Source organism: Neotamlana sedimentorum, assembly GCF_000943565.1.
GTDB lineage: Bacteria > Bacteroidota > Bacteroidia > Flavobacteriales > Flavobacteriaceae > Neotamlana > Neotamlana sedimentorum.
Genome location: NZ_JTDW01000004.1, coordinates 346,029 through 403,699 on the forward strand (window position 1 = coordinate 346,029; position 57,671 = coordinate 403,699).

The following is a 57,671-nucleotide window of genomic DNA, read 5'->3' on the forward strand; positions in this document are numbered from 1 at the left end:
ATGAAAAAATTCATGCGAAACCACATCGGTCATACTTTCTGCTAAGGCATCTTCGTCCATAGATTCTGGTAAAACTACCACAGTAGATGTATGATGCTCTAAGGCACCAAAACCTTTTGCCGAATCCTCTTTCCCTTCAGATAAATACAAGTAAATATCATATCGCGGTGTAGAATTTATGTCTCCCAAATAAGCTTTTTGGGCTTTCATCATTTTAAAAACCGTTTCTTTTAACGATTTAGCCGAATGTACTTTGTTTGGCGAGTACACACTTAAAACAATTTTTATATCGCCTACTTCAAATTCTTCAACTTCTAAATTACCATACATCATTGGGTTATCGGTAATATCGAAATAACGTGGTGCAAAATAACTTGTGGTAAGTGATTTACCGTCTTCGCTAGCTTCAGAACTTATAGTTTGTAAAGCCGAAGTACGATTAAAATCGGCAGCAGCCGTAACATCTAATTTATATTGACTGTTTTTTAACGAATCAAAATACCCAATAAATCCGTGCAAATTTAACACGTAGTTTTTAGGTTCAATGTTCGTTCCAGAAGGCGAAAAAGGCACTTCTTTACCAATACCGCCTACCTTTTCTTGGTCGAAAGTATCGTTAACTAAATAGGTTATTTTGTCTAATTGTGTAGCATTGCTAATCGTCCATGTATTGGTATCAACTTTTGTTACGGGTAATTCGTTTCCGTTGTAATCAATTGCTTTAAAATCTTCTACATATTTACCAAAATCACTCACCGAGTAAGTTCCTTGTACAACACGGGGTAACCTATAAGTTACAGTTTCGGTAACAAAACGTCCTGGATTAATAGTTACAGGCGCTTTATCGTCGCTTACATTGGTTAAATTAATTGAGGTTTCAATTGGCAACGTAGTAGCTAAATCGGCAGGTGTTTTTGCTCCGCCACAACTTGCTAATACCATACCTGCTGCAATTAAAGCAGGAAAAAATTTAAAATTCATTTATTTAGAGTTTATTTTTTATGTGACGTGCAAAGTACCAATATGTTACTGTTATTCCTCTTAACAATATGTTAAAATGAGAATTCTGTATATTCGCCACATGCAAACAAACTTGGTAAGTATATTAACCCCTTTTAAAAACACCGATGCCTTTATTGGCGAGTGTATTCAATCCATTATTAGTCAAACTTATACCAACTGGGAATTAATAATTATAGACGATCATTCTACCGATAACAGCTATAATATTGTTAACGCTTTCGCGGAAAATGAACCAAGAATTAAATTACTTAAAAACTCAGGAAATGGCATTATCGATGCCTTGCAACTCGCTTTTAAAACCAGTACTGGTGAATTTATTACTAGAATGGATAGCGATGATATTATGACAGAAAATAAACTCGAAGTTTTAGTAAATCAGTTGAAAGAGCACGGAAAAAAACACGTAGCCACAGGATTGGTAAAATATTTCTCTGATGCTGGCATAAGCGACGGCTACCAACAATATGAAACTTGGATTAACAACCTCACAAAAACCGGAAGCAATTACAACGAAATTTATAAGGAATGTGTTATTGCCTCACCTTGCTGGATGCTTTATCGAGACGATTTAATTGCTTGTGATGCTTTTAACCCCAATTTATATCCAGAAGATTACGACCTAACATTTAGGTTTTATAAAAATAAATACAAATGCATACCAAGTAACCAATTACTGCATTACTGGCGCGATTATAGCTACCGAACTTCGCGAACCCATGAACATTATGCCTTAAACCATTTTATCGATTTAAAATTAATGCACTTTTTAGACATCGATTATAATCCAAATAAAAATTTAGTGATTTGGGGTGCAGGAAATAAAGGTAAACTTATTGCAAAAACCTTGGTCGATAAGGATATTCCGTTTACTTGGATTTGCGATAACCCAAACAAAATTGGAAAAGCAATTTATGGTGTTACATTACAACCTTTTATGAATTTAGCTTCGGTTGAAAATTCGCAAAGTATAGTAACTGTAGCTAATAAAATTGCACAAAAAGAAATCCACAAATACATGGCAACCATAAAAAAGCAACCTGTTATTGATTATATTTTCTTTTGTTAATAAAATTTGTCGTGTGCATTTTCTATATTTGACAAACAATAAATAGGAATGCAGTTTAAACACCCCGAAATTCTTTACGCTCTTTTTCTTCTGCTCATCCCTATTATTGTTCATCTTTTTCAGCTTCGAAAGTTTCAAAAAGTAGCGTTTACCAATGTGGCCTTTTTAAAAGAAGCTACACAACAAACTCGAAAAAACAAACAATTAAAAAAATGGCTATTGCTTTTAACTAGGTTATTGCTTTTAGCCGCATTAGTACTGGCTTTTGCACAACCATTTATTGCTAAAACCAATAGTTTTAAAGCCGAAAAAGAAACCGTAATTTATATCGACAATTCCTTTAGCATGCAGGCCAAAGGCCCTAAAGGAGAATTGTTTAAGCGTGCTATTCAAGACTTAATTACAAATATTCCAGAAGACGAAAACATTTCTATTTTTACAAACAATACGAGCTATAAAAACACGACAATTAAGGCCATAAAAAACGATTTGTTACAGCTAAATTATTCAGCAAACCCTACAAATCTTAATGCCATTTTATTAAAAGGAAAATCGAATTTTTCTAATAAAAAAAATACACTTAAAAACTTTCTGATGATTAGCGATTTTCAGAAAAGCAACTTAAATCTTGAAGCCGAAAACGATACACTTACACAATTACATTTAGTAAAACTAGAACCTGTAAACAGCAATAACATTGCCATTGATAGTGCTTATATTAGTAAAACCACAGCAAATATAATCGAGCTAAAAGTACTTTTAAAAAATAGTGGTATTTCGGTTGAAAACTTACCGATTTCTTTGTTTAATGGAGATAAACTCATTGCCAAAACATCGGTGTCAATTAACAAAGAAGCCGAAACTACCTTTTCGCTTCCTGCAAACCAAATTATTAATGGTAAAATAGAAATTGATGATTCGAATTTAGATTTTGATAATACCTTGTTTTTTAACATCAACAATACTAAAAAAATTAATGTATTAACAATTAATGGAGCAACAGACAGTTTCTTAAAACGCATTTTTACAAAAGATGAATTTAATTATTCATCTACACCCGAAAACCAACTAAATTACAACAGTATTACTGAACAGAATTTAATTGTTTTAAATGAGTTGAATAGTATACCTGTTTCTTTAACCACGACTTTAAAGCAATTTACCAATCAAGGCGGTGCTTTAATAGTAATTCCATCAACCAACACAAATATTGATGCATACAATCCTTTTTTAAATGCCTTTCAATTTAATTTTTCAAATTTCATTACTTCCGAAAAACGCATAACAACTATAAATTACGGGCATCCACTTTTTAATAATGGTGTTTTCGAAAAACAAGTAAACAACTTTCAATACCCAAAAGTAAATACCTTTTACAAAATAGCTTCAGCTGGAATAGCTCCTGTTTTACAGTTTGAAGATAAGAGTTTGTTTCTTGGTCAGCGCCAAAACACTTTTGTATTTGCTTCGGCCTTCAATAGTAAAAATTCAAACTTTAAGAATTCGCCACTTATTGTACCAACGCTTTATAACATTGCGAAACAAAGTTTTAAAATACCTAAACTTTACTACCAAATTGGTACAGAAAACACCATTGATGTTGACACAAAATTACAACAGGACGAAGTGCTTACTTTAGTTAATAAAGACATTAACATAATACCAAAACAACAGTATTTTAACAATAAAGTTGTGGTAACAACTAACGAAAAGCCTGAAATTTCTGGGATATATAGTATTAACCGAAAAACGGAAACCATAGACCATTTAAGTTTTAATTACAACCGTATTGAAAGTGATTTGGTTTACAGTAATTTACCAACCCTAAAACATATAAATTACAGCAATTCAATTAACAGCATTTTTGATACCATAAAAAGTAACACAAATGTTAATGCGCTATGGAAATGGTTTATTATTTTTGCCCTAGTATTATTACTAATTGAAATGCTCATATTAAAATACTTTAAATGAACATACTTGTAAAATCTGCTACAATATTAGATTCTAAGAGTGATTTCCATAACACCACTCAAGATATTTTAATTGAAAATGGTATGATTACCCAAATTAATTCATCTATTGAAAACCCGAAGAATTATAAAGAAATTTCTTTAAAAAACCTTCATGTATCGCGCGGTTGGTTCGATAGCAGCGTTAGTTTTGGAGAACCTGGTTACGAAGAACGCGAAACTATTGCAAACGGATTAAAAACTGCGGCATCATCTGGGTTTACAAGTATTGCTTTAAATGCAAATTCAAATCCGGTAATCGATTCTAATGCCGATATCACTTTTATAAATGCTAAGTCTGCCAACAACATTGTAAATTTATTGCCAATTGGAGCACTTACCGTAAAAAGTGACGGCGAGGATTTAGCCGAACTTTACGATATGCATTCGGCAGGAGCCATAGCCTTTTACGATTATAAAAAACCAATTAAAAACCCGAATCTAGTTAAAATTGCACTACAATATGCTAGTAATTTTGGCGGACTGGTTTGTTCTTTTCCGTTTGAGCGTAAAATTGCTGGTTTAGGGGTTATGAACGAGCATATAACAAGTACAAAATTAGGCTTAAAAGGTATTCCCGCTTTAGCAGAAGAATTACAAGTGGCTCGCGATTTATTTTTATTAGAATATACAGGAGGGAAATTACACATTCCAACAATTTCTACGGCAAAATCAGTAGCCTTAATTCGTGAAGCAAAACAGAAAAAATTAGATGTTACATGTAGTGTAGCCATACATAATTTATATTTTACAGATGATGTTTTAACAGATTTTGACACTAATTATAAAGTGATGCCACCGTTACGTATTCAAAGCGATATTGATGCTTTAATTGAAGGCGTAAAAGATGGCACAGTCGATTTTGTTACAAGCGACCACACCCCTATAGATATTGAACAAAAGAAAATAGAATTTGACCACGCCGCATACGGGACCATTGGTTTAGAAAGTACTTTTGGCACCTTACAATGTATTTTTACACTTAAAAAAACGATAGAACTGCTTACTAAAAACACCATGCGTTTTGGCTTAAAAAGTATGCCTATTGCCATTGGTGAACAGGCAAATTTAACCCTATTTAATCCTGACGAAAAGTACCGTTTTACCAAAAGTAATATTGTTTCCACCTCGAAAAATGCCATTTTTGAAAACGAAACTTTAAAAGGAAAAGTATACGGTATTATCGCTAATAATCAATCACACTTAAATTAAAATTAATTGACAAATCAAGATATTCAAGAAGGCAAAACACTAGGTATTGTTGCTTATTTAACCTTTATTGGGCTTATTTATTCTATTTTTAAAAATATAGATAAAAAGAATCCGTTTATAGCGTTTCATTGCCGACAAATGCTAGGCTTAATTTTAATGCTAATTTTCTCCAACATTACCGAAAAATATGTGAATAGCTGGTTAGGAACGGTCTGCTGGTATATAACTTTTGCCTGCTGGATTTACAGCTTAATTATTGCTAGTAAAGGCGAAACAAAATTAATACCTTATTTAGGCAAACTATTTCAAGATTGGTTTGCTAACATTGGAAAATAAAACATGAATACATCTCTCCCACTTTATCACATTACAAGACCATCAAGTTTAAAAGAAAACGCGCCTTTATTAATCATGTTTCATGGTTACGGAAGCGATGAAAACGATTTGTTCTCTTTTGCAACAGAATTGCCAGAAGAATTGTTTATTATTTCGGTACGAGCACCTTACCCAATGCAACCTTATGGTAATGCTTGGTATGCTATAAATTTTGATGCTGAAAAAGGAAAATGGAGCGATAACCAACAAGCCATACAATCGCGTGACTTAATTGCCAATTTTATTGATAAAGCGGTTGAAACATATCCTGTTAATAAAAACAACGTCACACTTTTAGGTTTTAGCCAAGGCTGTATTTTAAGTTTCGCTGTAGCTTTAACTTATCCTGAAAAAGTAAAAAACGTTATTGGTTTAAGTGGTTATATAAACAAAGATATTTTACCTGAAGATATAGAAACTAAAGATTATAGTAATTTAGATGTTTACACCTCTCATGGTAGCGTAGATCAAGTTATTCCTGTTACTTGGGCACAACAAACACCACCGTTTTTAACGTATTTAAAAATAAAACATAAATACAACGAATTTCCTGTTGGACATGGCGTTGCGCCACAAAACTTTTTTGAGTTTAAAGAATGGTTAAAATCTAGGATTTAATTACTTATAAAACCAAACACTTCGTTAAAGTGTCTTCGTAAATAGCTTCGTATTGCGGTACAATAGCATGTAAATCGAACTTTATAGCTTCAGCTCTAGCGTTTGCTTTAAAAGTTTCTAGGCGTTTTTCATCTTTTAAAATGTAAAGCGCATTTTTTGTCATATCATCAACATCGCCAACATCACTTAAAAAACCAGTTACTCCTTGTTTGTTTACTTCAGAAATTCCGCCAGCATTACTAGAAATTACAGGCACACTAGAACTCATAGCTTCTAAAGCCGCTAGACCAAAACTTTCTGCTTCCGATGGCAACAGGAATAAATCACTATAACATAAAATCTTATCGATTTCATTACTTTTTCCTAGAAATGCTACTTTATCATAAATTCCCAATTCGTTACAACGCTGTTCAACCTTTTCGCGTTCTGGCCCTTCGCCAACTAACATTAATTTTGCAGGTATTTCCTTTTGAATGTTATAAAAAACCGAAATAACATCTTGTACACGTTTTACCGGACGTAAATTACTGATGTGTGTAATAATGCGTTCTTCTGGTTTTGCCATCATACTACGCTGGCAATCTGTAAAATGATCACCATATTTTTCTAAATCGATAAAATTAGGCACTACGCTAATGTGTCGTTTTATGTCGAATAACCTTAGCGTGTCGTTTTTTAAACTTTCTGAAACAGCCGTAACGGCATCAGATTTGTTAATGCTAAAAGTAACTGCTGGTTTATAAAATGGATGATTTCCTACCAACGTAATATCAGTACCATGAAGCGTAGTTACAATAGGAACAAAAATACCTTCTTCGCGAAGCATTTTTTTCGCCATATAAGCAGCATAAGCATGCGGAATTGCATAATGAACATGAAGTATATCAATTTTATAAAGTTTTACCATATCTACCAATTTACTCGATAAAGCCAACTCGTATGGTTGATAATGAAATAATGGATATTCTGGAACATTTACCTCATGATAATGCACATTATTACTAATTAATTCTAACCTTACAGGTTGATTATATGTTATAAAATGTACTTCATGGCCACGTTTAGAAAGTTCTAATCCTAACTCTGTTGCCACAACACCACTACCGCCAAATGTTGGGTAGCACACTATTCCTATTTTCATCTTCTAAATTTTATATACTAAAAACAGCTTAGTTTTTAATCTTCTATAGCTTCGTAAATTAAACGTTGAATTTCGGTTCTAATATTTTCTCGTAATAATAAATTTTTTCCAGCCGAAGTTGGATACGTTCTATTTGCTAAAAACACGTACACTAATTCTTCTTCCGGATCTGCCCAAGTATATGTTCCTGTAAATCCAGAATGCCCAAAACTAGACATACTAACACAACCACATGTTGGCCCTGATTCTCCCAATTGTGGTTTATCGAACCCAATACCGCGTCGGTTATAATTATCACAAAAATAGCAGGTATTAAATTTATCGACCGTTGAAGGTTTTAAATATTGCTTACCTCCATAAAAGCCTTTTTGTAAATACATTTGCATAATTTTCGCTACATCGTTAGCGTTACTAAACACGCCTGCATGACCTCCAACACCATTTTGCATTGCCGCTCCCATATCGTGAACATATCCGCGAACCTCTTGGTAACGATAATAATCGTCTATTTCGGTAGGGATAATTTTCTTTCCACTTATTCGCTTATAAGGGTTATACATGGTATAATTTGCTCCTAAAGGCTTGTAAAAATGTGTTTGAATCAAATCTTCTAACGATTGGTCGTAATGTTGCTCAATAAATTTCTTTAAAATATAATATGGGAAATCGCTATACCTATATCTCAACCTACTTAACAACTCAGAATCTTTAATAATTTCGGGTAAAGAATCCTGATAATCAGTTCGTAAATACAAATTCTTAGCAACTTCAACATTAAAAGCCTCACTACGCTTATTTCTATAATATTTTTCACTTGGTCGCCTTGTAACCGAATCTAAAGTTTTATAATAAAACGGTTCCCAAGGACGTAATCGTGCATAATGCGACAACATTGTTTTTATTGTAACATTGGTTTTGTTCGACGATTTGTATTCTGGTAAAATGGTAGACAATTTCGTATCTAAATTAATGACTCCTTGTTCTTCGAGTTCCATTAAAAGTGGTAATGTGGACAAAATTTTTGTTAACGACGCTAAATCGTAAATATCATCGTAATCAACTTTTTCATCACCTTTATAAGTATGCTTACCAAAATTTTTGTTGTAAATAACTTTTCCTTCGCGAGCAACAAGCAATTGAATACCTGGTGTCATCATAGAATCTACCGCTACTTTGGCAACAGAATCTATACGATTTAATTTTTCAGAATTCATCCCAACGCGTTCAGGGAAACTATAGCCTAATCGTTTTACTGCAACCGTTGGTAGTCCTTCGCCAACTACAAACTGATCTCCAGCAGAAACTGGCAGATTTCCTTTTGCTCCAAGGGCTCCAAAAATAATTTCGGCCGATGTTTCTTGCGCTATGTCACTATTTTGGTAACTCACCAAAATGCTTTCTATGTCATCGATGTTTTTTAAATCCATGAGCGCATATGGTTTCACAAATAAATCTAAAATTACTTTATGTGTTTTAGCTATAGATTCTATCCAAGTTATTTGATCGTTAGTAAATTTATAGGGTTTCCAAGGCGAATCGTTAGATCGATGCAAACCAATAATTACCGTATTATAAGCTTGTAATTTAGAAGTTAAATCTTCAAAATTATTAGGCGTATCTGCTTCAATTTTATGAATTTTAGTGTAGCGTTTTAAAGCATTAAAAAAGACTTCGCCACTTGCGTCACCTAAACCAACATAAGCTAATTTTTGTTGCTCTAAATTTTGAATAGGAACCACATTTAATCGATTTTGAACCAGAGTTATGGCATTTTCCATAAGCTCCTCATACAACATGTCGTCGCTTAATCTATTTAAATCCTTTGTTAAATTATACAACCCAACTGGTTCGTAATTATGCAACCCAACTTTGTATTTCGCTTGTAAAATCTTTTTAACAGAATAGGCTAAACGTTCTTCGGTTATATCACCTTTATTATAAGCTTCAACAATTTTAGACACGCCTTTTTCTACATCTTCCGACATTAACATCACATCATTTCCAGCTTTAAAAGCAGCCAAATCTATAGCGCCAACTTCGTCAAAATTTGCAGCACCTTTCATGGTTAAAGCATCGGTAAAAATTAACCCTTGAAAACCTAATTTTTCTTTTAAAATACCAGTTACAATAGGTTTAGATAGAGATGAAGGCACTCCAGAAGCATCTAAACTCGGTACGTTTAAATGTGCCACCATAACGCTTGCAAGTCCGTTGTTTATTAATTTTTTGTAAGGATAAAGCTCTATGGAATCGATGCGTTTTTCGGTAAAACTGATTGATGGCAAGGTTTTATGAGAATCTTGATTGGTATCGCCATGTCCTGGAAAATGTTTTGCATTTCCTAAAACCCCTGCATCTTGCATGCCTTTCATAAATGCTGAAGCTTTTTCGGTAACATTATCGCGATCTTCGCCAAACGATCGGTTTCCAATAATAGGATTATCGGGATTGGTGTTAATATCGACATCTGGAGCGAAATTAAAATGCACACCTAATCGTTTACAATGTTCGCCTATATGTTTTCCTGTTTGTTCTATTAAGGCTTTATTTTTAATAGCTCCAAGCGTCATATTCCAAGGAAAAGCATAAGTAGAATCTAAGCGCATGCTTAAACCCCATTCGGCATCCATTCCTATTAATAATGGAATTTTAGACAATGCTTGTAATTCGTTATTCAATTTGGCTTGTCTTACTGGTCCACCAAGCGAATAAATAATACCTCCAATATGGTGTTTATTTATAATATCGATTATTTCTCGTTGCTTGGTTGCATTTTGGCTAGACATTACTTGAACCATATACAATTGCCCAACTTTTTCTTGTAAAGTCATGCCATTGTACACACTATCGACCCATTTTTTTTGAGCTTCGACATCTTTGGCCAATAACGGATTTATTGACTGGCTAAAAGCACAAAAAGAAATTAGAAAAAATAGTATACTGGAAACTAAATAACGCATAAAAAGTATTAATTAATAATTATGATGTAATAGCATTATCACATAAATAATCGTGCCAAAATAATACTTTTAAAAAGAAGTTTAAAAGACTTTAAGATAGATTTATAAAGAAATAATTAACCTTTTATAATTACAAATCGATATGCCTATCGTGATATCCTAATAAATATAACACACCATCGAGTCCAATACTAGAAATTGAGCTTTGCGCATTATCTTTCACCTTTGGTTTAGCATGAAAAGCAATACCTAACCCTGCAAGATTAAGCATTTGCAAGTCGTTAGCACCATCTCCAACTGCAATGGTTTGGTTAATATGAATACCTTCTTTATCGGCGATTTCTTTTAAATATTCGGCTTTTTTAGCGCCATTAACAATATCGCCCAAATAGTTACCGGTTAAAGCACCATCTTTAATTTCTAATTGGTTGGCATATACATAATCGATGCCTAATTCCTTTTGTAAATAATGTCCAAAATAGGTAAAACCACCAGATAAAATAGCTGTTTTAAAACCATAGCTTTTTAACGTATCGATTAATCTACGAGCTCCTTTTGTTATAGGAAGTCTTTGGGCAACACCTTGTAAAACTTCTTCGCTTAAACCTTCTAGAAGTTTCATGCGGCGTTTAAAACTCTCGTTAAAATCTATTTCGCCTTGCATGGCAGCTTCAGTAATTGCTTTTACTTTTTCGCCTACGCCTGCAAGTTCTGCTAACTCATCAATAACTTCGGTTTGAATAAGTGTAGAATCCATATCGAAACACACCAAGCGGCGGTTACGACGGTAAATATTATCTTCTTGAAATGCAATATCCACATCTAAATCTCGTGAAATTTGCATGAATTTTTCGGTTAAATCTGATTTCTTTTCCAAACGTCCACGAATCGATAACTCAATTGACGCTCTTGGATATTCGTCTTGTTTCACCAACGATAATCGGCCTGTTAAACGCTTAATCGCATCAATGTTTAAGTTTTTTTCTGAAATGACTTTAGTGACTTCGGCAATTTGGTTTGCAGCCAACTTTTCTCCTAAAATTGTTACAATGTAACGATCTTTACCTTGTAAACTAACCCAATCTTCATAATCGGCTAGCGAAATTGGAGTAAATTTAGCTGTAATTCCTAACTCGTAAGCTTTAAATAATAAATCTTTTTGTACAGCTGAAGATTTTTCGCCAGATTCAATTTCGAACATTAAACCTAAAGATAAGGTATCATGTATATTTGCCTGACCAATATCAAGTATTTTACCATCATAAGTTGCTAAAACACTTGTTAATTCTGCTGTTAAACCTGGTTTATCTTGTCCTGAAATATTTAGTAAAAAAATATCGTTAGCCATAATCTATTAAAACTATAATAAGCTGTAAAAATGCCTATTCTAATTGAATTATAAAAGTTTTTTAAGGTAAATTACTTTTAAATTATTTAATAAAACGACTATGCCAACTTTCGCTTGCTGGCACTTCCCAGTTTTCGCTTAACTCGGCCACATTGGTTACCAGATTATTAAAGACAATTGTCTTTTTTGAAATAGCTTTGTCTTTCGCCATTTTTTTAAAATCGGTTAGCGACTTATAAGCTACAAACTCACCTTGTTTGTAAGACACGTTCATTTTATCCATTAAATCGACCTTATAGGTTTGTTCTAAATCTTGAATAAAACGTACCGACGCATCAATGGAGCAACCTGTAGCTTTGTTAAGGTCTTGGTTTAACCCTATAATTATAAAACGCTTATATTTTATTGTGTAAGCAGCTTGTAAATCGCTTCCATGAGCCGTCCAGCTTTCAATAAAAACATTTAATTTCTCCTGTATTTCTTGAAGCTCATCCTCCGAAAAAGAACGATTCGCTTGGTATATCCAAACTCTTGAAGTTTCTGGTAATGTATTAAAATCTACTAGCATTTTTTTTATTAATGTGAGATGTTTAGACGATGCTTTACATCACATGTTATAAATCTTGTGAATTTGCTATAATTTCAGCAATATCTAAAACAGCAATTTCACTTTCTTTTTCTTTAAATTTAATTCCATCGGTCATCATCGTATTACAATACGGACAACCTGTAGCAATAATTTCAGGATTCGTTTTAAGCGCATCTTCGGTACGAAGTACATTTACATCTTTATCTCCTTTTTCTGGTTCTTTAAACATTTGCGCCCCACCTGCTCCACAACATAAGGATGTGCGCTTGTGGCGTTTCATTTCTACAAGCTCTATTCCTGCTAACTTTAGTAAATCGCGAGGTACTTCGTAAACACCATTTGCACGTCCTAAATAACAAGGATCGTGAAATGTTACGCGTGTGCCTTTATAAGTTGTTGTTGCAGGTTTTATACGACCTTCATCGAACAATTGCTTAATAAATTGCGTGTGGTGTAAAACCTCGTAATTACCACCTAATTCTGGATATTCATTTTTAAAAGTATTGTAAGAATGTGGATCGGCAGTTACTATTTTTTTTACTTTGTAGGCATTTAAAACCTCAATATTAGTTACGGCTTGCATTTGAAACAAAAACTCGTTTCCGGCACGCTTAGCAGCATCGCCGGTACTGCTTTCTTCCGTTCCTAAAACGGCAAAATCTACATTGGCTTTATTTAAAATTTTAACAAAAGCACGTGTTATTTTTTTAGCTCTATCGTCGTAACTACCAGCAGAACCAACCCAAAAAAGTATTTCGGGCGTTTTTCCTGCAGCCATTAAATCGGCAATTGTTGGTACTTTTAATGTTTCGCTCATGGTATTTATTCTGATTTCTTTGTACTCTCAAGCATTAAATTTTGCTTGTATTCTTTTGCTTTTTCTAACAATTCCGAAGGTAAAATTTGATACACCAACGGCGAATCGGCATCGTAATTTAAAACCGTCCATTCATTATTACTTTCTTTATCTTTTAATGCTATTGTCATACTATTATTAGCAAAAACATCAAGCGTATTGTTAGAAATAAAATTTACTTCCATGCCTTTAGACTTCATGATATTTTTCATCATGTCTTGCGAAGCTTCATCAAACTCTTGGTCTTTAAAACTCATTTTCATTTTCATATCATATGAAATAAAGGCGTATTTTAAGGTGTCTTGTATATTAAACACCTCAGATACTTTAAAGTCTGGTTTTTCCTCTGGCATATCTATGGACACAGCTCCATTACCTTCAAAAGTACTTTTAAAAATTTCTTTTAAAGATTCTTTAGGCACAATGCTAAAAACCTTTGGATGCATTTTATCGATAAGCGCATCGTAATTTTTTGTTGCTACATCGTTTAACATAGCATTCGCTATAGTTTTTATTTCTGTAACGTCGGAAGTATTGCTCTGTGCAAAACCTTGACAACTAAAACAAAATACTAACGTTAAAAACAATAGTTTAAAATACTTCATTTTAATATTTATTTGATGCGTTTTCATTGGATTCATCTTGGTTTTCATTTTTCTCTTCTTCTTCTTTTAAATTGGCAAAGTCTTCTTTAGAAACTCTTATATAAACGGCGTGTCGATACAAGCCATTTAACATTCGAACTCCCTTAGCATTACGAATTAGAAAAGTTTGTCGTTTAGCTTCTTCTGATATTTTTTCTTTTTGATATTCTGAACAATAATCGCAAAACACATGTTTTACTTTAATGGATGTCGCATTGCCGTCCACATAATCTATGGTTGCATATGCTTTAATTTGAAGCGAATCGCGTTGATAACCTACCTGCGCTTGTATTGAACTAAAAGCCAATAACAAAATTAACGCTATGGTAAGTTGGGTTTTCATACATTATTCGTCTTTCCAGTTTAATCTGTCCATTTGGTTATAAGGCCATGGCGCACCGTTATTTTCAATATTAGTCATCATATTGTTTAACTCGGTTGGTGCTGCACTTTGTTCCATAACTAAATAACGACGCATATCTAAAATTATTGACAACGGATTAATACTTACCGGACAAGCCTCGACACAAGCATTACAAGTAGTACAAGCCCAAAGCTCTTCGCGTGTAATATAATTGTCTAAAAGTTGTTTACCATCATCTTTAAATTCGCCTTTATTCGCATCGATATTTTTACCAACTTCTTCTAAGCGATCGCGCGTATCCATCATTATTTTACGAGGCGAAAGTTTTTTACCTGTTAAATTTGCAGGACATTCGCTGGTACATCTTCCACATTCTGTACATGTATAAGCATTAAGAAGTTGTACCCAATTTAAATCGGCAACATCTGAAGCACCAAATTTTGCAGGTACATCATCGGCTTCATCTTCGGCTGGAGCTGCAAATGGATCGACGTTAGGATCCATCATCATTTTTACTTCTTTTGTAACCGCTTCAAGATTATTAAATTGTCCTTTAGGTGTTAATTTTGCATAAAATGTATTTGGAAACGCCAACAGAATATGTAAGTGTTTTGAGTAATACAAATAGTTTAAAAACACTAAAATACCTAGAATATGTAACCACCAAGCACTGCGCTCGATTATATGAAGTACTCCTTCTGATAAACCTGAAAATATAGGCGTAATAAATTGACTGATTACGTTACCAGCATTCATGGCTTGAAAATGTACATCGGTTGCATTCATAACCAAAAACAAGGTCATTAAAACAAGTTCGAAATATAAAATATAATTTCCATCGTTTTTTGGCCAACCTTTCATTTCGCTTTTCCAGAAACGCTTTAATTTTATAATGTTTCGGCGTACCCAAAAAGCTAAAATTGATATGATAACCAATACAGCCAAAACTTCGAAGCTACCAATTAAAAAGCCGTAAACACTTCCTAGTGACGAAAAAACACGATGGGTGCCAAATACACCATCAATTATAATTTCTAACACTTCTAAATTTATAATTATAAAACCTAGATAAACAATTATATGTAGAATACCGGCAACTGGCCTACGTACCATTTTGCTTTGTCCAAGCGCAATCATAGCCATATTTTTCCAACGTTGCGACTTATTACCGCTAACATCGGCATCTTGACCTAATTTTATATTACGGATAAGTTTTTTTACATTTTTTGCAAAAAAACCTATACCCGCAATTAGTGCAATTACAAAGAGAATATTGGGAATAAATTTCATCAAGTTTAGTTAGTTTGTGGTTCTTCGTAAGGTATTTCTTTTTTAGATAAAATCCTAAAATAGCGTTTAGGGTGAAGTTTTATATCTTGTAGAAGCGCTTCTAACTCCTTAGTTGCTCCTTCTAAATTATTATACAAAGCTTCATCTTCTACTAATTTACCTAGTGTTCCGTCGCCTTTATTTACTTTATCTAATACACCATTTAAATTTGTTAAAGTGCTGTTTAAAGTAGCTATTATATTGCCTAAATTCGCTTCTTTTAATTCGGAAACAACTACAGATAAATCGGCACTCATAGTTTTGAAATTCACCAATAATTCTTCAATTGATGCATCATTTTTTCCTATTAAACTATTTACAGAATTTGAAGTCCCTTTAAACGATTTTAATGTTTGATTAAGCTCATAAATTGTTGCTTTTAAACCTTGATTGCTATCATCCTTAACCAACCTGTTTAAGCTAGACATAAGCGTATCGGCAGATTTTAGTGTTAGATCTAAATCGCTACTTAAACCTGAAAAGTTTTTTGATAAACTGGAAACCAATCCTACTTCAACTTCAGACTCAAGTACGTCTCCAGGTTTTGCCAATTCGCCATCTTTACTAATAATAATTGCTAAACCATTACCGCCCATTAGTCCTGTTTCGTACATACGAATTTTACTGTTTTTAGAAAATTTTAATTGCTCGTTTACCAAAAAAGCTACTCTGGTTTTACCCGTTGCATAATCATATTTTATTTCAGTAACCTTACCTACGGGATTTCCTTTTACAGTAACTACCGACGATGGTGTTAAAGCATTATAATTAAACTCTGTGTAATAAGTATTATTAGACTCTAGTAGATTTTGTCCTTTTAAATATTTAAACCCAAAAATAAAAAGGAGTATTCCTAATACAACTAAAATGCCTGTTTTGATTTCTTTTGATATCTTCAAAATAATAGTTTTTAAACAAATTTAAGACAAATTTAAAAACAAACATTACTAATTGGCCTTCGATTTTATAGCCTCCATAATTTCTATTTTCTTACCATCTTTAAAAGCAACAACGAAGCAAGACCCATAACCTTTTTTCTTGGCTTCTTCTTCTAAGATTTTAGTTTGCTCATAATTAGTTGTATAACCGTAAAAATATTTATATAGATTTCCATCTTTTAATCGCGAAATATTATCTAACCCATTAAAATTATACGGTTTTGTTTCGAGTGCTTTTGAACTTGCTGCTATTTGAATTTTAAAAACCACGTCGTTATTACTTGATATACCCTCGGATGTATTAGAATTGTTTTCATATATAGTCCCAACATTACCGTCTAACTTCTTTTTATAATCTAAAATAGCATCCGTTATAGCTGAAGAAATTTGTAATTGCCCTCTTGAAGAATTTAAATAAGCACCTTCTTGTCTGTATGTTAAAAATCCTAACTCTACTAAAACACTAGGCATCACCGTTTGATGCAATACAATAAATCCAGCTTGCTTTACACCTCTGTTTTTACGCTTCAAATCATTAGTAAACTTTTTTTGAATAGCGCTTGCCAACATAATACTTTGATCTAAATACTCTTCCTGACTTAAAAGAATACTCATTACCGATTCTGGAGAATTAGGATCGAAACCGTCATAGTTTTTTTCGTAATCGTCCTCCATGAATATAACAGAGTTCTCATTTTTAGCGACATTAAAATTGGTTTCATTTCTATGTGTTCCTAAAACAAAAGTTTCGGTACCATGAGCAGTCGACCCTGGCTTGTGTGCATTACAATGCACCGACACAAACAAATCTGCATTCGCCTTATTTGCAATTTTACCACGTACAAAAAGGTCTACAAACTTATCGGTTTTTCTTGTGTATATTACTTTAATGTTTGGGTTTTTCTCTAATACCTTACCTACTTGTAAAACCACTTTTAAAGCAATATCCTTTTCTTTATAACCGCTTCCGGTATTCCCAGAATCCTTACCGCCATGACCTGCATCAAGAACCACAACAAATTCTTTTTTTTGATTGGTTTTACTTTGTGCTGTAAATGAAGAAAATGTTAATACTATTATAAAGCATACGAAAAGGTATACTCGTGGCGTTTTTAAAAGATGAATTTTGTTTTTTTTTATTTAATTCCATGAATATTTATTTATAACACGGTTTATTTCAATTTTAAAATTTATATTTTTTTTGAAAGAATACGAATTAAAGCTAATATTTGCACTCAATAAAAACAGGGTATTTTATTAATTAAAATTTTTAATTAAATAATAAATCAATCCCAGAAAAATATATGTAATTTTGGCAATTCAAAAACCGAGCCATACTTTTACAAAAATACATTTAAAAGCGTTGCGTACAAACAACATTAAAATACTTTTTGCACTAAGTTTTACAATGTTTATTAACATGTTAAGCTATGCTCAAGACATCCCGAAAAAGAAAGCCAGTATTAAGCGAACAGAAAAAGATGTTGTATTGAAAGAAACCGATTCGCTTACTACTTTAGAGCTTACGGATTTAGAAATTGAACAAGATTCTACGATAACTGACTCGGTTAAACCCAAAAAAGAATTACTAGAACATAAGGTGGTTTACCATGCCGATGATTATACTAGATTTAGCCAAAAAGACCACAAACTCTATTTATACAATAATGCTTCGATTGATTATGGCGATATGAATATTAAAGCCGGTATGATAATTATCGATCATGTAAACAGTACGGTTTACGCCAAAGGTATTGTAGATTCCACAGGAGCATACACACAAAAACCTGTTTTTAAACAATCGAATAATGAAGTAGAACCAGATTCCATTTTATTTAATACAAAATCTAAAAAAGCATTAATTTACAATTCTAAAACCGCTCAAGGCGAAGGAACTGTTATTGCCAACATTACCAAAAAAGAAAACGATTCGGTTTACTTTTTAAAAAATGCTAAATATACTACTTCGGAAAATCTAGATGATCCAGAATATTATATAAAACTTAGAAAAGCAAAAATTGTACCTGGAAAAAAAATAGTAACAGGCTTAGCCAATTTATTTATTTACGACGTTCCTACACCTTTAGGATTACCATTTGGATTTTTTCCACAAAGCGAAAAGCACACTTCTGGTGTTATTTTCCCAACATTTGGAGAAAATAATACACGTGGATTCTTTTTACAAAATGGAGGTTACTATTTTGCCATAAACGATTATGTAGATTTGGCTGTAATGGGAGATTATTACACCAACGGCAGTTACGGTTTACGTATTGAAAATGCATATAATAAACGCTATAAATACAGAGGAAACTTTGCCTTACGATACGAGAATTTAATTAATAGCGAACGTGGTTTTTCAGATTATTCTCGAAATTTAATTTATAACATTCGTTGGTCGCATAGTCAAGACTCAAAAGCAAGTCCGAGTTCCCGTTTTTCGGCATCTGTAAACTTAGGTAGTAGTCGTTATTATCAAAACTCAATTAACCAAGTAAATGCAGGATCTTATTTAAATAATACATTATCATCTTCTATCTCTTATTCTAAAACATTTTCTGGGGAGCCTGAAGTTAGCTATAGTTTAGCTGCAACACATTCTCAGAACTCCAATACTGAAGTTATTAATATGACTCTACCAACTCTACAAGCAAGTGTGGGTAGAATATACCCATTAGCACCAAAAGAAGGCTCTAAAAAAGGGTTAATTCAAAATTTAAACTTACAATATAATATTCGAGGAGAAAACCAAATTACAACTACAGATTCATTATTCTTTAAAAAAGAAATGTTTGAAGAAGCAAAATTAGGTTTCCAACATTCTATTCCTTTAAGCACAAACTTTAAATTGTTTAAATATTTTAGCATGAGTGCTAGTACAAGCTACAATGAGGTTTGGACTTTTAAAACTGTTAAAAAACAATTTGACGAGGTAAATCGAGAAGTAATTACCGACACGATTAACGGTTTTGATGCCTTTAGAACTTACAATTTTAGTACCAGTTTAGGAACTACTGTTTATGGTATGTTTAACTTTGAAAAGAAAGGTAAAAACCCAAAAATTCAAAAGATAAGGCATGTTATGAGACCTTCTATAAGTTATAATATCAATCCAGCTTTCGATCAATATTATGACTCTTACGAAGTGGTTAGTGCAGATGGTTTAACAACGAGTGATGTAGAATATACAAGATTTGAACAAAGCATTTTTGGAACACCAAATAAAAATTTTTCAAGCTCCATGGGTATTTCTTTAGCCAACAATTTTGAAGCTAAAGTTAGAGATAAAGATAGCACCGCAACCGAACCCAAAACCATAAAGTTACTTAATAATTTAAACTTTTCTACAGCTTACAATTTTGCTGGAGACTCCCTGCAATGGAGCCCTATTAGAATGAGTGGAGGTACACAATTTTTTAACAACAAAATGAGTTTAAATTTTGGGGCAACTTTAGACCCGTATGCACTTGATAATAACAACAGCAAAATCAATAAATTTAATATTGATAATGGTGGAAGTTTATTTAGACTTACAAGTGCTAATTTAACTGCAAGTTGGTCTATATCAAGTAAATCGGGAGACAAAAAAAATGATGACGATAAGCAGCGGGGTATAAATGAAAATTTACAAAGCGGCGGTCGTGATGACGATTTATTTGGAGTACCACAAGATTTTGCAAACGACCAAATTCAAGAAAAAAAGCAAAAAGAGGATGATGTTCCCAAAGAATTCTATAATTTTAAAATCCCTTGGAATTTAAGACTCGCTTATGCGGTAAATTACTCGAATTCTGCCAGACAGAACGAAATATCGTCGCATTCATTAATGTTTTCTGGCGATGTTGAACTTACCGAAAATTGGTCGATTGGAGCATCTTCTGGTTACGATTTAAAAAATGCAGGTTTTACCTATACACAACTACGTTTTGAACGTGAACTTATGAGTTGGCGAATGAATTTTAGCTGGATTCCATTTAGTTCGAATGCCTCTTGGAACTTTTTTATCGGAATTAAATCTAGTTTACTATCCGATTTAAAATACGAAAAACGTCGTCAACCCGACCGATCATTATAATCTATATCGAATTATGAAAAAAATAATTACTACAACCAATGCACCTGCTCCTATAGGGCCATATAACCAAGCTGTTTTAGCAAATAACACATTATATATTTCAGGTCAAATTGCATTTAACCCAACCACGGGCGATTTAGTTTTAAACGATATAAAAACGGAAACTAAACAAGTAATGGAAAATTTAAAAGCCATTTTAGAAGCTGCTAATTTAGCATTCAATCATGTAGTTAAATCTACTATTTTTATTAGTGATATGAATAATTTTAGTGATATAAATGAAGTTTATGGAAGTTATTTTGATGAAGAAACTGCACCAGCTCGTGAAACGGTAGAAGTTGCTAAATTACCTAAAAATGTAAATGTTGAAATAAGTATGATTGCAGCTATGTAATTTACACTACACCTTCTCCCGAATACTCACGAAGTAAACTTTTAAGCTTTTCTACATCAATTGGTTTTGCTAAAAACTCATTAATTCCAGCTTCTTTTGCTTTAATAATATCCTCATCAAACGCACTTGCCGAAACCGCAATTATTGGTGTATTATTATTAATATATTTTTTAGTTGCTTTAATTTGCTTAGTTGCTTCGTAACCATCCATATCCGGCATGTAAATATCCATAAAAATAATATCGAAATTTAAAACCTTGTATAAATCGATTGCTTCTAATCCGTTTTTAGCAAAAGTACATTGTGCCCCATGTTTTTCTAATAAAAATTGAATAACTTTTTGATTCATTCGGTTATCCTCAGCAACCAGAACTTTAATTTTATTCAAGCTAATTCCTATATTTTCAGTAGAGTCTACCTCTGTTTTTATATTTAGTGTCTTTTTAAGTTGTAAACTAAAATAGAAAGTAGACCCTTCATTCTCTTTGCTTTCTAGTTTTAATTCTCCCCCCATATTTTCAACCAAATGATAGGAAATTGAAAGACCTACACCCCAACCTCTATACTCATTTATAAATTCATTTTTAAATTGATTATTTTTTGCATTTCCTAAAAAATATTTTATTTCTTCTGGTTTCATACCAATACCTGTATCTTTTATGTAAAAGCTAACTATTTGGTCGTCGTTAATTTCTATGGTTTGATCCACTATAATAGATATCTTACCAGAGTCGGTAAATTTAATAGCATTGTTAATAAGATTAATTAAGATAAGTTGAATACGTTCCGAATCGGCTATAACCAAAAATCTATCATTTTTCTCTTCAGACAAAAACTCATATTCGAAATCTAAATCATGTTCCCAAGCTTGATATTCAAATACCTTAAAAAGATTACGTAAGTCTTTCTTTAAATCTACCGCTTTTTTATTAAGCTCAAACTCGTTCTTTTTAATTTCCTCATTACTAACTACTAAATTAAAAAATTGCAACAAATGCTTTGATGAGTATTCGGCAATTTCAACCTTTAATAATTGGTCTTCATCTAAATCAGATTCAGACAACATTTTCAACATCCCTAAAATGGTATTTAAAGGTGTTCTAACCTCATAACTCATGTTTATAAGATTTATTGATTTGTCTTCGAATATCTGTTCTGATTTAGCTAAATTCTTATTTAACTCTTGAATTCTTAATTTTTGACTTTTAGTAATAATATTACTTTTTAGCTGATTTTTTAAAAAAAACTGAAGTACAAAAACCTGAGTAACAGCAAGCACAAAAAGGATTACAGCAGTTGTTTCAACATTAAGTATGTTCTCCAAATAACAATAAGCTATTGAAAAAATTACAATTATAGAAAATAAGACAAAATACGATAAAGTCCTTCTGTTCCTATTAAATTTTGAAGAAAACCCCATTAATATTCACATTTAAACAAACTTATCTATAAAATTTATAATTATCAAAAGTATTGGTTTAAATTGATTATTTTTAGGCAGATTTTTCAAATTTCATAATCTTCAAAATAGATTTTCAATATTTTTTATGCGCATAGAATACGATATAAAACTCGGCTTTAAAGACGTTATGTTTCGTCCAAAAAGGTCTACTTTAAAAAGCCGATCGGAAGTTAGTTTAGAGCGAGAATTTAAGTTTTTACATAGTCCTGAAACGTGGACAGGAATACCTATTATGGCTGCAAACATGGATACGGTAGGTACTTTTGAAATGGCCCTTGCTTTGTCTGAAAAAAAACTATTTACAGCCATTCATAAACATTATAGTTTAAGTAAATGGAATAATTTTACGTCAAACTTAACCAAGGATAAAAACAATTTTATTGCTGTAAGTACAGGAATAGGACAAAATGATTCTGACAAACTTGCTAAAATTATTCAACAAAATCCAAATATTAAATTTATTTGTATAGATGTTGCGAATGGATATTCTGAGCATTTTGCAAATTTTGTTAAACAAACAAGAGAACTTTATCCAAAAAAAGTAATTATCGCTGGAAATGTTGTTACCGGCGAAATGGTAGAAGAGCTATTACTTTGCGGTGCAGATATTGTAAAAGTTGGTATTGGTCCAGGTTCGGTTTGTACCACACGCGTAAAAACAGGGGTTGGTTACCCCCAACTCTCTGCAATAATTGAATGTGCAGATGCCGCTCATGGTTTAGGAGGACAAATAATTAGCGATGGTGGCTGTACCACTCCGGGCGATATAGCTAAAGCTTTTGGAGCCGGTGCTGATTTTGTAATGCTTGGAGGTATGCTTGCCGGACATGACGAAAGTGGTGGGAAAATTATTGAAAGTAATGGTAAAACCTATAAACAGTTTTATGGTATGAGCTCATCTACAGCCATGGACAAACATGTAGGCGGCGTTGCTAATTACAGAGCAAGTGAAGGGAAAACAGTAGAAGTTCTATATAAAGGAGCTGTTGAAAATACGTTACAAGATATTTTAGGAGGAATTAGAAGCACCTGTACATATGTTGGAGCCTCTAGACTAAAAGAACTTACCAAACGAACCACGTTTATTAGAGTGAACGAGCAAGAAAATACAATTTATTCGAAATAAGTTTTAACTTAGTATAAAACGACTAACACATGAAAAAAATAATCACTTTTGGAGAGGTATTAATGCGTTTATCTCCTGAAGGAAACAAAAAATTTAAACAGGCTAATTTATTAGAATTTTATTTTGGTGGAACCGAGGTTAATGTAGGTATTTCAATTTCTAATTTTGGAGAACAAGTAAAACATATTAGTTGTGTTTCCAACGATTTTGTTGGAGATACAGCTTTAGCATATATTCAAAAATTTGGAGTAAGTACTTCGGCCATAGTGCGATCTCCAAGGCCATTAGGTGTTTATTTTCTTGAAGTAGGTGCAGTTATGCGTCCTAGCTCTATTTCTTATAACCGTTCTCATTCTTCTTTTTCAGAAATAAAACCAGAAATGGTCGATTGGACAAAAATTATGAAAAATGCTAAATGGTTGCATTGGACCGGAATTACACCAGCATTATCTCAAGGTGCTTATGATACTCTTAAAGCTGGTTTAGTAATTGCAAAAAAATTAGGTATTCCTGTTTCAACAGACCCAACTTACCGAAGTGGACTATGGAAATACGGTGGAAACCCACAAGAAGTTTTAACCGATCTCGTTTCTTATTCAACCATTTTCATCGGAGGAATTAATGAGATTAATGAAATTTTAGGAACAAGTTACGGTTACTCCAACGACGAATTTATAGAAGCTAGTAAATTACTGATGGAAACATTCCCTAATATTGAAAAAGTGTTCGATAAAATTAGAACCGCAATTAATGCATCATGGCATAAAATTAGAGCCAGAATGTGGAATGGAAAAGAATTTCATGAAACTACCGACCTAGACATAACCCATATTATAGATAGAATTGGAACAGGCGATGCATTTGCTGCAGGACTAATCTATGGGTTACAGAAATATGATGATTGTAAAGCTATGGAATTTGCAAGTGCTGCATGTGCTTTAAAACACACTTACGAAGGTGATGTTAACCATGCCACAGTTGAAGAAGTTTCTGCAATTTTAGACGGCAATATTTCTGGCAGATTTAACAGGTAAATATTGTCATATCTACAAAAACATCTTTGTATAAATAGCAAATTAATAATAATAGGGTTTAAATTTTATTTAATTTTTTTTTGCATTTACAGGAAGTAAAAATTGTTTAATTTGTAATTTAATAATAAAATTTATTTGCATGGCGTTAAAAGTTGTTATTTCTCATAAAACTGTTTACAAATACGACCGTTCGGTTTCTTTATCACCTCATGTTTTTAGGCTTCGTCCCGCTCCTCATAGTAGAACTCCAATAGAATCTTACTCTATAAAAATAAAGCCAGAAAAGCATTTTTTTAATTGGCAGCAAGATCCTTTTGGAAATTATTTGGCGCGATTAACTTTTCCTGAAAAAACAAAGGAACTTTCGGTAGATGTTGAAATAATAGCCGATTTAAAAACCATTAATCCCTTCGATTTTTTTGTTGAAGACTATGCAGAAGAATATCCTTTTGAATATACCGAAACCACAAAAAAAGAATTACTCCCTTATTTAGAAGTAACCGAAAAAGGAGAGCTACTTAAGGAGTTTTTAAAAACAGTTGATACTACTCCACGTAAAACTATATATTTTTTAATCGATTTAAATAAAAAGATATACGAATACTTAAAATATAACATTAGGCTAGACCCAGGAGTACAAAGTTGTGAAGAAACCCTAACAAAAAAAAGCGGTTCCTGCAGAGATTACGCTTGGCTATTTGTACAAGCCTTGCGCCACTTAGGCTTTGGAGCTCGTTTTGTTTCTGGTTATATAGTACAATTATCATCAGACGAAAAGTCGCTAGATGGTCCTTCAGGTCCAGAAGAAGATTTTACAGATTTGCATGCCTGGACAGAAGTGTATGTTCCTGGGGCTGGCTGGATTGGTTTCGATTCTACATCAGGCTTATTGGCAGGAGAAGGTCATATTCCTTTAGCGTGTACACCTTCTTTTGAAAGTGCTGCGCCAGTTACAGGAATGACGGATGTCTGTGAAACCGAATTTGAATTCGACAATTCAGTTAAACGTATCTTTGAGTCTCCTAGGGTTACAAAACCTTATACCGACGATCAATGGAATGCCATTTATGAACTAGGTTTTAAAGTTGATAAAGAATTAGAAAAAGGTGATGTTAGACTTACTATGGGCGGCGAACCAACTTTTATTTCTATTGATGATATGGAATCAGAACAATGGAATACTGAAGCCGATGGTCCTCACAAACGAAAATTAGCAAGAAGTTTAGCAAATAAATTATATGATGAATTTAGCAATAACGGTATAGTCCATCAAGCCCAAGGAAAATGGTATCCTGGAGAACCTATTCCTCGTTGGAGCATTGAATTATGCTGGCGAAAAGATGGTAAATCTATGTGGCGTAACCGCAATAAAGCCCTTTTTTCTGTTTTTGCTGAAAATACTCAGTTGCCAGATCGAGCCGATAAGTTATTTTTAGAAACCCTAACAACATATTTAGGTATTACTAAAAACACTATTCTTCCAACCTTCGAAGACAGCTTTTATTTTATGTGGGAAGAAGGTAAAATGCCCATTGATATCGATCCAACAAAGGAAAATGGTAACATGTTGGTAAAGGATAAATTGCAAAAACTATTACAAGATGGCACCTCTAAACCTGTTGGTTATGTAGTTCCTATCAATAATTATAAAGATAAATGGTTTACTTGCAAATGGACGTTTAGAAGAAATCATTTATTTTTAATTCCTGGAAATTCACCAATAGGTTTAAGATTACCTTTGGATTCTTTAATTAGAAAACCTAATCAACAAGAATTCCCTGTTTTAATTCCAGATCAGTTTTCCAAACTGAAAGAATTACCTCAATATTTTTCATCTGTATTAATTCGTCGTGATAAGTTTTTAAAAAACGAATTGAAACAATACGATAACGAATTTTTTATTCGTACTGCGCTCTGCGCAGAAATTAGAGAAGGAAAATTACACCTATTTTTACCACCAACAGAAACAGCGGAAGTATTTTTAAACTTAATAGCCTCCATTGAAGCTACAGCAGCAGAACTTAAAATACCTGTTATTTTAGAAGGTTATAGTGCACCAAAAGATAATCGTCTAGAATCTTTAAAAATTACGCCCGATCCAGGAGTAATTGAGGTAAATGTTCATCCTTCAAAAAATTGGAGCGAACTTACAGATACTACCTTGAAGCTTTATGAGAATGCTAAACAGTCACGTTTAGGTACCATAAAATATATGGTTGATGGTAAACACACTGGAACTGGTGGTGGCAATCACGTAACTTTAGGTGGTGTTTCTCCTGCCGATAGCCCACTACTTCGTAAACCAAGTTTATTACGAAGTTTGTTAACTTTTTGGCAGCATCATCCTGGATTATCATATTTATTTTCGGGAGCTTTTATTGGTCCTACAAGTCAGGCTCCTCGTGTAGATGAAGGCCGTTTAGAAAATTTATACGAATTAGAAATAGCATTTGAAAACATTCCAAAAGATGGTGAAGTTCCTTTTTGGTTAACTGATAGATTATTTCGCCATTTATTAACAGATTTAACTGGAAATACACACCGCGCTGAGTTTTGTATAGATAAATTATACTCCCCCGATTCGGCATCTGGCCGATTAGGTATTTTAGAGCTTCGCGCCTTTGATATGCCACCACATGCACAAATGAGTTTATTACAGAACTTATTAGTACGCACACTTGTTGCTTGGTTCTGGAAAAAACCTTATGAGCATAAATTAATACGTTGGGGAACAGAGTTACACGATAAATTTTTAATAGAGCATTTTGTACGTGATGATATAAATAGTATTGTGGAACAATTAAACCAAGCCGGATACGAATTTAAAACAGAATGGTTTAATCCATTTTTCGAGTTCCGTTTCCCCCTGCTTGGCTTAAAAACAGTTGGTGACATTCATTTAGAATTACGTGCAGCAATAGAACCTTGGCATGTACTTGGCGAAGAAATGAGTGGCGGGGGCACATCGCGTTATGTAGACTCTTCCACAGAACGTGTCCAAATAAAGGTTTCTAATTTTATAAGTGAAAGATATAATGTAACTTGCAACGGTATTAAAATTCCGTTGAAAAAAACCAAGATAAAAGGAGAATATGTTTCTGGAATACGATATAAAGCTTGGAATCCATATTCAGCGTTGCACCCAACAATTGGTGTTGATACACCTCTTGTTTTCGATGTTGTAGATACTTGGAACAACCAATCTTTAGGCGGTTTTACTTATTTCGTTTCACACCCAGGAGGCCGCTCTTACGACACGTACCCGGTTAATAGTTATGAAGCTGAATCTAGGCGAATAAACCGCTTTTGGGAAATTGGACAAGCCCAAGGTGAAGTTTTTAAACCTAAAAGGTATGTTGTTGACCAAAAAGAAATTGAAAAGTTTCAAAAAAATGCAACTTTAAACAAAAACTTTCAGGTAAGAGAAATTGAATTTAATTCGGAATTTCCAAATACTTTAGATTTAAGAAGAAAATAATAATGCCAACCGAACCAAATACTACTTTATTTCAAGATTATTTTACCGATTTTAAGAATTATGACGAGGTTTTAAAATCTAATATGTCCATAAATTCTAATTGGCAAAAATTGCTTACAAACTTATCTGATATTGGATTTAAAAATCTATCGAATAAGCAAAAGGAAGTTAATTGGTTAATGGAAGAAAATGGGGTTACTTACAATGTTTATAATGACCCTAAAGGCATCCACCGTTCTTGGGATTTAAATATAGTTCCTTTTTTAGTACATGAAGCCGAATGGGCTAAAATAGAAGAAGGTATTACGCAGCGCTCGGAACTATTAAATCTTATTTTAAAGGATATTTACGGCGACCAAGAGCTTATAAAAAATGGTATTTTACCACAAGAAATAGTTTACGCCCATCGTGGTTTTTTAAGACAATGTGATAAAATTTATTACACAACTTGCAAGCATTTGTTAGTACACGCTACAGATTTAGCCCGTGGACCAGATGGTAGAATGTGGGTGGTTAACGATAGAACTCAGGCCCCTTCGGGTATGGGTTATGCACTAGAAAATCGTTATTCTTTAAGTCGCATTTTTCCTGAAGCATTTAAAAATATTAATGTTAAACAATCGTCTAAATTCTTTTACGAGTTTAACCAAATGCTCATTAATTGTGCTCCACAAAACAAAGCGAATCCAAACATTGTAATTTTAACACCTGGACCTCTAAACGAAACTTATTTTGAACATGCTTATATGGCCTCGTTTTTAGGTTATCCACTTGTTACAGGGAATGATTTGGTTGTTCGTAATGGAAAACTTTACATGAAAACCCTAAAAGAATTAAAACAAGTTGATGTCATTTTAAAACGTGTTGACGATGTTTTTATGGATCCGTTAGAATTACGAGAAGATTCATATTTAGGAGTTGCTGGATTGCTCGATATTGTAAGAAACAAACAAGTTGCAGTGGTAAACCCGATAGGGAGTGGTGTACTTGAAAATTCGGGTTTAATACCATTTATGAATCAAATTTGTAATTATTTCTTTGATGAGGATTTAATTCTACCCCAAATTGCATCATGGTGGTGTGGACAAAAAAAGGAGCTCGATTATGTTTTAAACCATTTAGATGAATTGGTTGTTAAACATATAGACCGGTCTAACCGAGAAAACATATTTTTTTGTGAGTTTCTCGACGAAAAGGCTCTAAATAAATTAAAAGAAGATATTTTATCTGCACCATATAAATTTGTGGCTCAAGCTAAAATTTCATTTTCTACAGCACCAAGCTTCATAAATGGCGCTCTAGAACCAAGAAAAGTTATGTGCCGTATTTTTGCTATTGCAAATAATGAAAAGTATAAGGTAATGCCAGGTGGCTTGGTTCGAGTTGCCGCAGAACGAGAAACTTTATTTGTGTCTAACCATAGAGGGGGTATAAGTAAAGACTTTTGGGTAGTAACTGATGAAGCTCAAACCAATTTTCAAAGCTATTCATGGGACAATTCTTGTAGGCTTGCCATTGCCGACATAAATGATTTACCAAGTAATACTGCCGAAAACCTATTTTGGTCTGGTCGTTATTTGGGTAGAGCTTTAGTAACAGCACGGTATCTGCGCATGGTATTAAATCGCATGAATCAACAACATTATGATGTTTCCTATTCAAATACTGAAAGCTTAACCATTCTTTATAAATCGGTTACAAATATTACTTCTACATTTCCGGGTTTTGTTGAAAAAAATTCGGGAGATGCCATAAATAATCCCCTTAAAGAGCTCACATCACTAATTATGGACGATACAAGAATTGGTAGTTTTGCACAAATCATGATGAGCTTTAATCATTCGTATTATTCATTGCGCAGTTTGTGGTCCAAAGATATGTGGCGTGTTTTTGATAGTATAAAAAAATTATGGAGTAAATTTAAAGAGGAGAAAAACTATTCGATAATAACACTTACTAAATTGTTAGATCGCATAATAACTAGGCTTATCGCTTTTATGGGGTTAATTGAAGAAAGTATTTTAGTAAACCAAGGACTACTTCTCTATTTTATTGGGTTACAAACAGAACAAGCTATGATGAATGTAGCTAAATGTCGTTCATTATTGGTTCCAAAATACGGAGAGTATTTACAGTATGAAATTTTAGAGTCTTTCCTTTCTAGCCATGAAAGTTTAAATATTTATCGCTATAGCTATCGATCGTATTTAAGTATAGAAAACGTGATTAATTTAGTACTTTTAGACAAAGAATATGCTAAATCGTTAACCTATCAATTAAAACGTATAAAAAAGGATGTAGATAGATTACCTAATACCGATTTAAATGTTACAAACGTTTGTAAAGAATCTATTGCGAAAGCATATGAAATTATAAAAAACCTTCAGGTTGCTGATTTAATTGAATTAGACGAATCCGAATCGATTAGACAAAAGTTAGATGACACTCTAGCGGAGCTTAGTGACTTACTACATGAAACATCGCTAGCTATTTCTGATACATATTTTAATCATGCTTATCAGCAACGACAATTGGTTACTCAAAATTTTCCATTACCATAATTTATAATGACCACCTACCAATTAATACATACCACCACTTATAATTACGAAAACGGTTTAACATTTTGCCACAATTTAGCGACCTTAAAACCTAAGACTATTTTAGGGCAAACATTGCTTGATTATAACTTGCAAATTTCGCCAAGACCAATAGAGATAAGCGATAAAACTGATTTTTTTGGAAATAATATAACGCGTTTTTCAATTCAAGAACTACATACCGAACTGAAAGTAACAGCCAAAAGTAAAATAATACGAGATTTTAGTCTTATTCCTGATATTAATACAAACGTATTGGCAAAGCAAATTACTTTAACAGAAAGTATCGCCTATTTTAAACAAACAAAACCCGATCTTATATCGATAAAGCAGTTTATTTTAGAATCTATTTTAATTGCAAAAATAACTCCTGAAATTAAGGCATATGCAGAAGTTTCTTTTAAACCAAATAGATCTGTTTTTGAAGCTTCATTTGAATTAATGCAAAGAATTTTCAACGATTTTGAGTTTAATACCAAAGCCACTAATGTTGCTACCCCAATTGAAGATGTTATAAAACGAAAAAAAGGAGTCTGTCAAGATTTTGCTCAAATAGCTATAGCATGCGTTCGTTCGGTTGGTTTGCCTGCTCGATATGTGAGTGGATATATTGAAACTTTACCTCCTCCAGGTAAAGAAAAACTAATTGGTAGTGATGCCTCCCATGCTTGGTTTTCTGTTTATATCCCGCAACACGGTTGGGTAGATTTTGATCCAACTAATAATCATATTCCTAGAAATCAACATATTGTTCTAGCACACGGTAGAGATTATTATGATGTGCCACCACTTAAAGGCGTTATTTATAGTACCGGAAGAAACAAAATGAATGTGTCGGTAGATTTAAGACCTATTGGTAATTAATTATTTTCATAATAAACTACGTCAAATAGTTTACTGGATTATGAATTCATTATATGATAACCATCTCTCGGGTAAATAGAATTCCAATGTGATGAAGATATTCCAAGACAGCAATAGCTCTTAGTTAATCTAAATAGTATATTAGTGTTGATGTGATATTAATTTTAGTTTTCAACCCATTTTATGGCATTTTTAGACATCTTTTTATAGTCGTGACCTACATTCTTTATGGTGTCAATTTTCCAATTAAAGGTCCAATTATTTTTACTCCCCCACTCTTTATTGGCTTCAAAGAACGTTGTTCCTCGCTTTAACCTATGAGCACCTTGTTCCATTGCTAAATCTGTAGTTCTAAAAGTTCCTAAATTTGGATTATTATCTAATTCTCCTAATAAAACAACCAATTTTTTACGGTAAGATTTTGCCAGATTTATTTCTACATTTTGAAAACCATAGGGATACTCATGAATTTTATTAGGAAAGGTATAAAAGCCCGAATTTGCCGCAATCGCCGTTTTTATTCTCGATTCTGGCATTAACATGACCATTCTATGCACAAACTGTCCGCCAGCTGAATGTCCAAAAATATCATATTGTTGATTAGTAATTGAATTTACCTTTTTAATATAATCAAAAATGTTTTCTACCACTGTAAATGCCCACTCGCTTTTAGGATTTTTAGTTCCAAAAAAAGTGAACACATTTCCTTCTTGGTAATCATTAGTCGTATATTTTGAAAACTTGTTCTCAAATTCCGGAGCTACAATCAACAGATTATTAATATCTGCCAATTCAATCCAAGCCTGTAGATAGTCATCTGCATTTCTTCCTCCACCGTGCATAACAAATACTATGTTATCTTGGTCTTTCCAACTTTCGGGTTTATACGTCCATACCTTAATCGATTTTCTATCACTATCTTTGTAGGCATTGATAACAAAAGAGTCTATTCCAATTTTAATTTTACTGCTTGTTGTAATTTCAGGACCTTTTGGAAGCACATAAAGGTAAATGTATCCCAAAACGGTGAGAAGTATGAATGTAGAAAAAATAAATATTATTACTTTCTTTAATAGTCTTAATGTCCTGTCCATTTAATTCTTATTCCTTTTTAATTATTTTAATAAACTGTTCCTTGTTCTCTTTAGGTCACTTTCATTTTTACTTGATATGTATCAAAAAGTTATCCCTCTGACTTTAATTGCATATGTAGTGTTGGATAAGGTTTTCCAGAAGCATCTAATTCCGATCTACAAACTACCTTAAAACCACAGTGAGTATAAAACCCCACAGCTCGTATATCCTGTTCGTTCACATCAACTTTTATTACATTCATTTGGTCAATTGAATAGGCTAACAGCGTTTTACCAATTCCTTTACCTTTATAATTGGGATGAATGAACAGCATTTCTAAATGTTGTTCTGCAACTCCTAAAAAACCAGCTATTGTATTATCCTTGGTTCTAATACATCTTAATTCTACAGCATCCAAATAGGTGTTTAATATTAGGGGCTTAAAATATTGGATATCCTCTTCCTTTAAAAAATGATGGGTTGCCCTAACGGAAGCTTTCCAGACATCTACTACTTCTTTATATTCATACTTTTGGATAGTATCTATTACACTCAGGGAAAAGTCCATTTTACCTTTATTTATTCTTTTAACTTCATAATCATTTTTCTTCCCCCAAAATCAATGTCATGTTTGAGTAATTTTCTGGTTCTGGCGTCAATATAATAAGTGTTTACCGTTTTATTATTTGAAATAGCATCTGTAACCTCAACTTTCCATACAGCAACTGATGTCTTGTTAAAATTAAGAGTCGTTTTTTTGGTGTTTTTAAGGGTTGCTGCAATTACTCCAACTTTTGATTTTGGATTGTAATCAAAAATGGAAATTTTGGCAGAATAATTATTCTTTAGAGGAAGTAAACGTATCAATTGAGGATAAAAGTTACTATCAAAGAATGGTTGGTGGGTTTCTTCTAAAATTTCAGTTTTAATAGCTGTTTTTTTATCCAAGTAATAACCCTTTACTTCCTTATCAAATTTCAAAACCATATCTCTTTGTTCATTGTAAGAAGCATGGTATAGTGGTTTAAAACTTCTATCTGCAACTTTAGTAGTATCTACCCATTCCACTTTAGATTGCTTCATTTTTACATGAGTAATCACATAAATAACAGTATCCTGTTTTTTAATTTGAGTGGTTACCTCCCCTATTTTTACTTCAGTAGTATCCGTGGCAACTAACCAATCCATTACATAAGTATCTGATTTTAATAAACCTTCTTCTATTTGATGATTAAACGGTGTTAAAATAGTGTCTTGACTATAAGCTGATAATGTGGCCTGTATTATAAGTAAAATTAAATAAAACATATCTCTAATTTTTGGTTTGTATTTCATATGCCTTCTTATTTTTCACACAATTAATAGCTGTTCTTATACCAAAACATGGATATTCTTCTCCATTAAATGGACTATTTTCCTCTTTTTTTAGTTATTATTAGTGACTATTGGCTGCCATATACCTGTTTTTGCAGTTTCTTGTGCATATGCTAAAAACGTTTTTGGCTTTCTGCCTAAAACCTTTTCAATATCGTTAGTGATTTTTTGATTTTCTGGGTTGGTTAATACGTGCCTAAAGAGGTATTCAATCAACCAAACAACATCAGCTTCTACTTGTATTTGTTTCATACCATCAACATACTGCTCTAAAGTTATTTCATAAAAGTTTAAATTTCTTTTACTCACGTTTGAAATGGTTTTTACAATATCCTTAAAAGTGATAAGTTCTGGTCCCGTTACTTCAATAATTTCTTCGTTATAAGTATCGTCTAGCAAAACAGTGCTAGCGACTTCGGCAATATCATCGGCATCTACAAAAGGAATTAATACATCAGATAAGGGTAAAGAAACATTTCCTGTTAGTATAGGATCTAAAAAGAAGCTTTCACTCCAATTTTGATTGAACCAAGAAGCTCTTACAATAGTATATTTGATACCTGATGTCATAATAATTTTTTCACAAGCTTCAGCTTCAGCTTCCCCTTTTCCTGATAATAAAACAACTTTTTTAACACCAAGTTCTTTCGCTAAATATGTAAAACTTTTAATGGCTTCCTTGGCTCCTGACACAGCTAAATCGGGATAAAAAGTAATATAAACGCGCTCTATATCTTTCAGGGCGTTTACCCAAGTTTCTTTATTATTCCAATCGAAACTTGGTGAGGCATTTCTAGAACCAACTCTTGGTTCAATACCTTTCTTTTGTAATTGCTTCATAACTCGACTACCTGTTTTTCCAGTTGCTCCAAGCACTAAAATGTTACTGTTCATAATTTGATTTGATTTAATTAAAATGATTTTTATTGAAAATTGCGATTAATAAAAGGATGAAGGAGATACTACTGGCTACCGTTCTAACGGTATGATATTGATTCCAATAAGTTTCGTAATAACTTCTGAAATTTTTTAATTCTGCTGCTGTGCATTCAATAATATTTATATTATGTAACGCATTATTAAGAGGCACATTCCCAAAAGCTGTTACTCCAAAAGTGCCTATTACATAAATGATTGTGGCCGCAAGAACTAACCAAAATGTGAGGTTATTTTTATACTGTAAAATGGTATTAACAAGTAATGTTACCAAACTCCCAAAAAACAGTATAAAGAATGCAGGGTTTAAAATTTCCCTATTTATGCTTTGCATGACTTCTAGGTAAGTAAAGTTGCTAACTTTTTTTGTTCCTAAAATTACCGAAACCGACCAAGCAAAGTAAAACCCCGCTGAAAGGGCTATTAAAAAAATAGTGATAAAAAAAATAACAGACTTCATAATTTAATTTTTAATTATGAAGCAAAATTCACATTAAAACGAAGGAATAAGTTATTTCAAAAAGAATTTGATTTATTCTAAAAGGAGTTTATTTAATTTGGCTTGGTCTGTATCCAAATTTTTTCTCGAAAGCATTTGAAAAAGACCCTAAACTGTCATACCCCACTTGCCACGCAGCTTCTTGTACTGTGGCTTTCTTATTATTTATTAAGTCATGAGCCATTTTTAAACGTTCATTTTGTAAATATTTAAAAACGGGTGCACCAAACAATGCTTTAAAATTCTTTTTTAAATTATAGGTATTCAAACCTATTTTACGAGACAATTCTGAAAGCGTAGGTGGATTATCTATATTATTAACCAAAATATCTTTAGCCAAATACAACTTTTCTCTTTCTGCTGTATTTATAGTATTTATTTTTAAGGAAGCTAATTGTCCAAAAAAATGCGACAATAACGTGGTCATTTGACTACGAAAGAACATCATTTTTGTTTTTCCTTCGTATGTCATGTTAAAAACTGCGTCTACAATTTGATCCATTTCGGGCGTCATAAAAAACTTAGGCCCCTCTACATAATGATCGGAAGGATTAACCAATTCATTCAATAATGTTGAAAAAATTTCACCTTCATTATTGGGTAGTTTATCTAAATTTCTAATTGAAGTTGCAATTAGCACACAACGTAAAGGCTTTTCAGGAGATACGGTATGCACAAATTCTACATGTTCGTCTGCATAAAAAGACAAAGCCAATCCTTTGGTTTGTTGACAGTGTTTTTCTTCACTTTTATAATTAACAGAAAGATCTACATTTCCAGATCCATAAAAGGCCACAGCAATTACAGGTTCATCAAATCGACAAGCATCGGTTATCACACTTTCTGAAAAAGCCTCCTCTACCAGAATGGTAAAATCGTTAATATTTATAAAATCTCTGGTCATAGATACCGTAAAGTTAAAAAATAGACGATAAAAATTTATTCTTCAAACAATTATTTGTCAAGCTTATTCCTTTTTAAAATAAATCATTATCCTCTCTGAATAAATTATAAGCGTATCTTCTAAATACTTTCGATTAGTGATTTTAATCGCAGAGAAAATTGTCCAATCAATAGACTTCAATCATCCATTTTATAGCGTGGGGGTTATACTCAATTTTATAGTGTCAATAATGACAAACAATTTAAAAACAAAAAAATGGAAAATGTAATCGTTTTAGAACTTAAAGTTTCTCCGAGAGATGAAGTAGCTACAAGTAATCAAGAAATCTTTGATAATTTAAACAAAGCTTTAGGTTTTGTACCTAATCTTTATGCTACTATGGCCTATTCTGATCATGGTCTTAGAAGATATTTAAATTTTCAAAATGCTAAAACATCATTCTCTAATAAAGAGAAAGAAGCGATTAACTTAATTGTTAGCGAAGTAAATGGCTGTGTTTATTGCTTAAGTACACATACCTTAATTGAAAAAATGAATGGTTTTACAGACACACAATTATTAGATATTAAAAGAGATACAAGCGGAAACGCAAAGTTAGATGCCTTAGTAAAACTAGCTGCAGATATTACTAAAAATAAAGGAAACGCTGATGACGAGAATGTTCATTTTTTTTTAACCAGGGCTACACCAAAGAAAGCAAGCATTAGGTAAATGTAAATTCTATTAAACTAGGTTTGAAAAATATAAACAAGAAACAAATAAAAAAGCACTAAAGATTGTAAAATTTTTAGTGCTTTTTATAACTAATTAAAATCAGTTATTTTTTTAAATTTATACGTATAAATTTTATTGTCCTGCTTCAAGAGCTTCAACTTTAGTTTTTAACTCTTTATATTTATCGGTTTCACCTAAAATGCTATAAATATTCATTAATGTTTTAGCCGCATTAATGTTATCCTCATCAAGTTCTAAGGCTTTAGATAAATAAGGCACTGCTTCGTGATAAATTGCTTGTCTTTTTAAACGTAATTCTTCATAACGTCTATCATCAGCAGACGAAGTACCTAAACCATTCATTTCCTCTACTAACGGTGCTTCTTGTTCTAAAACTAAAGCAGATAAGTTAATATATGCATTTACATATTTAGGATTAAGCTCTACCGCTTTTTCGTATTGCTTTTTAGCTTCTTCTAAATCGCCAGATTCTGTAGCAATTACTCCTAAATTATAACGCAACTCTGGGTTGTTTGGATCTAAAGAAGTAGCTTCTTCAAGCAATTCTTTAAACTTTGTAGTATCGCCCATTTTGTAATAAATGTTCGCCTCGTTTAAAAGTAAGTTAATATCCTCTGGGTTTTTAGCTCTAGCTTCTGCCATGGCTTCTAAAGCCTTTTCGTTATTTCCATTGGTTACATAAATTAAAGCAATGTTTTTAACGATTTCAGGGTATTTTGATTCTGTAACGCGCTCACCTGGATTAATATGACTTTTAGCTTTTACATATAAATTTTGAGTGTTTTTATCACCTAAAATTTCTTCTTCACCGGTTTCAACATTAGTTGCGTAATATTGAGTTGAAATACCTGTATAACCTAAATCTTTAAGTTTTTCGTAAAGGTTTAACGCTCTATCGTAATCTTGTACATTAATTGCTGTAGCAGCTGCATAATATAAAAATACAGTATCGGTTTGTTTTAGGTTGTAAGCTCTCTCGAAGTTTGAAGAAGCCGTTTTAAAATCTTGTCCTTCGTAAGCTTCGTTTCCTTTTTTAAGAAAGGCACTTACCATGGTCGATTTTAACTCTGCTGCTGCTGGAGCATTATCCGAACCAACCTTGTCAAGACTTTCAATAGCTGTATCTATATCCCCAGCATTAGCACTTCCGTTTGAATACAGCGCTTGAGCTTTTAATAAGTAATACTTCGATTTTAATTTCTCATCTAAAGAGCTAATCATAGGTTCAACTGCACTTAAAGCTGTTTTAGCCTCTGAGAAGTTAGCACTTTTAATTGCTTTTTCAGCAGCTTTCAATTCTTTTTTCTGTGCAAATGAAAAGGCACTGATTGATAAAGCTAAAGCAAAAATTAATTGTTTTTTCATTTTAGTAAAATTAAGTTTATTTAATGTTTATTCTTCTGCTGATGAATTATCAAGAGTTGTGCCATCTTGCGTTTCTTCAGTGTTTTCAATAGATTCAGCATCCACATCACCTACTTCATCTTCATCATGCATTACTTTAGCAACCGCGGCAATCGAGTCGTTACCTTTTAAATTAATTAACTTAACCCCTTGTGTTGCTCTACCCATTGTACGTAAATTCTCGACAGCTAGACGTATTGCAATACCAGATTTATTAATAATCATTAAATCATCACTATCTGTAACACTTTTTATGGCCACTAAGTTACCTGTTTTTTCTGTAATAGAGATGGTTTTTACACCTTTTCCTCCACGGTTTGTAATGCGGTAAACTGCTTCACCATCCTCAGGATCATCAATGAAAGTACGTTTTCCATAACCATTTTCTGTTACAACTAAAACAGTTTCTTCTTGCGGATTCTCCACGGTTACCATACCAATCACTTCATCTTTTTCGTTTGCTAAAGTAATACCTCTTACACCTGAAGCTCCACGCCCCATTGGTCTTGTTTTAGCTTCTTCGAAACGAATGGCTTTACCGGATTTAAGCGCTAACATAACTTGGCTGTTACCTGTGGTTAATTTAGCTTCTAATAATTCGTCATTATCTTTAATTGTAATGGCGTTAATACCGTTGGTACGCGGACGCGAATACTGCTCTAAAGCTGTTTTCTTTACTTGCCCATTTTTAGTTGCCATAATTACGTAATGGCTATTAATGTAATCTTCATCCTTTAAATCTTGAGTACAAATAAAGGCCATTACCTTATCGTCCTGTTCTATATTTATTAGATTTTGTATAGCTCGTCCTTTTGAGGTTTTACTACCTTCTGGTATTTCGTATACACGCATCCAGAAACATTTACCTTTTTGTGTAAAGAATAACATGTACTGATGATTTGTACCCACAAATAAATGTTCTAAGAAATCTTCATTTCTGGTAGTTGAAGCTTTTTGCCCAACACCTCCTCTATTTTGTGTTTTATATTCGTTAAGCGAAGTACGTTTAATATAACCAGCATGAGAAATTGTAATAACTACTTTTTCGTTAGGAATCATATCTTCTATACTTAAGCTTCCGCCTGCGTATTCGATAACCGAGCGACGCTCGTCTCCATACTTATCTCTTACAATATTTAACTCTTCTTTTATAATATCCATTCTGCGCTCTTTCTTGGCAAGAATGTCTTTTAAATCTTCAATGGTTTTCATCAACTCTTCATACTCTGTACGCAATTTATCTTGCTCTAGTCCTGTAAGTTGACGTAATCTCATTTCTACAATAGCACGTGCTTGAATTTCGGTTAACTCAAAACGTTCTATTAATTTATTTCTAGCTTCGTCTGCATTTGACGAGGCACGAATAAGAGCAATTACTTCATCTATATTATCTGATGCAATAATTAAACCTTCTAAAATATGTGCACGTTCTTCCGCTTTGCGTAATTCGTATTGTGTACGCCTAGTAACAACTTCATGCCTGTGCTCTACAAAATAGTGTATAAGCTGTTTTAGGTTTAATAACTGTGGGCGACCATTTACTAATGCTATATTATTTACACTAAAAGATGACTGTAAAGCTGTGTATTTATAAAGCTTATTTAATACAATATTTGGTATTGCATCACGCTTTAAAACGTAAACTACGCGCATACCATTTCTATCGGACTCATCGCGAATAGTTGATATTCCTTCTAGTTTTTTATCGTTAACTAAATCGGCCGTTTTTTTAATCATGTCGGCTTTGTTAACTTGGTATGGTATTTCGGTAACAATTATACACTCTCTACCATTTACTTCTTCAATAATGGCTTTGCCTCGCATTACAATTCGTCCGCGGCCAGTTTCAAAAGCTTCTTTTACTCCATCGTACCCATAAATGGTTCCTCCGGTAGGAAAATCTGGAGCTTTTATATGCTGCATTAATTCGCTTATTTCAATATCGGTATTATCTATATAAGCAATAGTACCATCAACAACTTCGGTTAAGTTATGAGGTGGCATATTTGTAGCCATACCAACTGCAATACCAGAGGCTCCATTAACTAATAAAGTTGGAACTTTTGTTGGTAAAACGGTGGGCTCTTTATATTCGTCAGAGAAATTTAATTTATGGTCTACAGTATCCTTATCAATGTCTGCCAACATGTCCTCTGAAATTTTCTGCATTCTCGCTTCGGTATAACGCATTGCTGCAGGGTTATCACCGTCAATAGAACCATAATTTCCTTGTCCATCTACCAATAAGTATCGTAAACTCCAATCTTGTGCCATACGCACCATGGTATCATAAACCGATGAGTCTCCATGTGGGTGATATTTACCTAATACTTCACCTACTATGGTTGCCGATTTTTTATAAGCTACATTAGACCTTACTCCTAAGGTATGCATACCATAAAGTACACGACGGTGTACTGGTTTAAATCCATCTCTTACATCTGGTAACGCACGTGACACAATGACTGACATTGAATAATCAATGTAAGCCGATTTCATCTCATCTTCTATATTAATAGGGATGAGTTTTTCTCCTTCTGCCATATATAATTTAATTTAATTTTATGTGTAATTCAAAACGTGCTAATATACGTATTTCATTAGTTTTGATAAGCCTTCAGAATATTTTTTTAACGTTTTTTATTAACAATTTTAATACTAATTTTAGTTAATAAGTATCTTTTTAAACGTTTTGATTATATGAAGAATTTTTCGTCAATTAGCATCAAGCAGACATTTTTAGGTATAGTTTTTGCCTTTAGTTAAATGTTTTACTATTTTTAATGCAGAAAGGACACAATATATGGATGATAATTTTTCACCTAGAGTAAAAGATGTAATTGCCTTTAGTAAGGAAGAAGCATTGCGTTTGGGCCATGATTTTATTGGCACCGAGCACTTAATGCTGGGGCTCTTGCGCGACGGAAATGGCAAAGCAATAAATATTTTAAACGCCTTGGATATAGACCTAAATCACTTAAGACGTAAGGTAGAAATTCTAAGTCCTGCCAACCCAAACATATCCGTTGCAACCAACCAGAAAAAGAATTTACATCTTACAAGACAAGCAGAACGTGCTTTAAAAACAACATTTTTAGAAGCGAAACTTTTCCAAAGCACTTCTATTAACACGGCACACCTCTTGCTTTGTATTTTACGAAATGAAAACGACCCAACTACCAAACTTTTAAATAAGTTAAAAGTTGACTATGACAATGTTAAAGAACAATTTAAGTTTATGATTACAAACGACAACAATTACATAGAACCTAAATCGGAATCGTTTCAAGACGACGATACCTCGTCTGAAGACGAAGGAACAAAAGATGTATTCAATACACCATCTAATAAATCGAATAAGAAATCGAAAACTCCTGTTTTAGATAATTTTGGGAGGGATTTAACTGCTCTTGCCGAGGAAGGCAAACTCGACCCTGTTGTGGGACGAGAAAAAGAAATAGAACGTGTTTCTCAAGTTTTAAGCAGAAGAAAGAAAAACAACCCACTTTTAATTGGCGAACCTGGTGTTGGTAAATCTGCCATTGCTGAAGGTTTAGCCCTTAGAATTGTTAAACGTAAAGTATCGCGTATTTTATTTAATAAACGCGTTGTTACCTTAGATTTAGCAAGCTTAGTTGCAGGTACAAAATACCGCGGACAATTTGAAGAGCGCATGAAAGCCGTAATGAACGAGTTAGAAAAAAACGATGACGTTATACTCTTTATTGATGAAATTCACACCATTGTTGGTGCTGGTGGAGCTACTGGAAGCTTAGATGCTTCAAATATGTTTAAACCAGCTTTGGCTCGTGGGGAAATTCAATGTATTGGTGCTACAACGTTAGATGAATACAGACAATATATAGAGAAGGACGGTGCATTAGAACGTCGTTTCCAAAAGGTAATTGTAGAACCTACTACTGTTGAAGAAACTATAGAAATACTTAATAACATTAAGGCTAAATATGAAGAGCATCATAATGTTGATTATACACCTGAAGCTATTGAAGCATGTGTAAAATTAACAAACCGTTATATGACCGAGCGTTTCTTACCAGACAAAGCTATTGATGCTCTAGATGAGGCTGGGTCACGTGTTCATATCACTAATATAGATGTGCCGAAACAAATTATAGAGCTAGAAAAACAACTTGAAGATATTAAAGAACTTAAAAACGCCGTAGTTCGTAAGCAAAAATACGAAGAAGCAGCACGTTTAAGGGATGATGAAAAGCGTATTGAAAAGGAACTTGCCATTGCTCAAGAAAAATGGGAAGAAGACACCAAACAACATCGTGAAATTGTTACTGAAGATAATGTGGCTGATGTAATTTCAATGATGACAGGTGTCCCTGTAAACCGCATCGCCCAAACCGAAATTAATAAACTTGCAGAATTACCCAATCTTATTAAAGGTAAAGTAATTGGACAAGACGATGCTGTTGCTAAAGTAGTAAAAGCTATACAACGAAACCGAGCAGGTTTAAAAGATCCGAATAAACCAATTGGCTCTTTTATTTTCTTGGGTCAAACTGGGGTTGGTAAAACGCAATTAGCTAAAATTTTATCTCGTGAATTATTTGATAGTGAAGATTCTTTAGTTAGAATTGACATGAGTGAATATATGGAGAAGTTTGCTATTTCTAGATTAATTGGAGCGCCTCCAGGGTATGTAGGTTATGAAGAAGGTGGGCAATTAACCGAAAAAGTGCGTCGCAAACCTTATTCAGTTATATTATTAGATGAAATTGAAAAAGCTCACCCTGATGTATTTAATATGTTACTACAAGTACTAGATGACGGGTATTTAACAGATAGTTTAGGACGAAAAATAGATTTTAGAAACAGTATTATAATAATGACATCCAATATTGGAGCGCGTAAACTTAAAGATTTTGGTACTGGTATTGGTTTTGGCACTGCATCTCAAAAGGCACAGGAAGCTGAAAACACAAGAAGTGTTATTGAAAATGCCTTAAAAAAATCGTTTGCTCCAGAATTTTTAAATAGAATTGACGATGTTATAGTATTTAATGCTTTAGAAAAAGAAGATATTGGTAAAATTATTGATATTGAATTAGAAAAATTATTAGCAAGAATTAAAGGATTGGGTTATAACTTAACACTTACCGATATTGCTAAAGATTTTATTGCGGATAAAGGATTCGATAAACAATATGGTGCAAGACCATTAAAACGAGCTATTCAAAAATATGTAGAAGATGCTTTAGCTGAAGAAATTGTGGCGTCAAACCTAAAAGAAGGAGATAGCATAAAACTTGATTTTGATGAAACCAAAGATGAATTGGTAATTTCTATTGAAAAAGCTGAAAAACCTACAGAATCATAGGTTATAAATATAAACAATTCTATAAAAGCCCGGAAATAATTTCTGGGCTTTTATTTTTTATCTCCTATAAAAAAATAGAGCTTTATATTGAATCACTTAAAATTTGCGGGAAATATTTCAGACAGATTTAGGCACCCTAAAAAGTAGTATTATCCCTAATAAAAAAAAGATAAACAAAAACAGAATGCCATTACGCATACTTCCGGTAATTTGATCTATAAACGCAAAAATTACCATACCTATTACAATACCAATTTTTTCAGCAACATCATAAAAACTAAAATACGAAGTGCTATCATCGGTTTCTGGCAAAAACTTCGAGTAAGTAGAACGTGCTAACGATTGTATACCTCCCATAATCAAGCCTACAATAGCTGCGGCAATATAAAACTGTAAAGGAGTTTTCATGAAATAAGCATAAAAACAAAGAGACATCCAAATAAAATTGACACCTATCAATGCCTTTATATTCCCAAATTTAGCAGAAGCCCTAGATGTTAAAAACGCACCTAAAATAGCAACCAACTGAATAACTAAAATACTCACTATAAGCCCCGATGTTTTTTCGTCGTTGTTACCCCAGTTAATTTCCTCTTCTCCAAAATAAACCGCAACTAACATAATAGTTTGTACTGCCATACTAAACACAAAAAAAGCATACAAATATCGTTTAAGTCTAAGGTTTAATTTTAATTGCTTCCAAACTAATTTTAATTCTTTTAATCCATTAAAGATAACATCCTTTGTCACTTTTTCGTCATTAGAGGTTCCTTTTGGTAACCAATAAAAACTATATTGGCTAAAACCAATCCACCAAATACCTACTGTTATAAACGAGTACCTCATCATTTGCATTTTAGCAGCCCCATCATCTTGACTCATCACCATTACCAAATTAATAATAAGTAAAATAACGCTGCCAACATACCCCAGCGAAAACCCCTTTGCACTTATACTATCTTGTTGTTTTTCAAAAGCAATATCAGGCAAATACGAGTTATAAAAAACTAAACTTCCCCAATAGCCTATTAAACCCATAAAATAAAATAACAAACTTAAATGAATCTTTTCCAAAGAAACGTCAAACCAATACAAACCTATACAACCAACACCTCCTAAATAACAAAAGAACTTCATAAAATTCTTTTTATTACCAACATAATCGGCAATTCCAGATAAAATAGGAGATGTAAAAGCAACTACTAAAAATGTGAAAGCGGTTACAAAAGTAATTAAAGCTGTGCTTTTAAATTCTATACCAAAAGCTGCAACAGTTTTAATTTCTGAAATAAATAACGCTGAATAAAATATAGGAAAAATTGAAGATGCAATGGTTAACGTATAAACCGAGTTAGCCCAATCATAAAAAGCCCAAGCATTTAAAAGTTTTTTACTTCCTTTTTCTAGTTTCTCCATAAATTATAATAAAAAAAGCTGCCAACCTTTTTAGTTAACAGCTCCTAAAGTAAATAAATATTTTAAACTAAAAGTCTCCTAACGGTCTAAATGAAGACACACCGTATTTTTCGGCCTCTTTTTTAGCATGAGGTGCTAATGCTTGTAAATTTGCAATACGAGAATCGTTACTTGGGTGTGTGCTTAAAAATTCTGGAGTAGACTGTCCCCCGCTATTAGCTTTCATACGCTCCCATAATACAGATGCTTCATCTGGATTATAACCTGCAATAGCCATTAAATAAATTCCTATTTTATCAGCTTCAGTTTCATGGCTTCTGCTAAAAGGCAACATGCCCGCAACATTAGATACCACGCCAAAAGATTGATTAAATATACTTAAAGCTTGTTGATCGCTTGATAATGCTACATTTCCAGCTACAGCCAAACCTTGTTGTAAATAAGCTGCACTCATACGTTGCTGCCCATGATTTGCTAAAGCATGTGCTACTTCGTGCCCCATAATGGCGGCAACACCTGTTTCGTTATCTGCAATTGGTAAAATACCTGTGTAAAATGCAATTTTTCCTCCTGGCATACACCAAGCATTTACTTGCTCAGATTCTATTAGCTTATATTCCCATTTGTAATCGTTAAGGTAACCCTCATAACCATTGGCATTTAAATAACGTTCTGCAGCAACCGCTATGCGCTGTCCTACTCTAGTTATCATTTCAGATTGAGAGGTTCCTGTAATAACTTTGCTTTCAGTTAACACCTGATTGTATTGTGAAAACGACGATGGAAACAACTGATCGTTAGAAACAAAAGCCATTGTTTTTTTACCCGTAAACGGATTGGTTGCACAGGAAATTATTAAAAAAAGTATCCCTGCTGCTATTAATATTTTTTTAGTGTTCATTATTATATGGTTTTAATAGATTATAAAAATAGTAAATCAATATCGTATTTTATGACACAATTTAACTTAATTAGTCACAACTCAAATTGAACATAAAATTATTAGTTTAGTTTGTTATTTAGTAAACTTATATACGACTTAATTTAAAAAATAATTTATATGAAAAAGATATTATTCATTTTTACCACCTTGCTAATATTTAACTGTAAAGGCGAATCGCAAAACAAAAACTCTAAAGAAACTTTTAAGGTTACTAAAACAGAAGCTGAATGGAAAGCTCGGTTAACCGATATAGAATTTTATGTGTTAAGGCAAGCCGGAACAGAGCGTGCTTTTAGTAGCGCGTTAAACAAAAATAAAGAAGAAGGCACATATGTTTGCAAAGGTTGTAACACGCCTTTATTTGAAAGCCAACACAAGTTTAATTCTGGTACTGGTTGGCCTAGTTTTGATAGAGAAATTAAAGGTAATGTAGCATTTTCTACAGATTATAAAATTGGTTATGCTAGAACAGAAGAACACTGCGCGATTTGTGGCGGGCATTTAGGCCATGTTTTTAATGATGGCCCTCGAGATACTACAGGAAAACGTCATTGTATAAATGGTGCTGCCTTAAAATTTATACCGCAAGAATAGTTTTATAACATTTTACTTGTTAATTTTCATCATTATATTAAACAATATGATATGGAAAGTTACTTAACAAGTATTATAAAACAATTTGAGTATTATAAAAGTTTAGGCGATAAAACCTTTAAGCAATTAACATTCGACGATACGCAATGGCAAAGCCATGAAAACGCCAATAGCATTGCCGTAATAGTTAAACATTTGGTTGGAAACATGTTAAGCCGTTGGACAAATTTTTTAACTGAAGATGGCGAAAAAGATTGGCGTAATCGTGATGACGAATTTATTGATTCGTTTACCTCTTTTGAAGCACTAATTGCAGCTTGGGAAAGTGGTTGGTCTTGTTTATTTAAAGCTATTTCTTCTTTAAATGAAACCAATCTAAATCAAATAATTTACATTAGAAACGGTGGTCACACAGTAATTGAAGCTATAAATAGACAACTAGCACATTACAGTTATCATATTGGGCAAATTGTTTTTCTTGGGAAACTATTAAAAGGTAACGATTGGCAATCACTATCTATTCCAAAAGGCGCTTCAAAAGTATATAATGCTTCAAAGTTTAGTCAAGAAAAAGAAAATCGTCATTTTACCGACGATTTATAAAAACTATTCAATGTTTCTGTTTTTAAACGGACGGATAATAAGTCGCGCTTCTCTATCAAAACGAACATAATTGTACACCCAGTTCACAAAAACAACCATCCTGTTTCTAAAACCAATTAAAAAGAATAAGTGTACAAACATCCAAACAAACCAAGCAAAAACACCTTGAAACTTAAATTTCTTTAAATCTACAACTGCTTTATTTCTTCCTATTGTTGCCATTGCACCTTTATCTGTGTATTCAAAAGGCTTCATAGGTTTATTCTCAACAAGTTTAATTAAATTATCGCCTAATTGTTCGCCTTGTTGTATTGCTGGTTGCGCCATCATTGGTAACCCATGAGGGAAATCTTCTGTCTTCATGCAAGCAATATCTCCAACAGCAAAAATATTATCGAAACCTTTTACTTGGTTAAATTCATTTACAACCATTCGGTTTCCTCTAGTTATAAAATCTTCACTATTTAAACCTTTTATAGTTTCGCCTTTTACACCCGCTGCCCAAACTACTGTTTTAGCATTTAACAAAAGTTCGCCATTTGTAGTTACTGTTTCGCCATCATAGTTTGTTACACGAACATTTTTCCAGATATTAACACCAAGTTTCTCTAAAAAATCTTCTGCCTTTTGTGAGGCGATTTCACTCATTCCTTTTAAAATACGATCTCCAGATTGAATAATATGAATTTGCGCCATTCTCGTATCTAAATCGGGGTAATCTTTAGGTAAAATGCCTTTTTTAATTTCGGCTAAGGCACCGGCTAGCTCTACCCCCGTGGGGCCACCACCAACAATAACAAAATTCATTAAGGCGTTGCGTTCGTTTAAATCTGAAGTTAGCAAAGCATCTTCAAAGTTTTCCAGAATTAAGCTTCTTAAATTTAGCGATTGCGGTATGGTTTTCATAGCCATACTGTTTTTCTCTATTTCTGTATTTCCAAAATAATTGGTGACCGATCCAGATGCAACAACTAAATAATCAAAATCTAAATCTCCTATATTGGTTATTACGCGTTCGTTTTCCGTATCAATTTCTTCAACATTAGCCAATCTAAAATAAAAATTAGGAAAATTTTGTAATACCTTACGTATTGGATATGCAATAGAATCTGGCTCTAACCCTCCAGTTGAAACTTGATATAACAGTGGTTGAAACGTATGATAATTATGTTTATCTAATAAAACAACTTGCGCTTCTTGTTTTGCTAATTTTTTTGCTAGTGCAACACCAGCAAAACCACCTCCAATAATTACAACTCTTGGGAAACTCGTTTTGGGAATATTCATAAATTAAATCTTTCGATACAAATGTAAGATTAAAGATATAAAATTAAAGCCTTCTAAATTCATTATTAAAAATCGATTTCGTAAATTCGTACTCTAAAATTTAACAAATGAATAAATACGATATTATTGTTCTTGGTAGTGGACCAGGAGGTTACGTTACTGCTATTAGAGCATCTCAACTAGGTTTTAAAACCGCTATTATTGAAAAAGAAAATCTTGGTGGTGTTTGTTTAAATTGGGGTTGTATCCCTACAAAAGCTTTATTAAAATCTGCTCAAGTATTTGAATACTTAAAGCACGCTGAAGATTACGGTTTAAACGTAAAAGAAGCTTCACATGATTTTGATGCTGTTGTAAAGCGTAGTCGTGGTGTTGCAGATGGTATGAGCAAAGGTGTTCAGTTTTTAATGAAGAAGAACAAAATAGACGTTATTAATGGTTATGGTAAAATAAAACCAGGTAAAAAAGTAGATGTTGATGGAACTGAGTATAGTGCCGATAACATTATTATTGCTACTGGTGCTCGTTCTAGAGAATTACCAAGCTTACCGCAAGATGGTAAAAAAGTAATTGGTTACCGTGAAGCCATGAGTTTACCTAAACAACCGAAGAAAATGATTGTTGTAGGTTCTGGTGCTATTGGTGTAGAATTTGCATATTTCTACAACTCTATGGGAACCGAAGTAACTATTGTTGAATATTTACCAAATATTGTTCCTATTGAAGACGAAGACGTATCGAAACAAGTAGAGCGTTCGTTTAAAAAGAATGGTATTAATATTATGACATCGGCCGAAGTAACAAGTGTAGATACTTCTGGAGATGGTGTAAAAGCTACCGTAAAAACTAAAAAAGGCGAAGAAATTCTTGAAGCCGATATTATTTTAAGTGCTGTTGGTATTAAAACTAATATTGAAAACATAGGATTAGAAGATGTTGGAATTGTAGTAGATAGAGATAAAATTTTAGTTAACGATTTTTACCAAACTAATATTCCTGGTTATTTTGCTATTGGCGATGTTACACCTGGCGCTGCTTTAGCTCACGTAGCTTCTGCTGAAGGTATTATTTGTGTTGAAAAATTAGCGGGAATGCATGTTGAAGTTTTAGACTATGGTAATATTCCTGGTTGTACTTATTGTACTCCTGAAATTGCATCGGTTGGTTTAACAGAAAAAGCAGCAAGAGAAAAAGGTTTAGATATTAAAGTTGGAAAATTCCCATTCTCTGCATCTGGTAAAGCAAGTGCTGGCGGAAACAAAGAAGGTTTTGTAAAAGTAATTTTTGATGCTAAATATGGCGAATGGTTAGGTTGCCATATGGTTGGTGCAGCAGTAACAGATATGATTGCTGAAGCCGTTGTTGCTAGAAAATTAGAAACTACTGGACATGAAATTTTAAAAGCTGTTCACCCTCACCCAACCATGAGTGAAGCGGTTATGGAAGCTGTAGCTGATGCTTACGATGAATGCATACACATTTAATAAGCAAAAAACTCTTCTTATCATTAATAAAATGAAAAGGCTCGATTATAAAATCGAGCCTTTTTTTGTTGCAATTAAGAAATTAACCATAACCTACTAACCAAACCATAACATTTTAATTGCAACCAATAAGCTAGCCTAAAATTTAGGGCTAATAAACCAAATGATTTATTATTTTTTACTCTTCTTTTCTAGTTTTTGCTTATTAGAACTTTTGAATTTCTTTTGAGATTTAAAATAACAAGCAGTAATTATTGACATAAAAACTACCTGTATCGCAATAAAAATTATTGTGATTTTATTTATCATCTTAAATAACATTCAATTGAATCCTATACTTAAGACACACCTTTAATTATTAAGTCACAATTTATTAATCTATAATTTCAATTTTTTTATTGGAAATGTATTTTATTGGATAGACTACTTTTTTATCGGCAAAACGAATTACCATGCTAATACTCTCAATAGCAATAATAACACCTTCTTCGCCGTCTATAGAAACTCTTTGGCCTACTTTAAAATTCTTTTTAGAATAAAACCCTAAAAGTAAACGTAAAATAATATCGCGAGAACCTAAACCAAAAGCTATAGTAAAGGCTGCTAGTATAGCTCCTAATATTAAAAATATATTTTTTGTAATAATTTCGGTATCTAAGCCTGCTTGGTTTAATGCTAATATAGACACCATTAAAGCTACAAGAATAAAAACCACTTGACTAATGGCTTTAGACCCACCAACATCTACAGCTTTTAATAACGAGCGAATAGATTCTTTTAAATAGTTAGCACCATAAATACCAAAAATAAAAATGGCTAAAGCTGTAAATATTTTTGGTAAAAAGTTTATTAGTTTACTTACTTCGTTACTTATAAAACTCAACCCTAAAAAATCTGCACCAATTATTAAAAAAATGAGAATTAAAAACCATTTTACAAATATTAAAATAACCTTATCTAATTTTATATTAAAATTAGATCCGAATAAGGGGGTTTCATTTAACTTTTCAGATAGTACATCTATTTTGGTGAATTTTAAAGATTTTTTAACAACAAACATAACCGCTTTAAGGATTAACCATGCTGCAATAATTAAAGCAATGGCTAAAAATAGTCTTGGCAATGCATTGTAAACATTGTTACCTATAGTTTCTAGAAGGGTAAAATCTAGCTTTATCGTATTCATTATAAAGGGGTATTATGAGTTTAATTAATTCGCTTTATATCTTCATTAAAATCATCCTCATCTTCATTCTTTAAAAAATCTGCAACCGCATCAGGGTATTTAATTACCATTAAATCTGTAAAATCTAAAGCTAGTTTTACAAAATCGATATCATTCATTACCCTTTCTTTGATAATGTCTGGTAACTTTTCATTATGTATTACTTTTTTAAACGGATTTTCCATAATCAAAAGTCATTATAAATTTTAACTAGTCGTTCTTTGGCTCTACTCAAGCGCATTTTAACGGCACTTTTACCAATGCCTAAAGCGTTTTGAATATCTTCTATAGATAAATCGTCTTGATACTTCATAAACAAAATCATTTTATCGGTAGGGTTTATTAGTTCTAAACTTTTTTGAAGTTTATCGGCTTTCATGCTAAAAATAACTTCTTCATCAATTTCTTCAACCTCTTTAGAATAATTTCCTAAATCATCTGCTATTAAAAATTTATCTCTACGCTTTTTTTGTTCGCGCTGTACATAATTAACACAATGATTATAGGTGAATGAGTATACCCATGTTGAGAATTTAGATTTGAAGTTAAACATTTTTAACTTTACAAAAAGCTTCACAAAAATGTCGTGGGCTAAATCTTGAGCTTCTTCTTTGTTTTTAACAAAACTAAGACACTTATGGTAAACAATTTCTGAATACCTATCATAGATAACAGAAAACAATTCGGCACTTTTTGATTGAATGATTAAAGCTACGAGCTTTTCATCTTCTAAGGATTTATCTATCTTTAATTCTTCCAATGCAAAAATAAGGTTCAATTACATTTTGACACAGTATAATTAACTGAGTCACGTAAATATACGGTTTAATCGAAAAAGCTTTTTATTGCCAATTCGTAACTCAACATGCCAAAACCTAAAATTACACCTTTTGCATTTGGTGAAATATAGGATTGATGCCTAAACGATTCGCGGCCAAAAGTGTTAGAAATATGCACCTCTACAACAGGAGTTTCTATACCTTTTATAGCATCGCCTAAACCAATAGAAGTATGTGTGTAAGCACCCGCATTTAATATAACTCCATCAAAACTAAAACCTACCTCATGCAACTTATTTATAAGCTCCCCTTCTACGTTAGATTGGTAATAACTAATGTCAACACCTTTAAATTTAGATTTTAGTCCCTCTAAATAATCTTCAAATGTTAAGCTACCGTAAATTTCGGGTTCGCGTTTACCCAATAAGTTTAAATTTGGTCCGTTAATTATGATAAGTTTTTTCATAAAGTAAATGTAAAAAATTTGAAATTATTCAACATACCTTCTAAACAGATATTTTAGTAATTTTGAAGAATGAAATGGCAAGCAGCTCTAAAGGATTATAAAACATATTTAAAAATTGAACGTGGCTTATCGGAAAATTCTATTGAAAGTTATACTCTAGACATTTTAAAACTTATTCAATATTTAGAATCTAATAATATTGAATTTTCTCCAATAAACATTAATAAAGAAACTATACAACGCTGTGTTTATGAAACAGCAAAACAATTAAATGCACGTTCGCAATCACGCTTTATTTCTGGATTACGCAGTTTTTTTAGCTATTTGGTTTTTGAAGATTATCGTGAAACTAACCCTGTAGATTTAATTGAATCGCCTAAAATTGGACGAAAATTACCCGACACACTTTCTGAAGAAGAAATAGATAACCTCATTAAAGCCATAGATTTAAGTAAACCAGAAGGCGAACGCAATCGCGCTATGTTAGAAACATTATATGGTTGCGGATTGCGAGTTAGTGAATTAATAAACTTAAAATTATCTGATTTATTTTTTGAAGAAGGCTTTATTAAAGTAACAGGCAAAGGCGATAAACAGCGTTTTGTACCCATGGTTAATGCAACACAAAAATATATTAACATATATATAAAACACATTAGAAATCATCACAAAGTACAATCGGGTTTTGAAGATACTTTGTTTTTAAACAGACGCGGCAAGCAATTAACTCGAGCCATGATTTTTACTATAATTAAGCAATTAGCTAAAAGTATAGATCTGAAAAAAAATATTTCACCACACACCTTTAGGCATTCGTTTGCTACACATTTATTAGAAAACAACGCCGATTTACGCTCAATACAACTTATGCTTGGACATGAAAGTATAACCACTACCGAAATTTATGTGCATTTAGATAAAAGTCATTTAACTAAAGTTATTGAAGAATTTCATCCTAGAAATAATTAAATAAAAAAATTCCAAATGTCTTTACAATGACATTTGGATTTTTATTTTTTTACAAATTAAAACAGTAAATTATTAATTACTGTTCCATTTAGACATTATATTATTTGGCAATATTAACTGCTCTTGTTTCACGAATTACCGTAACTTTTACTTGTCCAGGATAAGTCATATCTGTTTGAACTTTTTGTGAAATATTAAAAGACAAATCGGCCGCTTTTTCATCGTTTACTTTTTCACTTTCTACAATAACACGTAATTCTCTACCAGCCTGAATAGCGTAGGCCTTTTTTACACCGTTAAAACCAAAAGCGATATCTTCTAAATCTTTTAGACGTTGAATGTAACTATCTAACACTTGACGACGTGCTCCTGGACGTGCTCCCGAAATAGCATCACAAACTTGAATAATAGGTGCTAATAATGATTTCATTTCAATCTCATCGTGGTGGGCACCAATAGCGTTACAAACATCTGGTTTTTCACCAAATTTCTCGGCCCATTGCATACCTAAAATGGCGTGTGGTGTTTCCATATCGGCTTCGGCATCTGGCACTTTACCAATATCATGAAGCAATCCAGCACGTTTAGCTAACTTTGGATTTAGTCCTAATTCAGCAGCCATAACCCCACAAAGTTTTGCAACTTCTCGTGAGTGTTGTAAAAGATTTTGTCCGTAAGATGATCGGTATTTCATTCTACCAACCATTTTAATAAGTTCCGGGTTTAAATTATGTATCCCTAAATCAATAACAGTACGTTTACCAACTTCAATAATTTCTTGCTCTATTTGTTTTCTAGTCTTTTTTACAACTTCTTCAATTCGCGCTGGATGTATTCTACCATCAGTAACTAAGCGATGTAACGATAACCTAGCAACTTCACGACGTACAGAATCGAAACAGGATAAAATAATAGCTTCTGGCGTGTCGTCTACAATAATTTCCACACCTGTAGCAGCTTCAATAGCCCTAATGTTTCGGCCTTCACGACCAATAATTCTACCTTTTACATCATCAGATTCAATATTAAAAACAGACACACAATTATCTACCGCTTCTTCGGTGCCAATACGTTGTATCGTATTAATAATAATTTTCTTAGCTTCTTGCTCTGCTGTTAGTTTTGCCTCTTCTAGCGAGCTTTGAATAAATGCCATAGCATCGTTTTTTGCTTCGCCCTTTAAAGATTCTACTAGTTGTTCTTTAGCTTCTTCCGCTGAAAGGCTAGAAATAACTTCCAGTTGTTGTACTTGATTTTTATGAAGCTTATCAATTTCATCTTGACGCTTATCTAGCACATCCAAACGATGGTTATAGTCCTTAATTTTATCTTCAAGACTTTGGCTTAATTTTTTATTTTTTGACAGTTCGCTAGATATTTGCGACTCTTTATCTCTTGTACGCTTTTCAGCTTCTGCTATTTTTTTATCGCGAGCTAAAATCACTTTTTCGTGCTCACTTTTAAGCTCAATAAACTTTTCTTTGGCTTGTAATATTTTATCTTTTTTAATATTCTCACCATCATTTTTAGCATCTTTTAAAATTAAAGACGCCGATATTTTTGCTTCTTTTATAATTTGAGAAGCTTTATTTTTTTCTAATACTTTTGCAATTATAAAGCCAATTACAAGACCTATTAATACACCTACTACCACAAATATGATTAAGTTATCCATCGATTATTTTTGAAAATTTATATAAAAAAAGCCTGCATCAGTATAAAGTTTTGTATAAACTCCTTAAAAACAAGTTTAGGGTTAACAAGCTGATCAAGGATCCGCCTAAGATACTGAAACAGGTTCAGCACTAGCGGCTTGCTTTTACAACTTAAACTCACCCTTTTTAAAGAATTAACGTTGAGTTTATCAAAAAAAATAACTAATACAGGCAGTAACTTTTGTTTATTTTAAAGAACGTTAAGGTTACAAATGTTTACTTAAAAGCTCATTTAAATCATTTAATTTAACTTCTAAATGCTCATTTACACTTATATTATCTATAGACTTCTGTTCTACTTGAGATGCAAACTGTAAAGCACACATAGCTAAAACATCTTGTTTATCTCGAACAGAATAACTTTGCTCAAATTGCTTTATTAACACATCAATATTTTTTGCTGCTTTTCGTAAACCTTCTTCTTGACTAGGGTCAATTGTTAAAGGGTAAACTCTATCTGCAATAGACAGCTTTATTTTAAGCTTTTCTGACATTGATTGTTATGCTTAATCTGAAAGTTGACCAATGCAATGGTCTATATCTCGTATTAATGCGTTTATTTTAAGCTTAGTTTCTCTTTTATCCTCGTCACTACCAAGTATTGCATTTGTAATTTTTAGAGCTTCATATTTTTCTTCCCAACTAGCTATTTGCTGTTTTTGAGTTAAAATTTCTTGCTTTGAAACTTCTAAATCGTCATATAATTTCAAATTTTCTAGCTGTAAAAGCTCTAATCGCTGCAATACCTTAGTTATTTTATTCTCTAATGAAATTACAATATCTTCAATATTACTCATTTACAAAAATCAATACTTATCACACAAAGTTAACATACCTAAGTAAATTTTACAATTGTTTTTTAATAAAATTTTAAAAGCACCATTTATTATCGAACAAAGTTCTATTTCTTTATTTTTAATCGTGCTTTGTGTTTTTCGTTCCAAATATTTACTTTAGCCTAATACAGCATTATGAAATTAATTCACCCCATCTTCTATATTATCCCTTTTGTTTTTTTTGCACAAAATCCTTATCCACAAGATTATTTCGGCAACCCATTAAAAATTCCAATAATTTTATCGGGTACTTTTGCAGAGTTACGATCTAACCACTTTCATTCAGGCTTAGACATTAAAACACAAGGCCGAACAGGTTTACACGTTGTTGCTTCTGCTAATGGCTTTGTTAGTCGTATTAAAATTTCTCATTTTGGTTATGGAAAAGCTTTATACATTACACATCCAAATGGCTATGTTACAGTTTATGCTCATTTGCAAAAATTTGCTCCAGAAATTGAAGCTTATGTAAAGAATCATCAATATGAGGAAGAATCATATGAAATTGAATTGTTTCCTAAAGCAGAAGAGTTATTAATTACAAAAGGTGATTTAATAGCTTATAGTGGAAACACTGGGGGTTCTGCAGGTCCTCATTTACATTTTGAAATTAGAAATAAAGAAGAACACCCTATTAATCCAATGCTTTTTGGTATTGATGTAAAAGACTCTTCATATCCATTAATCCGTTCTATTTTTGTTTATCCATTAAGTGATGACGCCGTTATTAATAATTCGAACGAAAAACAAGAATTAAAACTTATTCCTCTAAAAAATGGCGACTATGCTGTTTCAAATATTGAAGCAATTGGAAATATTGGTTTTGGTATTGAAACAATTGATAGGCAAGATTTTGCTTCCAACTCTAATGGAGTTTATAATATTCAAACTATTTTTAATGGAAACCGAAATTTTGAAATTGATTTTAGTAAATTTTCATTTGATGAAACCAGAAACCTAAATCAACTCATAGATTACCAACACTATATTGATAGTCGTGATCGCATTCAGAAACTTTTCATTAAAAACAATGAATTAAGTTTATACAAGGGTGTGGAAAACAATGGTTTCTTAAAAATAAAAGATAGTTCTTACTCCGTTTATAAAATTAGAGTTTCTGATTTTAAAAATAATGAAGCCTGGGTTACGATAAATATAAAAGGATCTAAACAAAAACTTCTTAATGAAAAAGTAATAAAAACTACACCTTATTATATAAATAGTGAGCAAACCACAAACTTAAAAAAAGGCAATGTGTCAGTTCATTTTAAACCAAATACATTTTACGAGAACTTTTATTTAGACTTTGATGTAAAAAATGACACTTTAACTCTACATGAAAATACGATACCCACTAAAAAAAGCTTCAGTTTACAGTTTGATGTTAGCCAATATAATAAGCCTGACCAAGACAAATTATTTATTGCGCGATTAATTGGAGACAAAAAGAATATTCCCATTTATACATCCACAAAACGTGAAACAAATAAGTTAATCGCATATACCAAGTTATTAGGAACTTACACTTTGGCTACAGATACTATTGCACCAAAAATTAAAGCCAGTAATT

At 32.6% G+C, this 57,671-nt stretch carries 49 protein-coding genes and 1 other RNA gene (2 of these 50 cut by a window edge); 19 read left to right on the top strand and 31 right to left on the bottom strand.

The annotated features are described in order from the left end of the window. Positions 1-981, bottom strand: partial view of a M61 family metallopeptidase gene (locus PW52_RS06420; RefSeq protein ID WP_044632094.1) — the 5' portion only. The gene continues 915 nt to the left of window position 1, outside the view; only the first 981 of its 1,896 coding nucleotides appear in the window; the start codon lies at positions 979-981; the stop codon falls past the left edge of the window. A 76-nt stretch (positions 982-1,057) separates the two neighbouring features. On the opposite strand from PW52_RS06420, the gene PW52_RS06425 reads away from it, so the two are divergent. The 5 genes from PW52_RS06425 to PW52_RS06445 are packed head-to-tail and all read left to right on the top strand — an operon-like array spanning position 1,058 to position 6,306. Then, the gene (locus PW52_RS06425) at positions 1,058-2,089 is read left to right on the top strand and encodes a glycosyltransferase family 2 protein (protein ID WP_240475153.1); all 1,032 of its coding nucleotides are present in this window, start codon (positions 1,058-1,060) and stop codon (positions 2,087-2,089) included. Between the two features lie 48 nt (positions 2,090-2,137). Beyond that, complete coding sequence (locus PW52_RS06430; RefSeq protein ID WP_044632096.1) at positions 2,138-4,063, top strand: BatA domain-containing protein; 1,926 nt, start codon at positions 2,138-2,140, stop codon at positions 4,061-4,063. Continuing rightward, on the top strand, positions 4,060-5,313 hold the full coding sequence (locus PW52_RS06435; protein ID WP_044632097.1) for a dihydroorotase: 1,254 nt from the start codon (positions 4,060-4,062) through the stop codon (positions 5,311-5,313). Before PW52_RS06430 ends, PW52_RS06435 begins: the two co-directional genes overlap by 4 nt. 6 nt (positions 5,314-5,319) lie before the next feature. Continuing rightward, positions 5,320-5,649: a hypothetical protein gene (locus tag PW52_RS06440; RefSeq protein WP_044632098.1), complete on the top strand. Its 330-nt coding sequence runs from the start codon at positions 5,320-5,322 to the stop codon at positions 5,647-5,649. 3 nt (positions 5,650-5,652) lie between these two features. Further along, positions 5,653-6,306 (top strand): alpha/beta hydrolase, encoded by a 654-nt coding sequence (locus tag PW52_RS06445; RefSeq protein ID WP_044632099.1) that lies wholly within the window; start codon positions 5,653-5,655, stop codon positions 6,304-6,306. Between the two features lie 4 nt (positions 6,307-6,310). Here PW52_RS06445 and bshA read toward each other — a convergent pair whose 3' ends face one another. The 10 genes from bshA to PW52_RS06495 all read right to left on the bottom strand — a co-directional run bounded on the left by bshA (position 6,311) and on the right by PW52_RS06495 (position 17,600). Beyond that, on the bottom strand, positions 6,311-7,447 hold the full coding sequence (gene bshA, locus PW52_RS06450) for an N-acetyl-alpha-D-glucosaminyl L-malate synthase BshA (RefSeq protein WP_044632100.1): 1,137 nt from the start codon (positions 7,445-7,447) through the stop codon (positions 6,311-6,313). 35 nt (positions 7,448-7,482) lie between these two features. After that, positions 7,483-10,407, bottom strand: a complete 2,925-nt coding sequence (locus PW52_RS06455) for a glycoside hydrolase family 3 N-terminal domain-containing protein (RefSeq protein ID WP_044632101.1) — start codon at positions 10,405-10,407, stop codon at positions 7,483-7,485. Positions 10,408-10,537: 130 nt separating this feature from the next. After that, positions 10,538-11,755: a phosphoserine phosphatase SerB gene (gene serB / locus PW52_RS06460; RefSeq protein WP_044632102.1), complete on the bottom strand. Its 1,218-nt coding sequence runs from the start codon at positions 11,753-11,755 to the stop codon at positions 10,538-10,540. Between the two features lie 82 nt (positions 11,756-11,837). Further along, a complete protein-coding gene (locus tag PW52_RS06465; protein WP_044632103.1) occupies positions 11,838-12,323 on the bottom strand; it encodes a hypothetical protein in 486 nt (161 codons plus the stop codon). 46 nt (positions 12,324-12,369) lie between these two features. Continuing rightward, a complete protein-coding gene (locus PW52_RS06470; RefSeq protein ID WP_044632104.1) occupies positions 12,370-13,161 on the bottom strand; it encodes a (Fe-S)-binding protein in 792 nt (263 codons plus the stop codon). A gap of 5 nt (positions 13,162-13,166) precedes the next feature. Next, complete coding sequence (locus PW52_RS06475) at positions 13,167-13,805, bottom strand: hypothetical protein (RefSeq protein WP_131453981.1); 639 nt, start codon at positions 13,803-13,805, stop codon at positions 13,167-13,169. A 1-nt stretch (position 13,806) separates the two neighbouring features. Beyond that, entirely contained in the window at positions 13,807-14,187 is a 381-nt protein-coding gene (locus PW52_RS06480) for a hypothetical protein (RefSeq protein WP_044632106.1), read from the bottom strand. A gap of 3 nt (positions 14,188-14,190) precedes the next feature. Next, positions 14,191-15,498, bottom strand: a complete 1,308-nt coding sequence (locus PW52_RS06485; protein WP_044632107.1) for a (Fe-S)-binding protein — start codon at positions 15,496-15,498, stop codon at positions 14,191-14,193. Positions 15,499-15,503: 5 nt separating this feature from the next. Beyond that, positions 15,504-16,436 carry an MlaD family protein gene (locus PW52_RS06490; RefSeq protein ID WP_044632108.1) on the bottom strand — a complete coding sequence of 311 codons (933 nt, stop codon included), beginning with the start codon at positions 16,434-16,436 and terminating at the stop codon, positions 15,504-15,506. A gap of 48 nt (positions 16,437-16,484) precedes the next feature. After that, a complete protein-coding gene (locus tag PW52_RS06495; protein WP_082050851.1) occupies positions 16,485-17,600 on the bottom strand; it encodes an N-acetylmuramoyl-L-alanine amidase family protein in 1,116 nt (371 codons plus the stop codon). A gap of 187 nt (positions 17,601-17,787) precedes the next feature. Between PW52_RS06495 and PW52_RS06500 the strand changes: the two genes are divergently transcribed. Both PW52_RS06500 and PW52_RS06505 read left to right on the top strand, forming a co-directional pair. Then, complete coding sequence (locus tag PW52_RS06500; protein ID WP_044632110.1) at positions 17,788-20,550, top strand: putative LPS assembly protein LptD; 2,763 nt, start codon at positions 17,788-17,790, stop codon at positions 20,548-20,550. 13 nt (positions 20,551-20,563) lie between these two features. Further along, on the top strand, positions 20,564-20,944 hold the full coding sequence (locus PW52_RS06505) for a RidA family protein (RefSeq protein ID WP_044632111.1): 381 nt from the start codon (positions 20,564-20,566) through the stop codon (positions 20,942-20,944). 1 nt (position 20,945) lies between these two features. On the opposite strand, the gene PW52_RS06510 is transcribed toward PW52_RS06505, so the two are convergent. Beyond that, the gene (locus tag PW52_RS06510; protein WP_044632112.1) at positions 20,946-22,268 is read right to left on the bottom strand and encodes a response regulator; all 1,323 of its coding nucleotides are present in this window, start codon (positions 22,266-22,268) and stop codon (positions 20,946-20,948) included. Positions 22,269-22,491: 223 nt separating this feature from the next. On the opposite strand from PW52_RS06510, the gene PW52_RS06515 reads away from it, so the two are divergent. The 5 genes from PW52_RS06515 to PW52_RS06535 all read left to right on the top strand — a co-directional run bounded on the left by PW52_RS06515 (position 22,492) and on the right by PW52_RS06535 (position 31,508). Next, positions 22,492-23,532 (top strand): GMP reductase, encoded by a 1,041-nt coding sequence (locus PW52_RS06515; protein ID WP_044632113.1) that lies wholly within the window; start codon positions 22,492-22,494, stop codon positions 23,530-23,532. A gap of 29 nt (positions 23,533-23,561) precedes the next feature. Continuing rightward, on the top strand, positions 23,562-24,566 hold the full coding sequence (locus PW52_RS06520; RefSeq protein WP_044632114.1) for a sugar kinase: 1,005 nt from the start codon (positions 23,562-23,564) through the stop codon (positions 24,564-24,566). 139 nt (positions 24,567-24,705) lie between these two features. Further along, positions 24,706-28,044 (top strand): transglutaminase family protein, encoded by a 3,339-nt coding sequence (locus PW52_RS06525; protein WP_044632115.1) that lies wholly within the window; start codon positions 24,706-24,708, stop codon positions 28,042-28,044. A 2-nt stretch (positions 28,045-28,046) separates the two neighbouring features. Continuing rightward, the gene (locus PW52_RS06530; protein ID WP_044632116.1) at positions 28,047-30,605 is read left to right on the top strand and encodes a circularly permuted type 2 ATP-grasp protein; all 2,559 of its coding nucleotides are present in this window, start codon (positions 28,047-28,049) and stop codon (positions 30,603-30,605) included. Between the two features lie 6 nt (positions 30,606-30,611). After that, positions 30,612-31,508: a transglutaminase family protein gene (locus PW52_RS06535; RefSeq protein ID WP_044632117.1), complete on the top strand. Its 897-nt coding sequence runs from the start codon at positions 30,612-30,614 to the stop codon at positions 31,506-31,508. A 164-nt stretch (positions 31,509-31,672) separates the two neighbouring features. On the opposite strand, the gene PW52_RS06540 is transcribed toward PW52_RS06535, so the two are convergent. The 6 genes from PW52_RS06540 to PW52_RS06565 all read right to left on the bottom strand — a co-directional run bounded on the left by PW52_RS06540 (position 31,673) and on the right by PW52_RS06565 (position 36,295). Continuing rightward, complete coding sequence (locus tag PW52_RS06540) at positions 31,673-32,530, bottom strand: hypothetical protein (RefSeq protein ID WP_052823404.1); 858 nt, start codon at positions 32,528-32,530, stop codon at positions 31,673-31,675. A 161-nt stretch (positions 32,531-32,691) separates the two neighbouring features. Further along, complete coding sequence (locus PW52_RS06545) at positions 32,692-33,150, bottom strand: GNAT family N-acetyltransferase (RefSeq protein ID WP_044632118.1); 459 nt, start codon at positions 33,148-33,150, stop codon at positions 32,692-32,694. Between the two features lie 11 nt (positions 33,151-33,161). Beyond that, complete coding sequence (locus PW52_RS06550) at positions 33,162-33,917, bottom strand: DUF3108 domain-containing protein (protein WP_052823405.1); 756 nt, start codon at positions 33,915-33,917, stop codon at positions 33,162-33,164. A gap of 90 nt (positions 33,918-34,007) precedes the next feature. Next, positions 34,008-34,850 carry an NmrA family NAD(P)-binding protein gene (locus tag PW52_RS06555; protein WP_044632119.1) on the bottom strand — a complete coding sequence of 281 codons (843 nt, stop codon included), beginning with the start codon at positions 34,848-34,850 and terminating at the stop codon, positions 34,008-34,010. 13 nt (positions 34,851-34,863) lie between these two features. Continuing rightward, positions 34,864-35,352, bottom strand: coding sequence for an anthrone oxygenase family protein (locus PW52_RS06560; protein ID WP_044632120.1), 489 nt, complete (start codon positions 35,350-35,352; stop codon positions 34,864-34,866). An 88-nt stretch (positions 35,353-35,440) separates the two neighbouring features. After that, positions 35,441-36,295, bottom strand: coding sequence for a helix-turn-helix domain-containing protein (locus PW52_RS06565; RefSeq protein WP_044632121.1), 855 nt, complete (start codon positions 36,293-36,295; stop codon positions 35,441-35,443). Positions 36,296-36,550: 255 nt separating this feature from the next. Here PW52_RS06565 and PW52_RS06570 point away from each other — a divergent pair, with 255 nt between their 5' ends. After that, entirely contained in the window at positions 36,551-37,006 is a 456-nt protein-coding gene (locus tag PW52_RS06570; protein WP_052823406.1) for a carboxymuconolactone decarboxylase family protein, read from the top strand. A 135-nt stretch (positions 37,007-37,141) separates the two neighbouring features. On the opposite strand, the gene PW52_RS06575 is transcribed toward PW52_RS06570, so the two are convergent. Continuing rightward, entirely contained in the window at positions 37,142-38,395 is a 1,254-nt protein-coding gene (locus tag PW52_RS06575) for a tetratricopeptide repeat protein (protein WP_044632122.1), read from the bottom strand. A 27-nt stretch (positions 38,396-38,422) separates the two neighbouring features. After that, positions 38,423-40,978, bottom strand: coding sequence for a DNA gyrase subunit A (gene gyrA / locus PW52_RS06580; protein ID WP_044632123.1), 2,556 nt, complete (start codon positions 40,976-40,978; stop codon positions 38,423-38,425). A 259-nt stretch (positions 40,979-41,237) separates the two neighbouring features. Here gyrA and PW52_RS06585 point away from each other — a divergent pair, with 259 nt between their 5' ends. After that, positions 41,238-43,784: an ATP-dependent Clp protease ATP-binding subunit gene (locus PW52_RS06585; RefSeq protein ID WP_044632124.1), complete on the top strand. Its 2,547-nt coding sequence runs from the start codon at positions 41,238-41,240 to the stop codon at positions 43,782-43,784. Between the two features lie 117 nt (positions 43,785-43,901). Here PW52_RS06585 and PW52_RS06590 read toward each other — a convergent pair whose 3' ends face one another. Both PW52_RS06590 and PW52_RS06595 read right to left on the bottom strand, forming a co-directional pair. Next, positions 43,902-45,200 (bottom strand): MFS transporter, encoded by a 1,299-nt coding sequence (locus PW52_RS06590; RefSeq protein ID WP_044632125.1) that lies wholly within the window; start codon positions 45,198-45,200, stop codon positions 43,902-43,904. A gap of 67 nt (positions 45,201-45,267) precedes the next feature. Then, positions 45,268-46,101, bottom strand: coding sequence for a M48 family metallopeptidase (locus tag PW52_RS06595; RefSeq protein WP_044632126.1), 834 nt, complete (start codon positions 46,099-46,101; stop codon positions 45,268-45,270). 159 nt (positions 46,102-46,260) lie between these two features. Here PW52_RS06595 and msrB point away from each other — a divergent pair, with 159 nt between their 5' ends. Both msrB and PW52_RS06605 read left to right on the top strand, forming a co-directional pair. After that, positions 46,261-46,737 carry a peptide-methionine (R)-S-oxide reductase MsrB gene (gene msrB / locus PW52_RS06600; protein ID WP_044632127.1) on the top strand — a complete coding sequence of 159 codons (477 nt, stop codon included), beginning with the start codon at positions 46,261-46,263 and terminating at the stop codon, positions 46,735-46,737. A 51-nt stretch (positions 46,738-46,788) separates the two neighbouring features. Beyond that, the gene (locus tag PW52_RS06605) at positions 46,789-47,340 is read left to right on the top strand and encodes a DUF1572 family protein (RefSeq protein ID WP_044632128.1); all 552 of its coding nucleotides are present in this window, start codon (positions 46,789-46,791) and stop codon (positions 47,338-47,340) included. 3 nt (positions 47,341-47,343) lie between these two features. On the opposite strand, the gene PW52_RS06610 is transcribed toward PW52_RS06605, so the two are convergent. After that, entirely contained in the window at positions 47,344-48,627 is a 1,284-nt protein-coding gene (locus PW52_RS06610; RefSeq protein WP_044632129.1) for an NAD(P)/FAD-dependent oxidoreductase, read from the bottom strand. 107 nt (positions 48,628-48,734) lie between these two features. Between PW52_RS06610 and lpdA the strand changes: the two genes are divergently transcribed. After that, positions 48,735-50,111 carry a dihydrolipoyl dehydrogenase gene (lpdA, locus tag PW52_RS06615; protein ID WP_044632130.1) on the top strand — a complete coding sequence of 459 codons (1,377 nt, stop codon included), beginning with the start codon at positions 48,735-48,737 and terminating at the stop codon, positions 50,109-50,111. Between the two features lie 373 nt (positions 50,112-50,484). On the opposite strand, the gene PW52_RS06620 is transcribed toward lpdA, so the two are convergent. The 4 genes from PW52_RS06620 to aroQ all read right to left on the bottom strand — a co-directional run bounded on the left by PW52_RS06620 (position 50,485) and on the right by aroQ (position 52,581). Further along, the gene (locus tag PW52_RS06620) at positions 50,485-51,297 is read right to left on the bottom strand and encodes a mechanosensitive ion channel family protein (protein WP_044632131.1); all 813 of its coding nucleotides are present in this window, start codon (positions 51,295-51,297) and stop codon (positions 50,485-50,487) included. Positions 51,298-51,317: 20 nt separating this feature from the next. Beyond that, positions 51,318-51,455 (bottom strand): hypothetical protein, encoded by a 138-nt coding sequence (locus tag PW52_RS06625; RefSeq protein ID WP_240475154.1) that lies wholly within the window; start codon positions 51,453-51,455, stop codon positions 51,318-51,320. Between the two features lie 68 nt (positions 51,456-51,523). Continuing rightward, positions 51,524-52,096, bottom strand: a complete 573-nt coding sequence (locus tag PW52_RS06630) for an RNA polymerase sigma factor (RefSeq protein ID WP_240475155.1) — start codon at positions 52,094-52,096, stop codon at positions 51,524-51,526. Positions 52,097-52,161: 65 nt separating this feature from the next. Then, positions 52,162-52,581 (bottom strand): type II 3-dehydroquinate dehydratase, encoded by a 420-nt coding sequence (gene aroQ / locus PW52_RS06635; protein WP_044632133.1) that lies wholly within the window; start codon positions 52,579-52,581, stop codon positions 52,162-52,164. Positions 52,582-52,650: 69 nt separating this feature from the next. On the opposite strand from aroQ, the gene xerD reads away from it, so the two are divergent. Further along, positions 52,651-53,550 carry a site-specific tyrosine recombinase XerD gene (gene xerD / locus PW52_RS06640; RefSeq protein WP_044632134.1) on the top strand — a complete coding sequence of 300 codons (900 nt, stop codon included), beginning with the start codon at positions 52,651-52,653 and terminating at the stop codon, positions 53,548-53,550. A 100-nt stretch (positions 53,551-53,650) separates the two neighbouring features. On the opposite strand, the gene rny is transcribed toward xerD, so the two are convergent. The 4 genes from rny to PW52_RS06655 all read right to left on the bottom strand — a co-directional run bounded on the left by rny (position 53,651) and on the right by PW52_RS06655 (position 56,062). Beyond that, positions 53,651-55,225: a ribonuclease Y gene (rny, locus tag PW52_RS06645; RefSeq protein WP_044632135.1), complete on the bottom strand. Its 1,575-nt coding sequence runs from the start codon at positions 55,223-55,225 to the stop codon at positions 53,651-53,653. Between the two features lie 56 nt (positions 55,226-55,281). Then, positions 55,282-55,411, bottom strand: a non-coding RNA gene (gene ssrS, locus PW52_RS17355) — 6S RNA. A 60-nt stretch (positions 55,412-55,471) separates the two neighbouring features. Further along, on the bottom strand, positions 55,472-55,759 hold the full coding sequence (locus tag PW52_RS06650) for a cell division protein ZapA (RefSeq protein ID WP_044632136.1): 288 nt from the start codon (positions 55,757-55,759) through the stop codon (positions 55,472-55,474). Between the two features lie 12 nt (positions 55,760-55,771). Further along, positions 55,772-56,062: a hypothetical protein gene (locus PW52_RS06655; protein WP_044632137.1), complete on the bottom strand. Its 291-nt coding sequence runs from the start codon at positions 56,060-56,062 to the stop codon at positions 55,772-55,774. A gap of 174 nt (positions 56,063-56,236) precedes the next feature. Here PW52_RS06655 and PW52_RS06660 point away from each other — a divergent pair, with 174 nt between their 5' ends. Further along, positions 56,237-57,671: the 5' portion of a M23 family metallopeptidase gene (locus tag PW52_RS06660; RefSeq protein WP_044632138.1), read on the top strand. 254 nt of this gene lie beyond the right edge of the window; only the first 1,435 of its 1,689 coding nucleotides appear in the window; its start codon is at positions 56,237-56,239; its stop codon lies beyond the right edge, outside the window.

Excerpts from the sequence above, each read along its gene's own strand:
- PW52_RS06505 (WP_044632111.1), top strand. The coding sequence starts at position 20,564 with ATGAAAAAAATAATTACTACAACCAATGCACCTGCTCCTATAGGGCCA.
- PW52_RS06575 (WP_044632122.1), bottom strand. The coding sequence starts at position 38,395 with ATGAAAAAACAATTAATTTTTGCTTTAGCTTTATCAATCAGTGCCTTT.
- PW52_RS06620 (WP_044632131.1), bottom strand. The coding sequence starts at position 51,297 with ATGAATACGATAAAGCTAGATTTTACCCTTCTAGAAACTATAGGTAAC.
- PW52_RS06565 (WP_044632121.1), bottom strand. The coding sequence starts at position 36,295 with ATGACCAGAGATTTTATAAATATTAACGATTTTACCATTCTGGTAGAG.
- PW52_RS06435 (WP_044632097.1), top strand. The coding sequence starts at position 4,060 with ATGAACATACTTGTAAAATCTGCTACAATATTAGATTCTAAGAGTGAT.
- PW52_RS06480 (WP_044632106.1), bottom strand. The coding sequence starts at position 14,187 with ATGAAAACCCAACTTACCATAGCGTTAATTTTGTTATTGGCTTTTAGT.
- PW52_RS06610 (WP_044632129.1), bottom strand. The coding sequence starts at position 48,627 with ATGAATATTCCCAAAACGAGTTTCCCAAGAGTTGTAATTATTGGAGGT.
- PW52_RS06570 (WP_052823406.1), top strand. The coding sequence starts at position 36,551 with ATGGAAAATGTAATCGTTTTAGAACTTAAAGTTTCTCCGAGAGATGAA.
- PW52_RS06550 (WP_052823405.1), bottom strand. The coding sequence starts at position 33,917 with ATGAAATACAAACCAAAAATTAGAGATATGTTTTATTTAATTTTACTT.
- serB (WP_044632102.1), bottom strand. The coding sequence starts at position 11,755 with ATGGCTAACGATATTTTTTTACTAAATATTTCAGGACAAGATAAACCA.
- aroQ (WP_044632133.1), bottom strand. The coding sequence starts at position 52,581 with ATGAAAAAACTTATCATAATTAACGGACCAAATTTAAACTTATTGGGT.
- PW52_RS06525 (WP_044632115.1), top strand. The coding sequence starts at position 24,706 with ATGGCGTTAAAAGTTGTTATTTCTCATAAAACTGTTTACAAATACGAC.
- PW52_RS06520 (WP_044632114.1), top strand. The coding sequence starts at position 23,562 with ATGAAAAAAATAATCACTTTTGGAGAGGTATTAATGCGTTTATCTCCT.
- PW52_RS06555 (WP_044632119.1), bottom strand. The coding sequence starts at position 34,850 with ATGAACAGTAACATTTTAGTGCTTGGAGCAACTGGAAAAACAGGTAGT.
- PW52_RS06530 (WP_044632116.1), top strand. The coding sequence starts at position 28,047 with ATGCCAACCGAACCAAATACTACTTTATTTCAAGATTATTTTACCGAT.
- xerD (WP_044632134.1), top strand. The coding sequence starts at position 52,651 with ATGAAATGGCAAGCAGCTCTAAAGGATTATAAAACATATTTAAAAATT.
- PW52_RS06625 (WP_240475154.1), bottom strand. The coding sequence starts at position 51,455 with ATGAATGATATCGATTTTGTAAAACTAGCTTTAGATTTTACAGATTTA.
- rny (WP_044632135.1), bottom strand. The coding sequence starts at position 55,225 with ATGGATAACTTAATCATATTTGTGGTAGTAGGTGTATTAATAGGTCTT.
- PW52_RS06605 (WP_044632128.1), top strand. The coding sequence starts at position 46,789 with ATGGAAAGTTACTTAACAAGTATTATAAAACAATTTGAGTATTATAAA.
- PW52_RS06425 (WP_240475153.1), top strand. The coding sequence starts at position 1,058 with ATGAGAATTCTGTATATTCGCCACATGCAAACAAACTTGGTAAGTATA.
- PW52_RS06655 (WP_044632137.1), bottom strand. The coding sequence starts at position 56,062 with ATGAGTAATATTGAAGATATTGTAATTTCATTAGAGAATAAAATAACT.
- msrB (WP_044632127.1), top strand. The coding sequence starts at position 46,261 with ATGAAAAAGATATTATTCATTTTTACCACCTTGCTAATATTTAACTGT.
- PW52_RS06445 (WP_044632099.1), top strand. The coding sequence starts at position 5,653 with ATGAATACATCTCTCCCACTTTATCACATTACAAGACCATCAAGTTTA.
- PW52_RS06515 (WP_044632113.1), top strand. The coding sequence starts at position 22,492 with ATGCGCATAGAATACGATATAAAACTCGGCTTTAAAGACGTTATGTTT.
- PW52_RS06430 (WP_044632096.1), top strand. The coding sequence starts at position 2,138 with ATGCAGTTTAAACACCCCGAAATTCTTTACGCTCTTTTTCTTCTGCTC.
- PW52_RS06585 (WP_044632124.1), top strand. The coding sequence starts at position 41,238 with ATGGATGATAATTTTTCACCTAGAGTAAAAGATGTAATTGCCTTTAGT.
- PW52_RS06470 (WP_044632104.1), bottom strand. The coding sequence starts at position 13,161 with ATGAGCGAAACATTAAAAGTACCAACAATTGCCGATTTAATGGCTGCA.
- PW52_RS06535 (WP_044632117.1), top strand. The coding sequence starts at position 30,612 with ATGACCACCTACCAATTAATACATACCACCACTTATAATTACGAAAAC.
- bshA (WP_044632100.1), bottom strand. The coding sequence starts at position 7,447 with ATGAAAATAGGAATAGTGTGCTACCCAACATTTGGCGGTAGTGGTGTT.
- PW52_RS06560 (WP_044632120.1), bottom strand. The coding sequence starts at position 35,352 with ATGAAGTCTGTTATTTTTTTTATCACTATTTTTTTAATAGCCCTTTCA.
- PW52_RS06545 (WP_044632118.1), bottom strand. The coding sequence starts at position 33,150 with ATGGACTTTTCCCTGAGTGTAATAGATACTATCCAAAAGTATGAATAT.
- gyrA (WP_044632123.1), bottom strand. The coding sequence starts at position 40,978 with ATGGCAGAAGGAGAAAAACTCATCCCTATTAATATAGAAGATGAGATG.
- PW52_RS06595 (WP_044632126.1), bottom strand. The coding sequence starts at position 46,101 with ATGAACACTAAAAAAATATTAATAGCAGCAGGGATACTTTTTTTAATA.
- PW52_RS06485 (WP_044632107.1), bottom strand. The coding sequence starts at position 15,498 with ATGAAATTTATTCCCAATATTCTCTTTGTAATTGCACTAATTGCGGGT.
- PW52_RS06475 (WP_131453981.1), bottom strand. The coding sequence starts at position 13,805 with ATGAAGTATTTTAAACTATTGTTTTTAACGTTAGTATTTTGTTTTAGT.
- PW52_RS06650 (WP_044632136.1), bottom strand. The coding sequence starts at position 55,759 with ATGTCAGAAAAGCTTAAAATAAAGCTGTCTATTGCAGATAGAGTTTAC.
- PW52_RS06590 (WP_044632125.1), bottom strand. The coding sequence starts at position 45,200 with ATGGAGAAACTAGAAAAAGGAAGTAAAAAACTTTTAAATGCTTGGGCT.
- lpdA (WP_044632130.1), top strand. The coding sequence starts at position 48,735 with ATGAATAAATACGATATTATTGTTCTTGGTAGTGGACCAGGAGGTTAC.
- PW52_RS06455 (WP_044632101.1), bottom strand. The coding sequence starts at position 10,407 with ATGCGTTATTTAGTTTCCAGTATACTATTTTTTCTAATTTCTTTTTGT.
- PW52_RS06465 (WP_044632103.1), bottom strand. The coding sequence starts at position 12,323 with ATGCTAGTAGATTTTAATACATTACCAGAAACTTCAAGAGTTTGGATA.